Source organism: Hyalangium gracile, assembly GCF_020103725.1.
Taxonomy (GTDB): Bacteria; Myxococcota; Myxococcia; order Myxococcales; family Myxococcaceae; genus Hyalangium; species Hyalangium gracile.
This window is the reverse complement of sequence record NZ_JAHXBG010000020.1, coordinates 57,070-114,740: the sequence shown is the minus strand read 5'-3', so window position 1 is coordinate 114,740 and position 57,671 is coordinate 57,070. Positions and strand designations below refer to the sequence as shown.

At 70.1% G+C, this 57,671-nt stretch carries 38 protein-coding genes (2 of these 38 only partly in view); 23 read left to right on the top strand and 15 right to left on the bottom strand.

What is annotated here, in order from left to right; all coding sequences use genetic code 11:
* Window positions 1-955: the 5' portion of an SDR family oxidoreductase gene (locus tag KY572_RS33100; protein WP_224247655.1), read on the bottom strand. Its footprint begins 53 nt before the window's first position; 955 of the gene's 1,008 nt are visible here — the first part of the coding sequence; its start codon is at window positions 953-955; its stop codon lies beyond the left edge, outside the window.
* Between the two features lie 374 nt (window positions 956-1,329).
* On the opposite strand from KY572_RS33100, the gene KY572_RS33095 reads away from it, so the two are divergent.
* The 4 genes from KY572_RS33095 to KY572_RS33080 all read left to right on the top strand — a co-directional run bounded on the left by KY572_RS33095 (window position 1,330) and on the right by KY572_RS33080 (window position 10,465).
* Window positions 1,330-3,177 carry an Ig-like domain-containing protein gene (locus KY572_RS33095; protein ID WP_224247654.1) on the top strand — a complete coding sequence of 616 codons (1,848 nt, stop codon included), beginning with the start codon at window positions 1,330-1,332 and terminating at the stop codon, window positions 3,175-3,177.
* Between the two features lie 47 nt (window positions 3,178-3,224).
* Entirely contained in the window at window positions 3,225-4,763 is a 1,539-nt protein-coding gene (locus tag KY572_RS33090; RefSeq protein WP_407660039.1) for a PEGA domain-containing protein, read from the top strand.
* Window positions 4,764-4,780: 17 nt separating this feature from the next.
* Window positions 4,781-6,196: an IgA Peptidase M64 gene (locus KY572_RS33085; RefSeq protein ID WP_224247652.1), complete on the top strand. Its 1,416-nt coding sequence runs from the start codon at window positions 4,781-4,783 to the stop codon at window positions 6,194-6,196.
* Between the two features lie 123 nt (window positions 6,197-6,319).
* A complete protein-coding gene (locus KY572_RS33080; RefSeq protein WP_224247651.1) occupies window positions 6,320-10,465 on the top strand; it encodes a lamin tail domain-containing protein in 4,146 nt (1,381 codons plus the stop codon).
* 94 nt (window positions 10,466-10,559) lie between these two features.
* On the opposite strand, the gene KY572_RS33075 is transcribed toward KY572_RS33080, so the two are convergent.
* A complete protein-coding gene (locus KY572_RS33075; protein WP_224247650.1) occupies window positions 10,560-11,105 on the bottom strand; it encodes a hypothetical protein in 546 nt (181 codons plus the stop codon).
* A gap of 272 nt (window positions 11,106-11,377) precedes the next feature.
* On the opposite strand from KY572_RS33075, the gene KY572_RS33070 reads away from it, so the two are divergent.
* The 5 genes from KY572_RS33070 (at window position 11,378) to KY572_RS33050 (ending at window position 19,280) form a co-directional block, all read left to right on the top strand.
* Window positions 11,378-12,937: a methyl-accepting chemotaxis protein gene (locus KY572_RS33070; protein ID WP_224247649.1), complete on the top strand. Its 1,560-nt coding sequence runs from the start codon at window positions 11,378-11,380 to the stop codon at window positions 12,935-12,937.
* 1,341 nt (window positions 12,938-14,278) lie between these two features.
* Complete coding sequence (locus KY572_RS33065; RefSeq protein ID WP_224247648.1) at window positions 14,279-15,322, top strand: ARPP-1 family domain-containing protein; 1,044 nt, start codon at window positions 14,279-14,281, stop codon at window positions 15,320-15,322.
* A 152-nt stretch (window positions 15,323-15,474) separates the two neighbouring features.
* Entirely contained in the window at window positions 15,475-17,307 is a 1,833-nt protein-coding gene (locus tag KY572_RS33060) for a sigma 54-interacting transcriptional regulator (protein ID WP_224247647.1), read from the top strand.
* Window positions 17,304-18,548, top strand: coding sequence for a serine/threonine-protein kinase (locus KY572_RS33055; protein WP_224247646.1), 1,245 nt, complete (start codon window positions 17,304-17,306; stop codon window positions 18,546-18,548). The genes KY572_RS33060 and KY572_RS33055 overlap by 4 nt, the downstream gene beginning before the upstream one ends.
* A gap of 111 nt (window positions 18,549-18,659) precedes the next feature.
* Window positions 18,660-19,280: a hypothetical protein gene (locus KY572_RS33050; protein ID WP_224247645.1), complete on the top strand. Its 621-nt coding sequence runs from the start codon at window positions 18,660-18,662 to the stop codon at window positions 19,278-19,280.
* Between the two features lie 28 nt (window positions 19,281-19,308).
* On the opposite strand, the gene KY572_RS33045 is transcribed toward KY572_RS33050, so the two are convergent.
* On the bottom strand, window positions 19,309-22,944 hold the full coding sequence (locus KY572_RS33045) for a two-component regulator propeller domain-containing protein (RefSeq protein WP_224247644.1): 3,636 nt from the start codon (window positions 22,942-22,944) through the stop codon (window positions 19,309-19,311).
* Between the two features lie 402 nt (window positions 22,945-23,346).
* Window positions 23,347-24,933 (bottom strand): hypothetical protein, encoded by a 1,587-nt coding sequence (locus KY572_RS33040; RefSeq protein ID WP_224247643.1) that lies wholly within the window; start codon window positions 24,931-24,933, stop codon window positions 23,347-23,349.
* Between the two features lie 99 nt (window positions 24,934-25,032).
* Here KY572_RS33040 and KY572_RS33035 point away from each other — a divergent pair, with 99 nt between their 5' ends.
* Window positions 25,033-25,713 carry an RDD family protein gene (locus tag KY572_RS33035; protein ID WP_224247642.1) on the top strand — a complete coding sequence of 227 codons (681 nt, stop codon included), beginning with the start codon at window positions 25,033-25,035 and terminating at the stop codon, window positions 25,711-25,713.
* Window positions 25,714-25,793: 80 nt separating this feature from the next.
* Here KY572_RS33035 and KY572_RS33030 read toward each other — a convergent pair whose 3' ends face one another.
* Both KY572_RS33030 and KY572_RS33025 read right to left on the bottom strand, forming a co-directional pair.
* The gene (locus KY572_RS33030; protein WP_224247641.1) at window positions 25,794-28,199 is read right to left on the bottom strand and encodes a serine/threonine protein kinase; all 2,406 of its coding nucleotides are present in this window, start codon (window positions 28,197-28,199) and stop codon (window positions 25,794-25,796) included.
* 129 nt (window positions 28,200-28,328) lie between these two features.
* On the bottom strand, window positions 28,329-28,715 hold the full coding sequence (locus KY572_RS33025; protein WP_224247640.1) for a DUF2750 domain-containing protein: 387 nt from the start codon (window positions 28,713-28,715) through the stop codon (window positions 28,329-28,331).
* 262 nt (window positions 28,716-28,977) lie between these two features.
* Between KY572_RS33025 and KY572_RS47920 the strand changes: the two genes are divergently transcribed.
* The 4 genes from KY572_RS47920 (at window position 28,978) to KY572_RS33000 (ending at window position 32,965) form a co-directional block, all read left to right on the top strand.
* Entirely contained in the window at window positions 28,978-30,714 is a 1,737-nt protein-coding gene (locus KY572_RS47920) for a S8 family serine peptidase (protein WP_317987931.1), read from the top strand.
* A gap of 14 nt (window positions 30,715-30,728) precedes the next feature.
* Window positions 30,729-31,148 (top strand): hypothetical protein, encoded by a 420-nt coding sequence (locus tag KY572_RS33010; RefSeq protein ID WP_224247639.1) that lies wholly within the window; start codon window positions 30,729-30,731, stop codon window positions 31,146-31,148.
* Between the two features lie 223 nt (window positions 31,149-31,371).
* On the top strand, window positions 31,372-32,532 hold the full coding sequence (locus KY572_RS33005; protein WP_224247638.1) for a cytochrome-c peroxidase: 1,161 nt from the start codon (window positions 31,372-31,374) through the stop codon (window positions 32,530-32,532).
* A 22-nt stretch (window positions 32,533-32,554) separates the two neighbouring features.
* Window positions 32,555-32,965: a hypothetical protein gene (locus KY572_RS33000; protein WP_224247637.1), complete on the top strand. Its 411-nt coding sequence runs from the start codon at window positions 32,555-32,557 to the stop codon at window positions 32,963-32,965.
* Between the two features lies 1 nt (window position 32,966).
* Here KY572_RS33000 and KY572_RS32995 read toward each other — a convergent pair whose 3' ends face one another.
* The 3 genes from KY572_RS32995 to KY572_RS32985 all read right to left on the bottom strand — a co-directional run bounded on the left by KY572_RS32995 (window position 32,967) and on the right by KY572_RS32985 (window position 37,277).
* Complete coding sequence (locus KY572_RS32995) at window positions 32,967-34,346, bottom strand: hypothetical protein (RefSeq protein ID WP_224247636.1); 1,380 nt, start codon at window positions 34,344-34,346, stop codon at window positions 32,967-32,969.
* 138 nt (window positions 34,347-34,484) lie between these two features.
* Window positions 34,485-35,876, bottom strand: a complete 1,392-nt coding sequence (locus tag KY572_RS32990) for a M24 family metallopeptidase (protein WP_224247635.1) — start codon at window positions 35,874-35,876, stop codon at window positions 34,485-34,487.
* A gap of 120 nt (window positions 35,877-35,996) precedes the next feature.
* A complete protein-coding gene (locus tag KY572_RS32985) occupies window positions 35,997-37,277 on the bottom strand; it encodes a Kelch repeat-containing protein (RefSeq protein WP_224247634.1) in 1,281 nt (426 codons plus the stop codon).
* A gap of 185 nt (window positions 37,278-37,462) precedes the next feature.
* Here KY572_RS32985 and KY572_RS32980 point away from each other — a divergent pair, with 185 nt between their 5' ends.
* Window positions 37,463-39,112, top strand: coding sequence for a DUF2339 domain-containing protein (locus KY572_RS32980; protein ID WP_224247633.1), 1,650 nt, complete (start codon window positions 37,463-37,465; stop codon window positions 39,110-39,112).
* Window positions 39,113-39,125: 13 nt separating this feature from the next.
* On the opposite strand, the gene KY572_RS32975 is transcribed toward KY572_RS32980, so the two are convergent.
* Window positions 39,126-39,740 carry an RNA ligase family protein gene (locus KY572_RS32975; RefSeq protein ID WP_224247632.1) on the bottom strand — a complete coding sequence of 205 codons (615 nt, stop codon included), beginning with the start codon at window positions 39,738-39,740 and terminating at the stop codon, window positions 39,126-39,128.
* A 49-nt stretch (window positions 39,741-39,789) separates the two neighbouring features.
* On the opposite strand from KY572_RS32975, the gene KY572_RS32970 reads away from it, so the two are divergent.
* On the top strand, window positions 39,790-40,512 hold the full coding sequence (locus KY572_RS32970; RefSeq protein ID WP_224247631.1) for a hypothetical protein: 723 nt from the start codon (window positions 39,790-39,792) through the stop codon (window positions 40,510-40,512).
* A gap of 88 nt (window positions 40,513-40,600) precedes the next feature.
* On the opposite strand, the gene KY572_RS32965 is transcribed toward KY572_RS32970, so the two are convergent.
* Window positions 40,601-41,071 (bottom strand): hypothetical protein, encoded by a 471-nt coding sequence (locus KY572_RS32965; protein WP_224247630.1) that lies wholly within the window; start codon window positions 41,069-41,071, stop codon window positions 40,601-40,603.
* A gap of 299 nt (window positions 41,072-41,370) precedes the next feature.
* On the opposite strand from KY572_RS32965, the gene KY572_RS32960 reads away from it, so the two are divergent.
* The 4 genes from KY572_RS32960 (at window position 41,371) to KY572_RS32945 (ending at window position 48,211) form a co-directional block, all read left to right on the top strand.
* On the top strand, window positions 41,371-44,109 hold the full coding sequence (locus tag KY572_RS32960; RefSeq protein WP_224247629.1) for an AAA family ATPase: 2,739 nt from the start codon (window positions 41,371-41,373) through the stop codon (window positions 44,107-44,109).
* Window positions 44,106-45,335, top strand: coding sequence for an McrC family protein (locus KY572_RS32955; protein WP_224247628.1), 1,230 nt, complete (start codon window positions 44,106-44,108; stop codon window positions 45,333-45,335). Before KY572_RS32960 ends, KY572_RS32955 begins: the two co-directional genes overlap by 4 nt.
* 131 nt (window positions 45,336-45,466) lie before the next feature.
* Window positions 45,467-46,771: a type II toxin-antitoxin system HipA family toxin YjjJ gene (gene yjjJ, locus KY572_RS32950; RefSeq protein ID WP_224247627.1), complete on the top strand. Its 1,305-nt coding sequence runs from the start codon at window positions 45,467-45,469 to the stop codon at window positions 46,769-46,771.
* Between the two features lie 300 nt (window positions 46,772-47,071).
* Window positions 47,072-48,211: an acyl-CoA dehydrogenase family protein gene (locus tag KY572_RS32945; RefSeq protein ID WP_224247626.1), complete on the top strand. Its 1,140-nt coding sequence runs from the start codon at window positions 47,072-47,074 to the stop codon at window positions 48,209-48,211.
* Window positions 48,212-48,237: 26 nt separating this feature from the next.
* Here KY572_RS32945 and KY572_RS32940 read toward each other — a convergent pair whose 3' ends face one another.
* On the bottom strand, window positions 48,238-48,705 hold the full coding sequence (locus KY572_RS32940) for a hypothetical protein (RefSeq protein WP_224247625.1): 468 nt from the start codon (window positions 48,703-48,705) through the stop codon (window positions 48,238-48,240).
* 88 nt (window positions 48,706-48,793) lie between these two features.
* On the opposite strand from KY572_RS32940, the gene KY572_RS32935 reads away from it, so the two are divergent.
* A complete protein-coding gene (locus KY572_RS32935; protein ID WP_224247624.1) occupies window positions 48,794-50,647 on the top strand; it encodes an SIR2 family protein in 1,854 nt (617 codons plus the stop codon).
* The gene (locus KY572_RS32930) at window positions 50,644-55,161 is read left to right on the top strand and encodes a WD40 domain-containing protein (protein ID WP_224247623.1); all 4,518 of its coding nucleotides are present in this window, start codon (window positions 50,644-50,646) and stop codon (window positions 55,159-55,161) included. The genes KY572_RS32935 and KY572_RS32930 overlap by 4 nt, the downstream gene beginning before the upstream one ends.
* Before the next feature lie 24 nt (window positions 55,162-55,185).
* Here KY572_RS32930 and KY572_RS32925 read toward each other — a convergent pair whose 3' ends face one another.
* Together KY572_RS32925 and KY572_RS32920 are read right to left on the bottom strand one after the other, a co-directional pair.
* Window positions 55,186-55,494 carry a hypothetical protein gene (locus tag KY572_RS32925; protein WP_224247622.1) on the bottom strand — a complete coding sequence of 103 codons (309 nt, stop codon included), beginning with the start codon at window positions 55,492-55,494 and terminating at the stop codon, window positions 55,186-55,188.
* Window positions 55,491-55,727 carry an addiction module protein gene (locus tag KY572_RS32920; protein WP_224247621.1) on the bottom strand — a complete coding sequence of 79 codons (237 nt, stop codon included), beginning with the start codon at window positions 55,725-55,727 and terminating at the stop codon, window positions 55,491-55,493. Before KY572_RS32920 ends, KY572_RS32925 begins: the two co-directional genes overlap by 4 nt.
* Before the next feature lie 174 nt (window positions 55,728-55,901).
* Here KY572_RS32920 and KY572_RS32915 point away from each other — a divergent pair, with 174 nt between their 5' ends.
* Window positions 55,902-56,795, top strand: a complete 894-nt coding sequence (locus KY572_RS32915; RefSeq protein WP_224247620.1) for an MBL fold metallo-hydrolase — start codon at window positions 55,902-55,904, stop codon at window positions 56,793-56,795.
* 286 nt (window positions 56,796-57,081) lie between these two features.
* On the opposite strand, the gene KY572_RS32910 is transcribed toward KY572_RS32915, so the two are convergent.
* Window positions 57,082-57,671, bottom strand: the final stretch of a protein-coding gene (locus KY572_RS32910) for a serine/threonine-protein kinase (RefSeq protein ID WP_224247619.1). Its footprint extends 967 nt past the window's final position; only the last 590 of its 1,557 coding nucleotides appear in the window; the start codon falls outside the window, past its right edge; its stop codon occupies window positions 57,082-57,084.

Sequence of the window (57,671 nt, the reverse complement as noted above, 5' to 3'; positions counted from 1 at the left end):
CGGTGCGTCGCAGGGAAGCCACGGTGGCCACGAGCCCCCCGGCGAGCAGGAGCCGCTTGAACCACTGCCTGACGGGGGAGCGATAGCCACCGCCGCGGCCGGTGCCATGGGCCACGGGCTGGAAGAGATTGCCCTGGGTGCGAGGCTGCCGCTGGGGCTCGAAGTGGTGCTTGTCCGTCATGGCGCGCATGGACTTCTCGGAGACGGCGGGAGCCAGGGTGTGGAGCACGGCGAAGGCGCGCCGGGAGGGACCGATGAAGAGCTCGCGGCGGGGGCGCTCGAGGACGCGGACGATGGCGCGAGCGACGCGCTCGGGGGAGTAGATGGGCTCGATGGGGCGGACGCGCCAGCCGGTGTAGTTGGCGCTGTGCTGCCAGAGGGGCGTGTCGATGGCGGCGGGGAGGATGGTGCAGACGTGGATGCCGGTGCCCTCGAACTCCTGGCGGACGGAGGCGGAGAAGCCCCTCACGGCGAACTTGGAGGCGGCGTAGGCGCTGACATAGGGCCCGGCGGCGGAGCCAAACACGGAGGAGACGTTGACGAGAACGCCGCGGCCATGGTGGCGGAACTGGGCGAGGGCCGCGCGAGTGCCATACACGGTGCCGAAGAAGTTGGTCTCCATCACCTGGCGGAAGGCGTCATCAGGCGTCTGCTCGAGGCGGCCGACGAGGTAGACACCCGCGTTGTTCACCCAACCATCGATGTGTCCGAAGGCGTGCACGGCCTGCGAGGCGATGGCGCGGACGGCGGAGGCATCGGTGACGTCGGTGGGGATGGAGAGACACCGGACGCCGAGGGCCTCGCACTGCAGGGAGAGATCCTCGAGAGGCTCTTCACGGCGTGCGGCGAGGACGAGGTGAGCACCCTTCTTCGCGAGCGCGAGCGCGGTAGCGCGTCCGATGCCGCTGGACGCTCCGGTGATGACGACGACCTTGTCCTTCCACGCACGCTTCATGCGGCTGCCCCCTCCGGTGCAGGTATCCCCGCCCAAGATGGCGACGGCGATCGGTAGCGCACCTCGTCAAAGGCCGCTGCCCTGGAGGGCGAGCGGGAGAGCAGGCTGTCGCCGCGTTGGCGGAGAGTCTCTGCCCGTGGACTGAGGGTCCGGATTCCGAGACCCGTAGGGGGCAAGTCCATCCGCCGTAGCGGGTCAGTGCCTGGTGGGGGAGCATGGGACCCAACAGGTCTGAAATCAGCGGGCAAGCCCCGAGAAGGACGAGGTTTCCGGGCTCGGCGAGGAGGCAAGTTGTACAGGGCGCAGAGCCGCTGCTATCTCGGACCCGCCTGTCCGGTGGTCGACGGAACACTCCCTGCAATCAGGTCTGCCTGATGATCCCCACCAAGCCCCTGCTCCTCTCCGCCGCCGTCCTCCTCACCGCCTGCATCAAGCTCCCAGAGGTCGAAGATCCTCAGGCCCCATCTGATCAAGAGCCTGATTCGGGCATCCCGCCGAGCCTGACCCTCACTCTGACCACGCCGACTGGAACGACGTACACGAACGGCACAGTGAGTGTTCAGCTCCAGGTGCAGGGAGACACGCCGGAGCAGGTTGAGTTGCTGGTAGATGGCCAACCGCTGACCACATTGGCGGCGCCTTACAGCTTCAACTGGGACACGAGTTCTGTAACGGAGGGTTCGCACAAACTGGCTGCGCGCGCTCGACTCGGGGACAAGACCTTTGCCAGTGAAGAGCGCGACGTGGTGGTGGACCGGACTCCCCCACACGTGGTGTCTCGCACCCCGACTCCGGGGGCCCAGGATATCTGGGTGCGCCAGCCTATCCAGGCGACTTTCTCCGAGCCACTGAAGCCTGCCTCGGTCACTACGGCGTCAGTCCAGTTGGCAGTAGGAGGAACCGAAGCACCTCCTCAGCTCTCGCTGTCTTCGGATGGCAAGACACTGACGGTCACTCCTGCCGGACGTCTCGAGGTACCGAACACAGTCCAGGTCACCATCACGAACGGGGTGACAGACCTCGCAGGCAATGTGTTGAATCTTCCAGCCAGCATCTGGTCATGGAGTCTACCTCTCTCGTTCCCGCTAGGAAACTTGAGCGCCATTCCGGGCAGCACTGACGCGCACGATCCATCTCTCCAGGCAGATGCATTGGGCAGACTTTATGTCTCCTGGCAAGAATGGCCGAGCGCCAGCCCCTACGACCGCACCATCCATGTCTTTGGATTAACAAACACTACCTGGGAACCCATTGGTACCCCCATCGCATTCACGACCATAATCCCCGATACCAAGCCTGACCCTGGCTATGTCTTCCGCCTGGACTCGATGGGCAACCCTATCATTGCTTGGTCACAAGAGGATGAGCAAACAAGCGGCTTCTCGGTCAACACCTACATCAAACGCTGGAGCGGCAACCAATGGGTTGACTTTACTTCCAGCCCCAATGCCTCTTTAAGCAACAAACCCAAGACCACTGCATTCACACTTACACTCGACAGTACGGACAAACCGTTCCTCGGATGGACGTTCGCCGACACGACGAACTCCGAGCACTCTCCGCTCACCGTTTGGAACTGGGTCGGAAGCAGATGGGTGGCTTATGGAAACGAGGTCGGCACCAACCTACCCTCGCCTTTCGAACCCCTCAAACTTCTCCTGGATGCTACGGATAAACCCGTGGTGGCATGGACCGAGGGCGACATCTACGTGCGCCGTTGGACGGGTGGTGATTGGTTGCCCGTCGGGAGTGCATTAGGGGCCTTCCCTGACAGTACAGCCGCAGGCCTGGGGGACATGCTTCTCGATGACTCCGACAATCCCATTGTCGCATGGAGAGAAACGGATGGCTCGACAACATGGGGATATGTCGCCCGCTTCACTGGAGGTGGCTGGCAGCTGCTCGGAGAACCCTTGAGTGCCGTTCCCGGCACCACATCCATCTTGGCCCCACGCCTGCAACGAGATCCTGAAGGCAACCTCATTGTTGCTTGGGCAGAGTATTCTCGAGCAGGACTAGATGCTCCTCTTCAGATCAACCTGAGACGCTGGACGGGCACTGCATGGGCGACCATCGGCTCTCCCATCGCTCTGAGTCAGGAGAACGTAGACTTTCTCAACATCTCGTTTCTTCTAGACCGGTCTGGGAATCTATATCTTGCCTGGCCGGAGAAGACTGGCTCAACGGCTAAGAGTATCCGTGTCCATCGTTACAACTACTGACTTTATCGCGCTGTCCAATCTGCAAGGTCACAGCACAGAGATCTTCCATGACCATGAAATTCATTTCGCTCCTTTGCGTTTTTGCGTCTCTTGGCGCTCAGGCGGCACCGCGGCGGTTGGTGGTGGCCAGCGGCGAGTGCAAGGACGCCGAGCTCAGCAGCCAGGCCCGCGCGTTCCATGAGGCCCTCAAGGCCCGGCAGGACCAGGACGTCATGACTCCCGCCGCCTTCAGTGAGCGCCTCTTCCCCGCTCCCTCCGGGAGCTTCGAGGACCTCCAGCGCCAGCTCGATGCCGCGCAGGACCAGTTCTACGAGGCCCGCTACTCCAAGGCCGAGCAGGCCATCAATGACGCCCTCAAGGAGATCTCCCGCCTCCCCGTCGGTGATGCCCACTGGCAGCTGTATGCCAATGCCCAGCTCCTCCACGGCCTCAACTACCGCTCCATGGGCAAGGTGAAGGAGAGCGACACCGCCTTCCGCAACGTCCTGCGCCTCAAGCCCCAGTACAAGCTGGATCCCGCCCTCTACGCGCCCTCCATCCGGCAGGCTTTCGAGAAGGTGCGCGGCGAGCTCGCCAAGGCCAAGAAGGTGAAGCTTGCCGTGAAGTCCACCCTCCCCGCCTCCGAGGTCTACCTCGATGGCCTCAAGGTCGGGCAGACCCCTCTCACCCTCGATGTCGCCGCCGGCACCTATGACATCACCGTCGTCAAGGGCTCCGCCGTCAGCTTCCCGCGTCAGATCCAGGCGCAGGGCCCTGACACTCCTGTCCTCGTCGACCTCGCCTATGAGGGCTCCGTCGCCGCCACTCCCTTCCCCTGCCTCGCCTCCAGCGACAAGTCCGATGAGCGCACGCTCAGCCATGCCGTCCGTCTCGGTGGCACGCTCGGCGTCGAGGAGGTCATCGTCGTGCGCCTCGAGACTCCCAGCAGCGGGCCCAAGTGGTTCGCCGCCACTGTCCTCAACGTCGAGGGCGGCCAGAAAGTCCGCGAGGGTGGCTTCAAGACTCCAGGATTCGATGCGCCCCCGGATGCCCTCGCCGCCCTCGTCGACTTCGTCACCACCGGCAAGGCCCAGCCCAACCTCGTCGTCCCCAGCACCAATGGCAAGGCGCCTTGGATCCAGCCCGCGGGTGACGCTCCCGTGGCCTCTTCCTCTTCGTCCGGCCTGGATGTCTCGGCCCCCGACCGTCTCCCGGAGGGCAGCCTCTCCTCCAGCGCTCCCCAGCCGCGCTCTGGCTCCACCTCGGGCCTCCGCGTCGCTTCCTATGTGGCGCTCGGCGCCGGCGTCGCGGCCCTCGGTGGCGCGGGTGTCGTCCGGCTCATGGCCCAGAAGGATCTCGATGCCCTCAATGACCGGCTCAATGGCAGCGGGCGCATCAACGCGGGCGACACCGAGGCCATCCAGCTCCGCAACTCGCTCGCCTCCAAGGGCAACCTCCTCACCGGGCTGCTGGTCGGCTCCGGTGCCGCGATCGCTACCGGCGCCGTGCTCTTCGCCCTGTCTCCCTCGAGCACCCCGCCTCCCGTGAACGTGGGCGTCTCCGCCACCCCTCAGGGAGCCTCCGCCTCCATCTCCGGCTCCTTCTGAGCCTAGAGTGCGCCCCCATGCGCTTCCTGCTTGCCCTGGTGCTGGCCACCAGCGCCTCCGCCGCCACTCCTCGCACCTTCCGCGTCGACTACTTCCACACCGGTAACGCCACCGAGGAGCGCTTCAGCCTCGATCGGCTCGTCCTCGAGCCCCTCCCCTGGCCCGGCAATCCGTCCCGTCCCATCGACGAGACCAACCTCGGCAAGTACCTCTTCGAGGTCCGAGACCAGGCCACCAACCGTCTCCTCTACTCGCGCGGCTTCGCCTCCATCCATGGCGAGTGGGAGACCACTCCCGAGGCCAAGGAGGTCCACCGCACCTTCCACGAGTCCCTGCGCTTCCCCGCTCCCGAGAAGCCCGTCCAGGTCCTCCTCAAGAAGCGCGACGCCCAGAACTCCTTCCGCGAAATCTGGTCCCTCGTCGTCGACCCCAAGGACCTGTTCGTCGATCCCTCCAAGCCCCCCTCGCCCGGTCCGCTCCTGCCGGTGCTCAAGAACGGTCCTCCCGAGGAGAAGGTCGACCTGCTCATCCTCGGCGACGGCTACACCGCCCAGGAGCGCCCCAAGTTCGAGAAGGATGCCCGCCGCCTCGCCGACATCCTCTTCACCTTCTCTCCCTTCAAGGAGCGCAAGGCCGACTTCAATGTCTGGGGACTGATGCCTCCCGCCGCCGAGTCCGGCATCTCCCGCCCCTCCACCGGCCAGCACCGCCGCTCGCCCGTCGGCGCCACCTACGATGCCTTCGGCAGCGAGCGCTACGTGCTCACCTTCGACAACCGCGCCTTCCGAGACGTCGCCTCCTTCGCGCCCTACGACGTCGTCGAGATCCTCGTCAACGGCAACACCTATGGCGGCGGAGGCATCTTCAACCTCTACGGCACCGTGGCCGCCGACAGCCTCTGGTCCCCCTACGTCTTCGTCCACGAGTTCGGTCACCACTTCGCCGGCCTCGCCGACGAGTACTACACCTCCGACTCCGCCTACCTGCCCGCCGAGGATCGCCCCGAGCCCTGGGAGCGCAACGTCACCGCGCTCAAGGATCCCGCCACCCTCAAGTGGAAGGCGCTCCTCTCCCCCGGCACCCCGCTGCCCACGCCTTGGGACAAGGAGGCCTACGAGGCTCACGCCCGCCAGGTTCAACAGCAGCGCCGGCAGATCCGCGCCGAGCGTCGCCCCGAGTCCGAAATGGATGCGCTCTTCACCTCCCAGCGCGACTGGGAGGAGAAGTTCCTCGGCTCGCAGAAGTTCGCCGCCAAGGTGGGCGCCTTCGAGGGCGCCATGTACGAGGCTCGCGGCTACTACCGCCCCCAGGTCGACTGCGTCATGTTCACTCGCGATCGCGTCCCCTTCTGCTCCGTGTGCCAGCACACCCTCTCCGAGGTCATCGATCTGTACGCCGGAAAACCAGCGAGGTCCGGCGCGCCCAGGCCCTGAAAACCGGCCTTGCCTGCTTCTCCCGTGTGACAAGCCGATGGCGCGCCGCGCCATCCATGGACGGCCCTTCCAAGGCAGGTGTAAGGGTGACGACACCCGATTCAACCCTTGGAGGGGTGTTTCATGTTGATGCGCAGCTGGGTCCAGGCGCTCTGCGCCGCCGTGTGCGTTCTGGCGCTCACGGGATGTGGCGACGAGTGCGTCGATCAGTTCGACTGTAGAAACAAGAAAGGCGCCCCGCCCGAAGGCAAGGAGTGGGTCTGCACCGACGAGAACAAGTGCGAGGCTCGGGACGAGACGGATCCCGGCGGCGACAAGGAGTGCTCTCCCGCGTGCGCCACCGGCGAGATCTGTGACATCAGCGGCGCCCAGGGCGTGTGCCGCACCTGCACCGCCACCGTGGGCTGCGCCGCGCCCCTCTTCTGTGACACCGCGGCCAACGGCGGCAAGGGCCTCTGCAAGTCCTGCTCGGACACGGCCACCGGCAACGGCACCGACCAGGGTTGCTCGGCGACCGCTCCGGTCTGCGACACCTCGGCCAGCAATGGCGCCGGCGTGTGCAAGGCCTGCGCGGACTCCGCCCAGGGCAATGGGACCGATGTGGGCTGCTCCGACGCCGCTCCCGTCTGCGACACCGCGGCCAACAATGGCGCCGGCGTGTGCAAGGCCTGCACGGACACGGCCACCGGCAACGGCACCGACCTGGGCTGCGCCGACACCGCTCCGGTCTGCGACACCGCGGCCAGCAATGGCGCCGGTGTCTGCAAGGCCTGCCTGGACTCCGCTCAGGGCGATGAGACCGACCTGGGCTGCGCCGACACCGCGCCCGTCTGCGACACCACGGCCAGCAATGGCGCCGGTGCGTGCAAGGCCTGCACGGACACGGCCACCGGCAACGGCACCGACCTGGGCTGCGCCGATACCGCTCCCATCTGCAACACCTCGGAGGCCAACGGCGCCGGCGTGTGCCGCTCCTGCGTGGACTCCGCCCAGGGCAATGACATCGACCTGGGCTGCGTCGCCACCGCTCCGGTCTGCAACGCCTCGGCGGCCAACGGCGCCGGCCAGTGCAAGTCCTGCATCGACTCGGCTCAGGGCAACGGCACCGACCTGGGCTGCTTGAACTCCGCCCCCCTGTGCGACGCCGCCGCGAACAATGGCGCGGGCACCTGCAAGGTCTGCGAGGACTCGGCCTCCGGCAATGACACCGACCTGGGCTGCTCGGCGACCTCTCCTCTCTGCGACCCGACCGCCAACAATGGCGCGGGCGTCTGCAAGAGCTGCGTGGACTCCGCGTCCGGCGCCACCACGGACCTGGGCTGCTCCGCCGCCGCGCCCCTGTGCGACGCCACGGCGGCCAGCGGCTCCGGCATCTGCAAGCTCTGCCTGGATACCGCCGCCTCGGGCAACACGGACCTGGGCTGCTCCACGCCGACCTCCCTCTGCGACCCGAGTGGCAACGACGGCGTGGGTACCTGCAACGTCTGTGTGACCAGCACCAACGAGGGCTGCCCCGGCTCGCAGACGTGCAACGCCACCGGCACCGCCTGCGAGGGCTGCGCCGACGACACCTCGTGCACCAACGCCTCCACGCCCATCTGCAAGCCGCCGCCTCCGGTGGCCGTCTGCGTCGAGTGCATCAACGACTCCCACTGCACCGCGCTCCGGCCCACCTGCAACACGGCCACCAACTTCTGTGGCTGCACCAGCGACGCGACGTGCGCCGCCGCTCCGGGCAACACCGACTTCTGTGACACGGCGGCGAACAATGGCCGCGGCGAGTGCAAGGTCTGCGTCGACTCGGCTCAGGGCAACGACACCGACACGGGCTGCTCCGCCTCCGCGCCTCTGTGCGACGCCTCGGCGGCCAACGGCGCCGGCGTGTGCAAGGCCTGCGTCGACTCTGCCACGGGCAACGGCACCGACCAGGGCTGCTCCGCGTCCGCTCCCGTCTGTGACGTGACGGCCAGCAACGGCGCGGGCGTCTGCAAGGCCTGCGTGGACTCCGAGTCCGGCACCACCACGGACCTGGGCTGCTCCGCCGCCGCGCCTCTGTGCGACGCCTCGGCGGCCAATGGCTCGGGCAGCTGCAAGCTCTGCCTGGATACGGCCGCCTCGGGCGGCGCGGACCTGGGCTGCTCCGCTCCGGCCTCTCTCTGCGACCCGGCGGCCAACAACGGCGTGGGCACCTGCAACGTCTGCGTGACGGCCAGCAACGAGGGCTGCTCCGGCTTCCAGACGTGCAACGCGACCGGCACCGCCTGCGAGGGCTGCGCGGATGACGCCTCATGCACCAACGCCTCCACGCCCATCTGCAAGCCGCCTCCCCCCGTGTCCGTCTGCGTCGAGTGCCTCAACGACGCCCAGTGCACCGCGACCCGGCCCACCTGCGGCACGGCGAACAACTTCTGCGGCTGCACCACCGACGCGGCGTGCGCCGCCGCCCCGGGCAACACCGACTTCTGCGACACGGTGGCGAGCAACGGCAACGGTGAGTGCAAGGTCTGCGTCACCGACGCGAACTGCGCCGCGCTGGATCCCACCCGCCCGCGCTGCGACGGCCAGATGGCCTGCGTCCAGTGCCGCAACAACAGCGACTGCTCGCTGAGCCAGGTGTGCGACACCAGCAAGACGTGCGTCACTCCGCCGGGCGCCGATCCGGTCACCACCAGCGGCCAGATCCAGGCGTTCATCAACGCGCCCGTGGGCACGCTCAGCCCGCCGCGCACCATCGAGAACGCCTTCGTCACCTACATCAAGCCCGCGGTCGGGGATGCCGCCGCCGGAGACGTGGCCGGCTTCTTCCTCCAGGCCCAGTACAACGGTCCCGCGATGTTCGTGGAGGCCGACCCCTCCACGCTGCAGGTGGGCGACCGCATCACGCTCACCATCGCCGAGAAGGTCGAGTACTCCGGCAGGGTGCGCGGCGGGAAGAACGTCTCCGGGCTGACCATCGTCGCTCGGGGCTACCCCGTGCAGAACCTGTACACCGCCACGCCGGCGGGGCTCGCCGTCGACGTCTCCACGGCCTCGGACCTGGTGACGGGCGTCGATACGTACTTCGGGAAGATCCTCCGTGTGACGGGGACGATGTCCGGCAACTTCTCGGGCGCCGGCACCGCTCACCTGGCGGTCAACTTCACGACGGCGGGCATGCCGAGCGGGACCCTCCCGCGGCTGCGGCTGCCCACGACGTTCGTCAGTCAGTACGAGCTGCAGGACACCTGCACCTTCACGCTCGACGTGGGGCCGATGTGGAAGTTCGCCAACGCCACGTCGACCCAGGCGCAGCCGTCCGCCTACGGCATCGGCGACTTCTCGGCCCTGACGTGCCCGGCGCCCAAGCTGAACACCGCGCGGGCCGTGAGCAGCACCGAGGTCTGGCTGACGTTCAACCGCAAGATGCTGGCGTCGAGCCTGCAGGCGGCTGACTTCACCATCGGGTCGCTCACCGTCACCGCCGTCAGCGGGGATGGCTCCAACGTGGTGAAGCTGACCACCACCCCGCAGACGACCGGTCAGACGTACACGGTCACCGTGGCGGGCGAGGTGACGGACCTGCTGGGCACGCCGGTGGATGCGACGGCCAGGACCGCGAGCTTCAGCGGCCTCGGGCCTCCGCCTCCCGGGCCGGCGCTCGTCATCAACGAGATCGACTACGACAACGTCGGGACGGACAACGCGGAGTACTTCGAGCTCTACAACCGCGGTGGCGCCGCCGCCCCCCTGAGCGACGTCATCGTCCTGCTCGTCAACGGCGATTCGCCCGCGGACAGTCCGACCGCCCAGCGCAAGGAGTACCTGCGCTTCCCCTTGTCCGCGGTCACGGACGCGGGTGGAAACGCCGTGACGTCGCTGGCGCCCGGCGGCTACATCCTGGCGGCCTCGGCGGCCTACTTCGCCAGCAATCCGCCTCCCGCCTCCGTCCTGCGGCTCGTCATCGCCAACGCAACCGGCGGTGGCACCGACATCGTGCAGAACGGCACGGGCGATGGCATCGGTCTGCTCCAGGACTCGACGGGCACGCTGATCGACAGCGTGTTCTACGAGACGGCCACTCCGCCCGCTGCTCTTCAGAACCCTGTGTTCCGAATCACGACCGGAGCGGGTGAGAAGTTGTTGAACTTCGTCGAGGGGACTCGTACTACCGCCGCGGATTCCAACTCGGCGGCCGGCTCGCTCCAGCGCTCGCCGAACGGCCTCGACACGAACAACAACGACGCCGACTTCCTGTTCCTGCCGGCCACACCGGGCCAGCCCAACCCGTAGTTCCGGGCTGAGCCCCACGGCGCATCCGTGAGGACGAAGGGCCGCGGCTCCCAGGGGTCGCGGCCCTTCTCTTTGCGGGACTCCGCCGCCGCGGCTATCTCGGCAGGGGCTGGGTCAGGGCACCCTCGCCCCGTGCCTCCGCGGCCGAGGCGGCCGGCGAGCGGATCAGCTCCACCTCGCGCGCCACCCACTCCCCCTGCTCCACGTCGTAGGCGACCCGGACCTCGGCCCCCTTCTCCACCCTCCTCCGGCTCACCTCCCGGTCTCCCTGCCGGAAGCGCGTGTCATCCAGGACGCGCACGTCCCGCTCCACCCCACCGGTGTCCCTCACCAGCAGCTCGTCATCCCCCACCCAGACGACCAGGCCCAGGGTGCTCGCCGCGGGCTGAGCCCTGCCCGAGCCGCCATGCGCTGACGCATCGCCGGGCTCAATCTCCGCCCGGAGATCCCTCCGCTGCGCCTGCAGCTCTTCCGGCTCGGGCAGCTTCTCCCGCGAGGCGATCAAGTCCCGCAGCACCAGCGAGCGGGCCTCACGCTCACGGGCGCTCGGCGGCCCGTCCGCGTCCCGACAGGCAAACCCCAGCCCGAAGAGCCCTCCAGCGACTCCCACAATGACCGTCCATCGACGCAGGCGGTGCATCACGCCGGTTCCCCTTTCCTGTGTAGCCCAAGCTCCCCCTTCGGCCTCCCCTCTCCTGACCGTAGGACTCCCCAACTCCATTTCTCAACATGGGGACATCCCGAGCCCGGGTGAATCCATCGGTGGACGTCTGGCCGCTCCCTCCCCCCAAAAGCCGAGTGGCGGAAGCTCCAGCCCTCCCCTGCCTGCTCGCCCCTGTCCTGCCACTCCAGGCGTACACGGCGTCCGGTCCCTTCCCGAAACATCCAACCTATTGGATACTGTCGGTGCCCATGATGGACTCCGCTCCGCCCTCATCCCAAGCGTGGTCCGCCTACGCCTCCTTCCTCTGGGAGCAGTGGCCCCAGCGGACGCAGCGCCTGGGGAGGACCGCCCTGCTGGGTAGTGTGCTCCTGCTGCTGTCGGATGTGCTGAGCGTGAGCCTGGGAGCCGTCAGCGCCCCTCAGCCGCTGACGATCATCGTGGGCGCCCGGCTGCTGTGCCTGCTGCTCCCGGTGGCCCTGCTCGCGGTGCTGAACAACTTCCCGGAGTGGAGGACCCACCCCGGGCCCGGCGTGGGGATGACGGGCGCGTGGCTCGTCGCCAGCCAGGCCGCCTTCTACTGCGCGGGGACCCAGCGCTCGCTGCCCCATGCCGCCCTGCTGATGTGGAGCGTCTTCTTCGTGCCGCTCATCCTGCCGCTGCGCGCCCAGGCGCGCGGCATCTTCTATGCCTTCGTGGTGACGAGCTACGCGGTGCTGGAGCTCGCCCTGGACGCGGCGGCGCCCCTGACGCCGCGCATGCTGGGCATCGCGACGCTGGCGGCCCTCACGGTGTGCGTCGCCTGGTCGCTCGAGCGCGTGCTGCGCTCCCTGCGCCAGCACTTCTTCCTCAAGCGGGAGATGGGCTCGACGGTGCGCGAGCTGGAGTCCTCCCACTCGCGGCTGTGCCAGGCCGCCGAGACGGCCTCCGCGCTGGTGGAGAAGCTGCGGGGCTCCACGGTGGGGCTGTCCGAGGAGTCGTCTCGCGCGCTCCGGGAGATGGCGCGCATCGTCCAGGTGAGCGAGCGGGTCGCCACGATGACCCAGGTTGCCTCGACGCGCGCCTCGGGCGCCGGGAACATCGTCGCCCAGGCCAGCGGGCACACCGAGCGCATCGACGCCGAGATGGCGCACGTGGAGCGCGGGGTGAGCGAGATCGGCCAGGCCATCGGCTTCACCGAGGTCAGCTTCCAGGAGCTGGAGGCGCACACCCGGCACATCGTCGAGTTCACGGAGACCATCCAGGAGTTCGCCAACCAGACGGATGTCCTGGCGCTCAATGCCGCCATGGAGGCGGCGCGCGCGGGCGAGGCCGGACGAAGCTTCGCGGTGGTGGCGCGCGAGGTGCGCCGGCTGGCCGAGGCCTCCAAGGACAGCTCGGTGAAGGTCCAGGAGGTGACCCAGGGCATCCGCTCGCAGCTCGACTCGGCGCTGCAGGGCATGGGCACCATCCGCGCCAGCACCCTCCAGTGCGAGAGCAGCTCCATCGATGCGCGCCGGACGCTGGAGAACATCCAGCAGATCGTCACCGAGCTCCAGAAGCTGATGGGCGCCGCGGTGACGACGTCGCAGGAGCAGGCCGACACGACGCGCGCCATCTCCACCGGGGCCGTGCAGCTGCAGCGCATCATCCAGGCGCATGCGGAGATGATCGAGGACGTGTCCCTCACCGCCGAGCAGCTCGCACGGCTCGCCGGGGAGCTGCGCACCCTGCTGCCCTGGAAGGACGCGCAGCCCCAGCCCCAGGGCTCCCAGGTCCCGCCTCCCGCGGCGGAGGGCTCGCTGCCGAGTGCCCACACGGCGGTGGCCTGAGTCGGAGCTCAGGGCCCTTCGCTCTCCGTTGCCGTCCGACGGCGATCAAACCGGCATACCCAGGGCTCGTCGGCTCGGAAGCGCCCACAGACGTAACCCGGCCCGCAGGTATCTGTCTCTTCAGGATTGCAAGGCCTCTGGCAATAAGTGCGGTGGCAGATGCGCCCCTCCGGGCAGGAGGGCCTTCCCTCTCCACACGGTTGAGCGCACTCCATCCACGCTTCGCCCGGGCGCTCCTCCTTCTGGAGGACCACACATTCCTTCCCTGAAGGACAGTCGGATTGCCGGCAGTTGACTCCATGCACCACCGCACAGACGGACGCTCCTCGATTGAAGGAGACACAACCCTGACCATCCGGGCAGCTTCGCTCCGCGCACGTTGGCAGGCACAGAGGCCCGGGTGACACGTCCGCACAGAAAAAACCTTCCGGGCAGTCCCCGAGTGCCGCGCCCTTGCAGGGCCGACCACACCAATCCGCACCACAGAGCAAACCCGGCCCGCACGCTTCTTCCTTATCGCTCGGAATGCTCACGCATCTCTGTCCTTCCTGGCGGATCCCCACCGGGAGACATGCGCGAACCCGAGGACCTTTCACGGTCCGGAGCACCTGGCAGGAGAACCCTTCCCGGCACTGCGTATCGGAAACACACTCGCTGTCGGTGCAATGCGACTTGAAAAGCGCGGGAATGGGGAGACATCCCAGAGGGGGCTCACACTCCTTGCCCTTTCCGCATTCGCGCTGATACGTCGCGAGCCTCAGACGCTCCTCCATTGAGAGGACCGGGCTGACAGGAATCGCTTCCTCGACAGGAAGGCGAAGTCCTTCCCATGCGGCATAGGCAGCGATGATGATCAGCGGCACCGAGAGGAGCAGTCCCGCAAGCAGCCCCAGCAGTGCGCGCCTCGTCACTGACGGCACCTCCTGAGGCACTCCTCCATGTCGGCCGCCTCTTCGCAGAACTCTTCCACGTCTTGCGCCAGCACCGGGCAGTCGTAGTCCATCGGCGGGCGCGCTGTTTGCGTGGCGTCCTTGTGGACAGCCCGGTCGATGGTGCCTCCTCGACCGAAGGCATGCGGACACCCCAGCGTGCCTACCATCAACAGCGCAGCGGCCCAGAGGGGCTTCAACGGAGCAGTGGATTCCAGGGGGCGAGGCCTCATGGCGGAGTCCCTTCCTTGGACCATCATAGTTCGATCCACCTCCCAGGCAGGCCCCCTCCCTCCGGCTGTCACATGGCGTGACAGACCGTCATGCGGCGTTACACGTCCGCCGGGCCCTCCCGAGGGAGCAGGGCTGGCACGGCGCCTTGCATGGGGAGTCCTCGAACCCGGAGGTTCCCATGAAGCGCACCCTCGCCGTCCTCGCCGTTCCCCTGCTGCTCGTCTCGTCCCTGGCCATCGCCCAGAGCATCCTCAATGCCTCCCAGGCGCCCATTGCGCAGGCCCAGCACTCCCCTCCCTCCGCCGCCGCGCCCGCGCCGCAGGAGCATGCCTCGGACTTCAGCCTCGGGGATTTCGAGGCCGGGGAGCCCGTGCTCGCCTACAACCTCGCCGTCATTCCCCTGCACACGCGCAAGGGCCCGCCCTACGACGACTACACCGTGCTCGAGGAGGCCCAGGCCGCGCGCCAGGTCGTCATCAGCGAGGTGGGTGAGGGCGGCTCCGTCCCCGAGCTCGCCGTGCGCAACCGCGACACCCGCCCGCTGTACCTGCTCGGTGGCGAGGTGGTGCTCGGCGGCAAGCAGGACCGCATGGTCCAGTCCGACGTCGTGGTGGACGCCGGCGAGCGCCGCCGCGTGCCCGTCGTCTGCGTCGAGCAGGGCCGCTGGAACGGGAAGGACCTCACCTTCCAGCCGGGGCTCGCCGTGGCCCACCCGGACCTGCGCCGCGCCGCCCTCTTCTCCGAGCAGGGCGCCGTCTGGGGCGAGGTGGCTCGCAAGTCCGAGGCCTCCGGCGTCTCCAGCCCCACCGGCACCTACCGGCGCGTGCTCCAGGACGCGAAGCTGCGCGCGCGCATCGGCCAGTACCTCGACGAACTCCAGGCGAAGCTGCCGCGCGACGAGCGCATGGCCGGCCTGGCCGTGGCCATCAACGGCGAGCTGGAGGTGGTGGACGTCTTCGACAGCCCCAGGCTCTACGGGAAGCTGGAGCGCAAGCTGCTCGCCTCCTATGTGCTCGCCGCGCTGGAGAAGCAGCCGGGCCGCCCGGAGAACGCCGAGAGCGCTCGCGCCAAGGCCCGCTCCCTCAAGCACAAGGACATCGACGACTTCGTGAAGGGCTCGGGGCCCCAGGCCCAGCCGGCCCAGCAGGTGCAGAACAAGGTGTTCCGCTCCAAGGGCAAGGCCATCCACGGCACCTTCTTCGGGTCCTCCGAGAAGAAGTAGCCCCCCATCCGCCACCGAGGAGCCCATGGCTGGCACCCTGCCCTCCCTGCTCGTCCTCCTCGTCGCCCTGGCCGCCAGCCTGGCCTCCCTGGTTGGTGGATCCCGTACAGGCTGCTCCCCCAACCCCCCACGACGCCCCGGTAGCCGTTAGTATGCTGGCCGTGGCGAGACTGGTGGCGATGTTCGGCCCCTGCCGGGGCATAGCGCGAGAGCTGGATTCCCCCCTCATCGTGGGCAGGGCCGCCGAGGGCGGGCTCCAGCTCCTCGATGACAAGGTCAGTCGGGAGCACTGCACCATCGAGCCCATTGGCCCCGCGGGCCATGTGCTCAGGGACCTGGGCTCTCGCAATGGCACGTGGCTCAACGGCCAGCTCCTCAAGGAGACCACGCGGCTGCGCCCCGGAGACCACATCTCCGTGGGCGAGAGCGTCCTGGTGTACGAGCCCTCCTTCGAGGCCCTGCGCGCCCGGGACGGGGAGTCCACCCTCGTGCTCACCCGCACCCGGCCGGAGACGGCTCGCAGCGGCATTCCGCCGACCTCGGAGGCGCTCGCGCGCGCCGGGGAGCTGGCCCTGCGCGCCGCCACCGCCTCCTCGCCCGAGGCCGCCGCGGGCCTGGTGCTCGAGGCGCTCGACTCGGCGCTGCGGCCCACGGCGCTCACCGTGCTGCGGCTGGCCCCCAATGGCATGCTGCACCCGCTGCTGGCCCGGCCCGTGGGCTCCCACGTGACCCTGAGCCGGGAGCTGGTGAATGCCGCGCTGAAGCTCGGCCGGGCGCTGGCCATGCCCGAGGCCCAGGCCCGCCCCGAGACGGACAACCTGCTCACGCGCGTGCGCCAGGGCGATGCCCACGTCCTGTACGCCCCCCTCTACACGGGAGGCGGCCCGGCCGGCGCGCTCTGCATCCTGCGAGACACCGCCTTCTCCGATGACGAGCTGGCCCTGGCCGGAGCGCTCGCCGGAGCCGCGGGGCCCTCGCTCTGCCCGCCGCCCGAGCCGCACATCCCCAGCACCCTCACCTACTCGTCGCCCGTGGCCGAGAGCAACGCCATGCGCGAGGTGATGCGGCTGGTCAACGCCGCCGCGCAGGTGCAGTCCACCGTCCTCATCACCGGCGAGAGCGGCACCGGCAAGGAGGAGGTGGCGCGCGCCATCCACACCCTGGGCACCCGCTCGAAAGGGCCCTTCATCGCCGTCAACTGCGGCGCCATCCCCGCCGAGCTCGCCGAGAGCGAGCTGTTCGGCCACGAGAAGGGCGCCTTCACCGGGGCGGTGAATGCTCGCGCCGGCGTCTTCGAGCAGGCTGACGGCGGCACCCTGTTCCTCGACGAGGTGGGGGACCTGCCCGCGGCCCTGCAGGTGAAGCTGCTGCGCGTGCTGCAGGATCGGCTGGTGCACCGTGTGGGCGGGCGCGCGGGCGTGCCGGTGGATGTGCGCGTGATTGCCGCTACCCACCGCAACCTCATCGAGGCGGTGCGCGCGGGCAACTTCCGGGAGGACCTCTACTGGCGCCTCAACGTGGTGCGCATCCACCTGGCGCCCTTGAGGGACAGGCCCGAGGACATCCTCCCCCTGGCCGAGCGCTTCCTGGCGCGCATGGGGCCGCAGCTCGGCCGGCGCGCCACGGGCTTCACGGACGAGGCTCGTGCCGCCCTGCGCGCCTGTCCCTGGCCGGGCAACGCGCGCCAGCTGGCCAACGCCATCGAGCGCGCGCTCGTCCTCAAGGCGCCGGGAGACCTCATCGGCCTGCTGGACTTGCCCCCCGAGGTGGTGGCGCCCGAGCCCAAGCCGATGACGGGTGGGAACAGCGCGCCCGCGCCCGGTGTCACACTCGCGGACGTGGTGCGGACGGTGGAGCGTGAGCACATCGTCCTGGCGCTGAAGCGGGCCAAGGGCGTGAAGTCGACGGCCGCCGAGGCGCTGGGCATCTCCCGGCCGACGTTGGACCGGAAGATCGAAGAGTACGGAATCAACCTGTTCGAATGAACTTTCTCTGCCCTGCCTGCCGCACGCCACTGCCCGGAGCGCGAGCCGCCGTCGTGGCGACGTGCAGCGGGTGTGGGGTGGAGGTGGACCTGGCCCGAGTGGAGACGGCGCCCGGCACGGCGCGCCTGTCGCCCGAGGTAGATCTGTCCGGCGAGCAGCTCGGGGGCCTGTCCCTGAAGCGGCGGCTGGGCGCGGGCGGCATGGGCACGGTGTACGAGGCCGAGGGCGCCCTGGGCCCGTGCGCGGTGAAGGTGCTGTCCGCGATGGTGGCGGCGGATCCCTCCGTGCGCGCCCGCTTCCGCCGCGAGGCCGAGGCCCTGCGGCGCATCGAGCACCCCGCCGTGGTGCGAGTGCTGGCCGAGGGCGAGGAGCGCGGCTTCTGCTGGTATGCGATGGAGCGGGTGGACGGGCCGGACCTGCGCGCGAGGCTGGCGGAGGGGCCCCTGCCGGCGGCGGAGGTGGAGGGGCTGGCGCGGCGGGTGCTGTCGGCGCTGGGCGCGGCGCATGCGCGTGGCTTCGTCCACCGTGACGTGAAGCCGAGCAACCTCCTGCTGGCGAAGGACGGCGTGAAGCTGTGTGACTTCGGCATCGCCCGCCTGGATGGGGCCACCACGCTCACGGCCTCGGCCGCGCTGATTGGCTCGTTGCGGTACATGGCGCCCGAGCAGCAGCGGCTGGGCCGCGCGGATGCGCGCTCGGATCTGTATGCGCTGGGGCTCGTGCTGCACGAGGCGCTCGCGGGCGGGATTCCCGATGAGCGGCCCCTGCCTCCCGGTGTGCCGAGGCGGCTGCGCACCCTGCTGTCACGGCTGCTGGCCGAGAAGCCCGAACAGCGGCCCGCCAGCGCCGAGGCCGCGCTGAAGCTGCTGGAGCGTCGCATCCCCGTGGGAGCGCTGAGCGTGGGCGGCGCGGCGGCCCTGGCGCTGGGAGCATTCCTGGTCTTGGGGCCGGGACGCTTGGCCCTTGTCTCCACCGCGGGCGACGACCCGAAGGAAGCCACGGAGAAGAAGCTTGCGACGAAGGAGCCCGCGACTTCGAAGGATCCGGAGCCGCAGCGAAAGCTCCCTGTCGAGCAGAGCGCCCAGGCCGCGCCGCCGATCCAGGAGAAGTCAGCGAGGCTCGAGGAGCCCCGGACGCAGAACCAGGGCAAGACGGTCCCGGTGAAGCTCGACGTGGCCCCCCAGAAGATGCGCTCCAAGAAGCCTGGCAAGGCAATGGAGCCCCTGCCGGGCAAGCCTTGAGCACACGCCGCCTCCTGTCTCCACACCTGTTCGCAGGCCCAGCCGAGATTGTGCCGCGCCTCGAGTCACCATTCGGCGGTAGCCTCTCCCGCCACACAGGAGGAAGGGTCGATGCGGTGGCTGCTCATCATGCTCGCCGTGGGTGCGGCGGGAACGGCGGGTTACCTGGGGACGCTGGGCAAGAACTCCTTCTCCGCCTACTCCAGCGAACAGCTCGACATGCTCGAGCGCGAGATGGCTCAGCAGCTGGAGTCGGCGGGCGCTCCCTCGCGCTCGCTCAAGGCCTCCGCGAAGCAAGCCGAGCAGCTGGAGCGACTCACCGGCAGCCAGCAGCTCCTCCAGCAGGAGCGGCAGCGGCGGCTGTTCTTCTTCATCGCGCTCGGCGTGGCCGGCGTCGCCGCCGTGGCCTCCTTCTTCGTCCGCGGAGGCGCGTCCTCCTCCCCCAGCCTCCGCGGCTCGAGCGATGAGGACGCCCGCCTCCTCGCCGCCGTGGGCGACCCGGCCGTGCTCCGCGAAGGCGCCCGCCAGAAGGCCGCCTCCCTGCTCGGCGTCTCACCCGATGCCCCGCCCGCCGTCATCGAGGCGGCGCTCCAGGCCCAGCTCCAGCAGAGAGACCCCTCGCGCCTGGATGGGCTCGCGCCCGACCTGAAGCAGCTCGTGCTCCAGCAGCGCGAGGAGCTCGTCCGCGCCAGGGATCTGCTCCTCGACAAGAAACCCGCAGGTGGCTCCTAGGGCTGAGCCGGCGCCCAGCCCTCCGCGCCTACGCGGGTGTACCCGAGGACGCGCCGCGCGCCTTCACCACCCACTCGCGCACGCGCTCGCGCAGCTTCTCCGGCTCGAAGGGCTTCTCCAGCCGCGGGTTGGGCACCCGCTCCAGGAAGGTCTGCGCCGCCGGCGTGTACGCCCCGCCCGTGACGAAGACCATCCGCTGCGCCCGCTCCGGCGCCGCCGTCGCCAGCTGCGCGTGCAGCTCCATCCCCGTCATCTCCGGCATCATCAGGTCGCAGAGGATGACGTCGTAGCTGCCCTCCGGAGACATCAACATCTCCAGCGCCCGCCGCGAGCTCACCACCACCTCCACGTCATGCTCGCGCGACAGCGTGCGCCGCAACGCGGAACTCACCAACGGATCATCATCCACCACCAGCACCCGACCTCGCATCAACACTCCCTCCTTGGACTCCACTGCTCGCGCCGGCTGGACCACCGTCTCCCCGCGGGCCACTGGCAGCGTGACCCGGAACATCGTTCCCCGCCCCACCTGGCTCTCTACCTCGATCCGGCCCCCCATCGAAGTGATGAAGGCATGGCATAGCGCCAGCCCCAGCCCCGTGCCTACCCCTACCGGCTTCGTTGTGAAAAATGGGTCGAAGATGCGACCCACCACTTCCGGGGGGATACCACTCCCCGTGTCGTGGACCTCCGCCGCCACCCGGTCCTCACCCACACGCCGGGTGACAAGGCGGACCTCGTTCTGCTCGGGCCGGCCCTCCGGCAGCGCCTGGGCCGCGTTGATGATGAGGTTGAGGAACACCTGCGCCAGCCGTGCCTCGTTGCCCTCCACCCGGGGCACCTCCGCGTAGTCCCGGAGCAGCTGGGCCCTGGGGCGCAGCTCACCCGCCGCCAGCTTCGCCGCCGAGTCCATCACCGCCCGCAGGTCCACCGGCCCCCGTGTGTCCTCGTCCTGCCGGGAGAACGTCTTCAAGTCCCGGACGATGCGCCGCACCCGGTCCGCCCCCATCAGCGCCTCGCGCAGCACCTGCTCCATCTCCCGCAGCCGCTCGCGCACATCCTCCGGCCCCTCCTCCAGGCGCCGCATCAACCCGCCCGCCTCCTCGCAGGCATGCTCGAGGTTGGACACGATGTAGGACAGCGGGTTGTTGATTTCATGCCCCACACCGGCGGCCAGGGTCCCCACCGCCGCCATCTTCCCCGCCTGGACGAGCTGGGACTGGGTGGCGCGCAGGGTGCGCAGGTTCGCATCCAGCTCCTGGTTGGCCCGGGCCAGCTCCTTGGTCCGGTCCTCCACCCGGGCCTGAAGCCAGCGCTCGCGCTGCTTGAGCCGGCCCACCCGCCAGCCGTAGCTCACCGCCGCCACCCCTCCCACCCCCAGCACACAGAGCAGGTAGAACCACACCGTCTGGTGGAACCACGGCTGCAGCGTCACCTCGAGCACGACCCCCGGCTCGCGCCACAGCCCCTCCCGGTCGGCCACCATCACGTGGAAGCGGTAGGTGCCCGGTGGCAGCCGCGTGTAGGCCACCGTGCGCCGGCCCTCGGCGTCCTGCCAGTCGTCGTCGAAGCCCTCCAGCCGGTAGCGCACCGGCACGCGCTGGGGGGCCTGGGGCGCGAAGACGGTGAAGCGGATGTCCAGGTCCTGCCGGCCCGGCGCCAGCTCCAGCCTCGGAGCCAGGGGCACCCGCTGGCCATGCACCCGCACCTCCTGGAGGCGCACCTCGGGGGGGTGGCGCTCGAGCCGCTCGTCCTTTGGATCCACCGCTACCGCGCCTCGCAGGGTGGTGAACCAGATGCGCCCGTCCTGCGTCCTCCAGCCGGACGGCTGCGAGCCCCCGTTCGTCTCCGCGCTGCGCAGCCCGTCCCGCTCGTCGTAGCTGCTGGCCCGCACGCGCTCGCGCCGGCCGTCGGCCACCTCCTCCAGCTCGCGCCGGCTCACCCGCGAGATGCCCTTGTTGCTGCTCATCCAGAAGAAGCCTTCCGCGTCGGGCAGCAGGTTGAAGATGCTGTCGTCCGCCAGCCCCTGGGCCGAGGTGATGCGCGACACCTTCCCGTCCTTCAGGCGCACCAGCCCGGTGTAGGTCCCCACCCAGAGCGTGCCGGGCGGCTCCGCGTACAGGGCCATGATGGTCTCGTGGTGCAGCGCGGCATCCGTCATCCGCGTGAAGGTGCCGTTGGCGTAGCGCACCAGCCCCGCGTGCGTGCCGAACCAGAGGGTGCCCGTGGCGTCCTCCAGCATGGAGATGACGGCCTCGGCCACCGGGCCCTGCTCGGGCGTGAACACGGTGAAGCGGCCCTCGTGCATGCGCACCAGCCCCGAGGAGGTGCCGAACCACACATCCCCCCGCGAGTCCGGGAGGATGGCCCACACCAGGTCCAACGGCAGGCCGTTCTCCCGGCGCAATTGCGTGAAGCGCTTGCCGTCGTAGCGGAAGGCCCCGTGGTGAGTACCCACCCACAGCGTGCCGTCCGAGCCCTGGGCCAGCGAGCGGATGTTCTCGTCCTCGAGCCCCTCGGCCGCGCCCACGCGGGTGATGCGCCCGTCCTTCATCCGGTGGAGCCCGCCCCCCAGCGTGCCCAGCCAGAGCGTGCCGTCGCGCGTCTCCAGGACGGTGCGGACGAGATCATGCGACAGCCCCTCGGGCACGCCGTAGGGGATGAAGGGGCCCGCGCTCAGGCGGTTGAGCCCTCCATCCGCCGTGCCCACCCAGAGGTTGCGCTCGGGGTCCTCGAAGATGGAGTACACCCGCGTGCCCGACAGGCCCTCCTTCGGCCCGAAGGCGGTGAAGCTCCCGGCGGTGTGGCGGTACAGGCCCGTCTCGTGGCCCACCCACAGCACCCCGTCCCGGTCCTCCCACAGCGCCGATACCTCGTAGCGCGGAATCCCGTGCTCCGGGCCGTACCAGGTGAACTTCCCGTCCCGCAGGGCGAGCAGCCCGGAGTACGTGCCCACCCACAGCGTGCCGTCCCGCGCCGCCCGCAGGCTGCGCACCCGCGAGTCCGTCCCCGTGGGCAGCACCACGGCCTCGAGCCTGCCCGCGGACAGCCGCGCCAGCCCCTCGCGCGTGCCGATCCACAGCGTGCCCGTGCCGTCCACGGCCAGCGCCTCGACCTGGGAGCTCGGCAGCCCGTCCCGTGTCGTGAAGCGCCTCCGCGGGCCTTCTCCCACGAGGGGGACCTGCTCCAGCCCCAGGGAGGTTCCTACCCACAGGGTGGAGCCCTGCAGCGCGAGCGCCTGCACGTTCACCTGCCGCAGATCGCCCTCTTCCGGCAGGCGCTGGAAGCGGCCCTGCGCGTAGTGAAGGATGCCCTTCTTCGTCCCCACCCACAGCCCGCCGGCCCCGTCGTCCAGGAGCGTGCGGATGCCGTGCTCGCTCAGCTCCAGCGTGTTGTGCCGATCGAAGACGGTGAAGTGAGCGCCATCGAAGCGGACCAGCCCCTCGAAGGTGCCCAGCCACAGGTAGCCATCCTGGGTCTGCTGGAGGGCGAGGACGGTGTTCTGCGGCAGCCCGTCCTCGTTGCGCCACGCCTGGTGGCTGTACTGGGAGAGGGCGCGGTTCGGCTCCCGCCCGAGGCTCGGCGTCCCCGCGAGCAGCAGCAAGAGGACGCACGGAGCAAGCAGGGCTCGGAGCCCGGGACGCCTCTGGCTCCACGTAGACATGCGGCTCCAGTGTCCAGCAAACCCACCCCGCCACCAAGGGGCAATCACTCCCCGGCGGCAGCAACGAGAGACCACCTGCCCCCTTGCCCGCCCCCCCTCGCTGCTGCCGCCGGTTCGCGCGCCGGAGCAGGCCCCAGGTCCATCTGGACCCGCATGCCTCCCTCGCCTGGGCCTCGCGTCCTCACTCCGCGTGAGCGCCGGGTCCGAGACCGCGGTCCGCCGGATCCTCCGGTTCGAATCCCAGGGTCGCGCCACCCGGTGAGCGTGGCTCCCGCTCCGTGCTGACAGGAAGATGGGGCGTGTCGCGGGAGGCGACCACTGCGGAAAGTCGACAGCGGGCTACGACTCCGGCTGTGGCGGAGCGAGCCGGGAGAGGCGGTCTGCTCGCATGCCCGAGCCGGCTCAGGGGTGGCGGGAGCCGGGGGGTGGCCGAGCGGACAGCAGCACCGTGAAGCCCTGGACGCGGCTGCGCTGCACGGCCTTCGCCACGTCCTCCAGCGAGGCGTGCTCCGTCACGGTGAGGTGCAGCACGCTGCCTCGCTCGACGAAGGCCTGGGGCCCCTCATCCTCCCTGGCGAGCTCGAGCACCTGTGTCGCCTTCGTCCCCACGGGCACCTCCGAGAGGGTGACGCGCGGCTCGGCGCCCAGCTCGCCCACCCATGTGCCCGCGGACTGGAAGGCGCTCGAGTGGAGCATGGGCAACAGGATGACCCGGACGGTCCCCGGCGTGGACCGCAGTGCAGTGGCGGCCTGCTGGAGGAAGGGCGAGGTTCCCGACAGGGCGGCGGCCAGTCTGGGCGCCTCGGATTCGGGGGCACGCGTGCCGACGAAGCAGAGCGTGGTCAGCTCCATCTGCGTCGCCAGGTCGATCAGCCTCCGCAGCTCCGCCACCGGGAGGCCCGCATCCACGGCGAGCTCGAGCGAGGGCGGAGGCTCGCCCTGGACGGGCTCCTGCCGGGCCAGGTGCGCCACGGGCTCCCGGAGGAAGTCCATGAGGGACTTGTCGCCCGCGCTCCAGGGCACCTCGCTGCCTCCGGGCCGGGAGAGCCCTCGCGCCGTGGCGATGACGTCCACCCGGGAGATGCCCTGGTCCGCCCCGAAGGGCAGCAGCCTCAGTCCGGAGAGCACCGCGGGGCGCTGGGAGGCCTGCTCCAGAGCCTCGCTCATCCGGGCCATGGGGCGGCCGTCCGCCCACAGGATACCGGCCAGGACGACGGCGAGCGGCAACAGGGTGAGCAACGCCGCGGGCTCTCTCGGCCGCCGCGGCAGCTTGCGTGCGCCCAGCGCGAGGCCCGCGAGGACGAGGCCCACGCCCAGCACGGGGCGCAGCAGCCGCGAGACGCGCAGCGACTCGGCGCCCGCGAGGAGCACGGTGAGCTGGTCCGCCGGATTGACGGTGGCGGTCGCCACGAGCACCCGGGACAGCTCCCCCGACTCGAAGGCGGCCAGCGCGCCGAGGAGCGCCACCAGCAGCACCACGCCGGCCTCGAGCCTCCGGTCGCCCGGCCTCGAGTCCGCGCGCGTGGCCCGGGCGAGGAAGAGCGCGGCCGCGGTGGCCAGCAGCAGCGTGGCGCTGGACCATGCGCCGAGCAGCCGCGCGCAGAGCAGCTCACCGGTGCCCTGGAGGAGGAGGACGAGCCGGCTCTCCTCGGAGGCGCTCGCCATGGCCGCGATCGTGCTTCGAGCGCCTTGCAGCGCCCCGGACAGGCCCGCCAGCCAGGGCACCGTCGCGAGCACCACGGGCACCACCCCGGGCACGTTACGCCCCGCGGTCACGAGGAAGAGGACGAGCGCCAGGGCCACCGTGCACCCCAGGCAGAGCACGCCCATGAGGTGGATGGAGCGGCCGGCCATGCCGAGGGTGCGCGAGAGTCCGTCGAGCCCTCCGAGCCACGCGACGAGCAGCGCGGCGGACACGGCCTGCAGCCCCAGGGGCAAGCTGCCGCCGAGCAGTCCAGGGAGGAGGCGTGGCTTCCGGGGCGCGGACATGGGCCTACCGTATTCGGTTCGCCCGGGTGATTCACGGCGTCACTTCACACCATCTCCCACCCGGACCGATTATGCTGGCGCGCAAGGAGCCGTGGGCGGATGAGCGAAGGGGCGCTGTTCGGATCACAATTCTCACCGGCACACGTCCGGTTCCGTCTCCGCCTGTGGTCCGCGGACCTGCTGGACCTGGGGACGGCGGCCCTGCTGGGCTGGGGCGCGGCGCGAGCGCTGGACTGGGAGCAGTCCCTCGTCCGGATGCTGGCGGCCATGGTCTGCGCGTGGGTGCTCATCTCGGTGGTGGGCGGGGTGCGCGGGTGGACGCTGGGACGGCGCCTGTTCGACGTGCGGCTGGTGAACGCCGAGAGCCAGCCTCCGGGCCTGCCGGTCGCCTTCGCCCGAGCCTTCACCGCGCTGCCGGACATGCTGATGGCGCCGCTGCTCCCCTCGCGCCCGCTGGACCGGGTGCTGCGACTGCACGGCGAGCGGCCCGGGCTCGGGCGCAAGGCGTGGGTGCTGGGGCTGGGCCCGCAGCTGCCGTGGGTGGCCGCGCTCGCCCTGGCCGCGTGGTTCATCACCACGCCCACGCGCAATGAGACCCTCGTCTTCCTGGGCAGCAAGCTCACCGGCTGGAAGTGCTGCCACGGCTACAAGCAGCACGTGGGCACCTGGATGTGCCGGCGCTCACTGTCGCGGCTGGCTCGGGAGATCCAGGGCCAGCACCCAGAAGCGCTGGAGCTCCAGCAGGAGTGCCCCGAGGTGGCCTCGCGCCTGAAGCACTGAGTGCGCGAGACCGGTACCCAACTGGTATGACAAGCAGACCAGTTGGGCCAGCGTGCGCCCGGCAGGAGGGGCCGGGGCGCTCAGCCTCGGATGCCCACCTCGGCGACGCCCTCGGCGCACTCGATGAGCATCCGGCCCTTGGCGACGTTGGGCACGGTCAGCTTCAGCTTGAACGAGCCCGCATCCACGTGATTCGGGCCCGTCTTGAGGCTCTTGATCTCGCTCCACTTCTTGCCCGTCAGCGTGGCGGTGCAGCGCGACAGGACCGTGCTCTCCCGGTTGTCGATGACGTATTCCTTGTCGATGGTACCGGCGAGGCGCACGAAGAGATCCAGCACCTTGGGCTGAGGCGGTGGAGGCGGCGCGGAGACAGGGGGAACGGGCTCCGGCGGAGGCTCGACCGCCTGCGCCAGCTCGGGAGCGCCGTCGGGCATGACCAGGAAGAGCTGCTCCTGGGCCGCACGGGCCGCGTCATCCATATCCAGCTTCGCCCGCCTGCCCCTGGCGCCCTTGTCCAGGACCGTCGCGGAGCCAATCACCTTCAGCTTTCCGTTCGGCTTTGGCCCCACCACCTTCACGACCATGCCCTTGCGGAGCTGGGCGACTCCCGAGCCGATGGCGAAGTACCCACCCTTCAGCTGCTCCACCGCGATCAGTCCCTTGATCGGCGGCAGGGCCGTGGCGGCCTTGGACTCCCGCGACCTGGGCTGCCCCGCCTGCGCCTTCGATGGCGCCGCGGCCTGGCCCGCCGGCTCCTCCTCCGTGGAAGCCTCCGGAGGCTCCACGCGAGTCCCCTGCACCGTCGCCACGGCCGGGGCGACCGAGCCCGCGCCTTCCTTCCCTACCGTGTGAGCCGCGGCGACCGAACCCTCCGAGCCCGCGGCGGGAACGGTCTCCGGCGCTGGCTCACCCGACGGGGCCTCCGCCGCGACCGCGGCGCCCCGCGGTAGCTCTTCCGGAGGTGCCCCATGCGGAGGCGGCTGCTCGTGCGGCGGCGGTCCGGGTGGATGCGGTCCCCCTCCATGCCGTGGTGGCAGGCCCGCATGCGGCCCTCCGGGAGGAGGCGGTCCCCCTGGCTCGAAGGGCATCGGACCTCCGGAATGCGGAGGAGGAGGCGGCGAGCGGTCTCCCATGAAGTGCGCGGTGGCCACCGCGGTACCGATCATCAGCACGAGCAGGCCGAGCACGGCTCCCACGATGATCGAGCGGCTCAGGCGGGGCGCTGGCGCCACCGCTCCGGACCGCGCGGCCACGACAGGCGCGGGAGCGGGCGCCAGCTCCTGCCGGGAGACCGGCGAGGCCATGGGAGCAGGAACGATGGCCCCGGGCATGGGAGTCGCCATGGGACGCAGCGTGGCGCCCAGGCTCGCCTCCTGCTGCATCTCACTGAGCGGGCGAAGCGAGGTGGCCTCCAGCTCCACCCGGGGATCCGCCCCCGCAGGCAGCGGGGAGACTCCCACCAGCCCCACCCCTCCACTGGCCGGAGGCGTGGACTGCACTCGCCCCACACCCGAGATGCGCGAGATGAGCTTGCGCTGCGCGGAGAACGCCTCCGGGCAGAGCCCCTTCACGAAGTTGCCCACCTCCTCCGCCCCCAGCGAGGCGCTGGAGCGCAGCAGCTGCTCGTTGAGCGCGCGGGCGAACTCGTCGGAGCGGCCGTAGCGGTCCTGGGGGTTGGGCGCCAGCGCGCGACGCACCACGGCGTCGATGGCCGGCTCCACCTCCGGCCGCAGCTCGTGCAGCGAGGGCACGCGGGGGTTGCCCATGGCGGCCATCATCTCCCCCACCGTGCCGTGGGGAACGAGCGGCTGGCCAGCCAGCAGCTCCCATACCATCACGCCGCACGAGTAGATGTCGCTGCGGTGATCCACCGGCTCGGCGCGGGCCTGCTCCGGGGACATGTACCCCAGCTTGCCCATCACCGTGGACGGCAGCGTGTACTTGCTGCGCGCCGCGGACTTGGCGAGGCCGAAGTCGATGACCTTCACCTCGCCCTCGTAGGACACCATCACGTTGTGCGGGGACACGTCCCGGTGGACGATGCCCAGCGGCGTGCCATCCGGCCCCGCCTTGCGGTGCGCGTAGCCGAGCCCCTCGGCCACCTTCTGGCCGATGTAGAGCGCCACCGGCACGGGGATGGCCCGGCCCTGGGCGCGGGCCTGCTCGGCCAGGTACGCCACGTCCACGCCGGCCACGTACTCCAGCGCCATGTAGTAGGTGCCGTGGGCCTCGCCCATGTCGTAGACCTGGGCAATGGACGAGTGCACCAGGTGCACCAGCACCTTGGCCTCGTGGTGGAAGCGATCCAGGAACTGCCTGTCCTTCAGCAGCGTCGGGAGGATCGTCTTCACGATGCACGGCTTCTCGAAGCCCGCCGCACCGGAGATCTTGGCGAGGTACACCTCACCCATGCCGCCCTGGCCCAGCAGGTGGACGAGTTCGTAGCGTCCGAGGCTGCGGGGCGAATCTGTACTTTCGGTGGTCATCAAGTCATCCAGAGCGCACCACGGAGGCAAAGGTAGGCGCAAGCCGGCCGCGGTAACTCTCCGATTGGACACCGAACCCGCCCGAAAAGAAAAAGTCTCGCTCCTGTGAGAGCAGGCAGGCGGGCGCTCTCAGGCGCTCGCGCCCCCCAGGAGCTGGGTGCGCAGCTCGGCCGCCGTCACCGGCCAGCCATGCCCCTGGGGCGTGAAGAAGGTGCCCACGGGGATGCCCTCCTCGGCCAGCTCGGGCAACAGCTGCTCCACCAGCTCCGCCAGCGGGATGCAGCGCGGCTCGAAGCCCTCCCACAGGCGCGTGGCGCACATCCGCGCGGAGGCCGCCGTGGGCCACAGGGGCAGCACGTCCCGCCCCTCGTCATCGAACGCCAGCGCCCAGCCCTCCGCGTACAGCCCCCACACCTCGCCCGACTCGCGCACGCGCTGGAGGAACCACGCATGGCGTCGGGCCGGAGGCAGCGCCAGGACGGCCTGGAGCCGATCGTCGGACATCTCCTGCGTCATCCTGCCGCCTCCTTCACTGAGCGCACGCTAGCGCTCGGGGCTGACCTGCTCCCACCTGGGTGTGCGCCACCGACACTCCCGTCCAACCGCGACTTCACCGCGACAACAGAATGCCTGTGCACCGGCATACCTCCGATACGTCCGCCGGCTCCAGACCGTTGTCAGAGCTGGATGCGATGCACTTCTTCCACTGGGCGGCCCCCCCATACGGAAGTGCCCTCGTGTCCGCTTCCGTCCCAAGGGCCCGCATCTGGAGAACGTCATGATGAAGCGCTGGGGACTCCTCGGACTGCTCGCGCTGGCCGCGTGCGGCGGGGACGATGGTGGTGATACCCGCTCACAGGCACTGCTGTGCCCGGGAGTCGTGGCGGGTGCGGTGCCTGGCGAGGATTCCAGCGAGGCGAGGCTGACGCACTCGAGCGCGCTCGTCGATGGCCGCCAGCGCTTCCTGATCCGCTACCGGGACGCGGAGGGCGTGAGCGCCTCGCACGTGTCGGGGCTGGGCGACAAGGTGCTCCGGGTGTTCCAGCGCGTGCCGGCGGTGGTGGCGCGGCTGACGCCCGAGGAGCGCGAGGCGCTCGCCACGGACCCGAGCGTGGAGTTCATCGAGCCGGACGCGCCTCGCAGCTCGCTGGGACTGAGCGCTCCGGTCAGCGCCCGGGTGGCGCAGCAGACGGTGCGGCAGGGCAGCGCCGGGGAGTACACCCCGGGCCTGCACATGGTGGAGGCGCCCTGGGTCTGGGACAAGGAGCAGGACGGCATCCTGGACCTGGGAGCGCCCACCGGCGAAGGCATCAAGGTGTGCGTCATCGACAGCGGCATCGACCCGGAGCACCCGGAGCTGAAGGGGACCCTCCTGGGCGGCAAGGACTTCGTGGACGACGATGACACCCCGTGGGACGGGGACGCGAAGGGCTGGGGCGAAGGCCACGGCACGCACGTGGCGGGCATCATCGCCGCCCAGCTGGGCTCGGGCAGCGCGAACGTGAGCCCGGACATGAGCGCCAATGGCGTGGTGGGCGTGGCCCCGGGCGCCCGGCTCCTCATCGCCCGCGTGCTGAACAAGGAGGGCGTCGCCTGGGCCAGCGACATCATCGCCGGCCTCGAGTGGTGCCAGCAGCAGGGGGCCCACGTCGCCTCGCTGTCGCTGGGCGGCGGCGGCGAGAGCCGCATGGAGTTCGAGGCGTTCAAGTCCGCGGCGGCCCACGGCATGCTCGTCATCGCCGCGGCGGGCAACACCGGCGGTCCGCTGGACTACCCGGCCGCCTACTCCTCGGTGCTCGCGGTGGGCGCGGTGGACCAGTCGATGCGCCGCGCGCCCTTCTCCGCTCATGGGGGCAACCTGTCGCTGATGGCTCCGGGCGTCTCCGTGCTCTCCACCATCATCCGGGAGCAGGGCACCATCTCCCAGGTGGAGGTGGGTGACATCCCCTACTCCTCGCGCCCGCTGTACCTGGCGCCCGCGGGCAGGACGACGGGCCGGCTCGTGGACTGCGGCGATGGCGCCTCGCCCGGCTCGTGCCGCGAGGCCACCTGCGACGGCTTCGTCGCCTACGTGGACCGGAGCGATCGCGTCCCGGCGCACGTCCAGCTCACCTACGTGATGAAGCAGGGCGCGCGCGCGGTCATCTTCGGGGACGTGGCCCGCGAGGGCGATCAGGGCGTGCTCTCCATCGGCCGGCGCGGCAGCTGGGTGCCCGGAGCGCTGGTGAGCCACGACATGGGCGTCTCCATGCGCCGGATGGCGGGCTTCCCGGCGCACGTGAAGCTGCACAAGTCGGACTACGCGTTCTCCTCGGGCACCTCCATGGCGGCCCCCCACGTGACGGGGGTGGCGGCCCTCGTGTGGAGCGCCCGGCCCTCGCTCACCGCGGCCCAGGTGCGCAAGCTGCTCGAGTCCACCGCGAAGGACCTGGGCGCGCCGGGCAAGGACTGGGACAACGGCTACGGGCTGGTGCAGTCCTCGGCCGCGCTCGAGGCGCTCGAGTCACTCCCGTGAGTTAGAAGAAGGGCATGCTCGACCCGCGCCTCGTCCTCGCCGCCTCCCTCTGCCTCGCCGCCGGCTGTAGCACCGGCATGGGGGCGCAGCGGCTGGAGCGCGAGGGCAACGCCAGCCTCACCGGTGTCGTCGTGCCTCCGGTGAGCGCGGTACGCCTAAAGAGCACCTCCTGCTCCGGGGTGAGGGTACGGGTGGCCCACGCCAGCGAGCCCACGCGCCTGCTGGGCACCATCATGGTGAAGCCCAGCCGGGAGCGCTGCCTGTACGTGGTCTCCAATCTGCCGAGCGACACGGACTTGCGGCTGGAGATAAGCCCCGGGACGGACTGGAAGTGCGAGAGCGGGCAGGCGCCCACGCTCAGCCCCCGGCCCGGGACGGTGAGGCTGCGCGAGTACGAGACGGCCACGCGGGACTTTCGCGCCACGTGTGACTAGGCGTGCTGCGCGGCCGCCTGCTCGGCTGGCTGCGTCCACCCTAAGTGGAATCCCTGAGGTCCTCCTCGCCCCCTGATTCTTGGCTCCTTGGAGCGCGGAGTCCGCCCTGGGGATGGCCGGCCGGGTGGATTGATTCCCTGGCCTCAGGCACGGCAATGTGCCGCAGACGACAAGGCTTTCCATCCGTGAACTGCTCGCCCTTGTCGCAGGAGCCCAAGCCGCTATGAACGCGAAACGCCTGAGTACCCGCCTGGCAGCACTGCTCGTGGTGGGACTGATGGCCAGTGCGTGCGAGAACGAGGATCCCTTCCCCACGTTCGACGAGCTCGACAAGCTCCGCCAGCTGCACACCATGCCGCAGCGCCCGCCCGTGGATCCGACGAACCGCTTCGCGGACGACGTGCGGGCCGCCTCGCTGGGCAACCGGCTCTTCCATAATCCGAAGCTGTCGAGCTGCGGCACGGTGTCGTGCGCCAGCTGCCATGACGGGGCCGGGCGCACGGTGGCGACGGCCAAGGCGGACGGCTGCAACGGCGGGGTGACGGGCCGCAACCCGCCCACCATCCTCAACGTGGACTACCTGCGCTGGTTCATGTGGGACGGGCGCGCGGACCGGCTGTGGAACCAGGCCATCCTGCCGCTGACGAGCCCCGTGGAGATGGACTCGAACGCCACCATCGTGCGCGCGCAGCTGAACGCCACGTACATGGGCGAGTACACGGAGCTGTTCACCAAGACGCCGGACGAGACGGAGGACGACGAGCTGCTGGCCAACTTTGGCAAGCTGATACAGGCCTATGAGCGCACGGTGAACCTGGTGCGCTCGCCGTTCGACGAGGATGTGAAGCGCTTCATCGTGGCGGTGGAGGAGGGCCGGGAGAAGGAGGATCCGTCCTACCTGGCGCTGAAGACGTACTTCCGCAAGGGCCAGTGCATCGTCTGCCACCAGGGCGTGACGATGAGCGACAACCTCTTCCACAACATCGGCGTGAAGGACTCGGGCGCCGGAGCGCCGGGGCAGACGGACGCCGTCGAGCCGATGCTGAACTGGAAGTTCAACGCGGCGGGGCCCTACAGCGACAACCGCAATGGGCAGGACGCGGCGCGGCTGTCGGGCGTGCGCTCGACGCTGGCCGAGAAGCGCGCGGAGATGGAGGGGGCGTACAAGACGCCCACGCTGCGCAACGTCACGCTGACGGCGCCGTACATGCACACCGGCGAGCTGAACACGCTGGCGGAGGTCATCGACTTCTACGACAAGGGCGGCGACGAGGACGGCACGTTCCACGGCAAGAAGACGGAGACCATCAAGAAGCTGAACCTCGAGCCCGAGGAGAAGGAAGCGCTCGTGAAGCTGCTCGAGTCGATGACGGGCACTCCGTAGTCCACGCGGGCGCGGAGCGAGCATGGCGGAGCGCAGGGAGTGGATGTTCGGCACGCACCGCGCGTGGCTCGAGCCTCCGGACATCCTCTGGGTGAAGTACTCGGGCCCGAGCACCCTGGAGCACACCCGGACGCTGGTGGACATCGTCCGGGTGCTGGGGGAGCAGCAGCGGCTCTTCCTCGTCATCGACGTGGCGGGCTCGTCGATGGCGGCGGAGAACCGGAGCTACTTCACCGACCAGGCCCGCCCGGAGTGGTTCCGCGCCGTCATCTACCTGGGCGCGGGGCCCTCGCAGCGGGCCATGGCCAAGGGGCTCATCGTCCGGCTGCTGTTCACGGGCAGGTGGGACGCGCAGTTCGAGTTCGCCGACACGGAGGCCGAGGTGCGCACGCTCATCACCCGGCTGCGAGAGCCTCGGCCCGAGGGGAGCTGACTCAGCCGCTCCGCAGCGCCTTGCGCACCTCCTGCTCGAGCGCCGCATCGTCCGCGGAGGCGAACTGCTCGGGCAGCCGCGCGAGCGCCCGCGTGACGCGGACCCTCCAATCCGCATGCTCCGCCGCGCTGATGAGGCCGAGCCGACGCAGGAAGTGTCCCCAGGGCAGCAGGGCCGCGGCGACGGCGGCCTCCGCGTGCGGGTGGCGGTAGCGGCTGTCGGAGCCGGAGCGCGCCCACTCCTTCAGCACCCACTCGGCGGGGAGGAGCAGGGTCGCCGGGTCCCTCGCGGGCTCGATGACGGCGCGCAGGCCTCGGGGCACCTCGGGCAGCAGCACGAGGAGCCAGGGGTGGAGCAGCTGGGTGCGCCCCAGCGGCCACTGGTAGCGGGTCCGCAGCTCGCGCTCGAAGGCCATCACCAGCTCCTGCTGCTCGAGCTGGAGCTGCTGCAGGGAGAGCAGGGACCAGCTCGCGGCGGTGCCCCTCCACATCCACTCGCCGGAGCGGCAGGCCTGGGCGCGCTCGAGCCATCCGGGGGCCAGGGGGCCGAAGGGCTGGAGCTGCTCGTGCAGCCAGTCCTGTCCAGGCACGGGCTCTCGCAGGCTCGCCGCGTCCAGGACGGTGAAGACGGCGCGCTGGGCGAAGTCCTCGATGTCCCACCCGAAGAGCCGGGGGCTGTCGCGCACGCCCGGCCAGGCGGCGGTGAGCCCCGCGAGCGCCGCGTCCACCCGGCCTCGGTACAGGCACCACTCGGCGAGCTTCAGCAGCGGGACGAGGTGCCCCCGCCACGCGGCCAGGGCGAGCAGCGCGCCGTGCACATCCGCGTCCGGACGCGACAGGGCACACTCCACGCGCCAGCTGAGCAGCGCGGGCTCGGCTCGATAGGCGTGGGGGGCGCGCGCCTCCCAGGCGGCGAGGATGTCCTCGAGCTCGGCGCGACGGCCGGCCTCTCGGAGCAGGCCGCGAAGCCTGCGCCCGAGCTCCAGCGCATCCTCCGCATCGAAGCGCGGATCCGCGGCGACCTCGCGAGCCAGCGCGAGCCGCAGGTCCAGCGGCGCGGCCATGAAGCCATCGTGGAAGCCGCGCGGCAGCCCCTTCGTGCCGCCCTCCTTCGGGCCCAGGCTCCGGGGTCGCGGGCCAAGCCGCCGCCACAGCTCCAGCACCAGCCGCACGCCCTCCGTGACCGAGGCGCTCCGCTTCCGAGCGCTTCGCAGCCACGAGGCGGCGAGCGTCAGTGCTTCGGCCAGTCCCCCGGCCTGCCGCAGGCGCTCCTGCTCCACCTCCACGCCATGCTGGCGCAGGCTCCGGAGGAGGGCCTCCGCAGAGGAATCCGCGAGCTCACTCTCGCGCCGGGTCTCGTCGAGTTGCTCTTCGCCGCTCATGCACGCGCCGTTGAAACCTACCCACCCATAGGGTAGTGTTACAACGACGCCACGTAAAGCGTAGTGCGGGCGGAATTTCAGAGCGTTTCAGGCACACTGAATCCCGGAGCGGGCGGTGTGTTGAGGGGGAGGCGTGCCTCAGCGCACCAGGTGGAACGTGGTCTGCCGCTGCCAGGCCCAGCGCACGCGGCCCTCGGCGTCGATGATGACGTCCTCTTCCTGGGCCGAGCGCACCGGCTGTCCGCCCCACTCCGCCACGGGCGAGGTCGCCTGCAGCTCCACCGAGTACCACATGCTCGGGATGATGGTGTGGTCGCCATTGCCCGGCACGCCCTCCTGACGGTCCCACAGGCCGACGATGGCGCCGGCGCCGTGGCCGTTCAGTCCCACGGGGTGCGAGTAGACGGTGCCGTTGATGCCCTCCTGCCTCATCCGCTCGAGCACCGTGCGCAGCACCTCGTTGCCCGTCCGGCCCGGGCGCAGTTCCTCCACCACCAGGTCCTGCAGCCGGTTGGAGCGCGCCAGCGCCTGCTTGAGCCCCTCGGGCACGTCCTTCTCTGCCTCGCGCAGCACGTAGCCCATGTGCTGGGTGTCGGTGTTCAGCCGCAGCGCGGTGATGCCGAAGTCACAGTGCAGCACGTCTCCGCGCTGGATGACGGGGTTGTCTCCGAGCTGGGCGTCGGTTGCCCCCTGGCGCTGGACGCTGACGGAGGGATGGAACCACGTCTCCAGGCCGAGATCGCCCAGCCGCTGGCGCATCCACCACTGCACGTCCTGCACGCGGGTGACGCCGGGGGTGATGACGGCATTGGAGAACGCCGTCTCGATGATGTTCCAGGCGAGCTTGTTCTCCTCGGCGAAGAAGCGCTCCTCGTCCTCGGTGCGCCAGGCCAGCAGGTCCACCGGCAGCCCACCGGAGGGCTTGAGGCGCGCGGTCCACGTGGGGCCCAGCGCCTCCGTCATCCCCTCGTACTCGCCATGCGTGAGCCCGTCGGCGAAGGCGAAGGTGCGCGACACGTTGATGGCGATGGACTTCGGCTGACGCTCCTCGAGCACCTGCTTGAGCATCTGCCACTGCTCGGGGCCCCAGGGCTCGATGACCCGCCCCGAGCCCGCGCCATCCGCGGGCCGGGACGGACGGCGCTGCTCGTACAGGCCGCCCTGCGCGCCGCCTCCCAGGGTGAGGCGCACCACGCCCTTCTCCGGCCCCATGTCGTGGAAGACGAAGATGGTGCGGCGCCGCGCCGCGAACGAGTTGGCGGAGACGAGCGCCTTGAAGACGGGGTCCTCGTTGTACTCGCGCATGGGCACCACCCACATCTCGACGCCGTGCTGGCGCATGAGCCGGGGCAGCGCCACCTCCAGCCGCTCCTTCAGCCAGGCCTGCTGGCGCTCGGCCTGTTCGCGGAGCGTGCCGAAAGGGCGCTCTGGCGCGGAGCTCTCGGGAGAAGGAGCAGGCGGAGCTCCGGTGGTAGCGCAGGCGGAGGACAGCAGCAGGGAACCCAGGAGGAAGAACGAAGGCGTACGCATGGCGGCGCAGCATGTCACGTCGGCCACTGGCGGGCGCGGGCAAGAAAGCAGAGGGCGCCCGAGGAGCAGCCTGCCGCTGCTTCCCCGAGCGCCCGCTCACCGCTGGCTGCCGCTCAGTGCCTACCGAACGATGGGCACGGGAATGACGACCGAGGCATCCACCTCGGTCCCCGCGTCACAGTCATCCGAAGCGCACTGCGCGCCGCCGTCGCACGGGCCACAGTCGAGTAGCCCACCGCACCCGTCCGCCACCACGCCGCACGCCCCGCCCTGCCCCGCGCAGGTGGCCGGGACACAGCCGCTGCCGGGCATGTACCGCTCGGTGCTGGCGAGCGTCCCGCCCGCATCGTTGAAGCCCCCCACCAGCAGCACCTCGCCGCCCGGCAGCCGGACCACCCCGGCGCCACGGCGCGGAGCCTGGAGCGACGTCACCAGGCTCCACGTCCCCGTGGCCGGCTCGAAGTGCTCCGCCGAGGACAGCGTGCCCGTGGAGAAGTGAGCGCCGCCCACCACCAGCACCGCGCCGTCCGCGGTGACGACCGCGCCGTGGCTCTCGCGCGGCATGTGCGGAGGCGCCACGAGCGTCCACGTGTCCGTGGCCGGATCGAACAGCTCCGCCGTCTCCGCCGCGCGCGAGGTGCTGCCGCCCACCACCAGCACCCGCCCATCCGACAGCCGCGTCACGGTGTGGCCCGAGCGGTGCGTGCCCGCCGCGCCCCCCGCGGGCCCCGCCTTCGTCCAGCGGCCCGTGGACGGCTCGAACAGCTCCGCCTGCATGCCGCTCACGAAGAGCACGCGCCCGTCCTTCAGCACCGCCGCCGTCTGCGCGCCGCCGTGGCCCCAGCCCGGAGCCTCCGTGGTCGCCCACGTGCCGGTGATGGGATCAAACAGCTCGGCCGAGCGCAGCTGGCGCCGATCCAGGTCCGAGCCGCCCACCACCAGCACCCGCCCATCCGGCAGGAGCACCGCGGTCGGGTCCACGCGGGGCACCGACATGGGAGCCACCGTCGTCCACTCACCCGTGGCCGGATCAAAGAGCTCCACGCTGGCCAGCATGCCGACGAGCTGCTGAGGCGAGCCACCCGCCACCAGCACCCGCCCATCCGCCAGCGTCACCGCGGCGTGGTTGCGGCGCGCCACCTTGAGAGAGCCCGTGGCGCTCCACAGGCCCGTGGCCGGATCGAACAGCTCGCACGAGGAGAGGGTGCGCGTGCCGTCATGGCCTCCGGCCGCCAGCACCCGGCCGTCCGCGAGTTGCACGAAAGGCAACAGCCTCCGAGGCGTGGACAGCGTCTGTCCCACCTGCCCGGAAACGGGCTCCTCCGCCGCGGGACCGGAGCTGCAGGAGAACACTGCCGTGAAGAGAATCGCCGTGAAGAAGGACTTCGAAAACCGATGCATGACCCCACCTGGGCGCTTCGTCGAGGGGGGTCGGAATAACCTGACAGTCTGACATGCCCGGTGGTTGACTCTCGAGTGATTCCAGAGGCTTGGAACGACATCACACCACCCCGGGCGCTCGCTCTATGGTGGACTCCGGAAGCGCGGGCCGGGGCCCTTCCGCGAGCACGAGGACGGATGCGCACATGAGCGCAGAGGACGGGGAGCAGGAGCTTCGAGAGCGGGTGCAGCGACTCGAGACGCTCGTCGCTTCATTGCAGGATCGGCTTCATCAGTTGGAGGCGCGAGCAACCCCCGCGGTGCCCGCCCCCAGGCCCGTGGCTGCACCGCCGCCGCCGGCTCCCGCCGCTCCCGCGCCCCGAGACCTGGAGGCGCACCTCGGCACGTACTGGCTGAGCCGCGTGGGCATCGTGGCCCTCATCACCGGCATCGCGTACCTCATCACCTACCGCTTCGGAGAGCTGGGGGTGTTCGTGCGGGTGGTGCTGGGCTACGTGCTGAGCGCGGGGCTCGGCGCGTTCGGGCTCTGGCTGTCGAAGCGCTACTCGCTGTTCGGTCGCATCGTCTTCGGTGGCGGACTGGCGCTCGCGTACTTCGTCACGTACGCGCTGCACTTCATTCCGTCGGTGCGCGTCATCGACAGCCAGGTGCTGGCGTTGGTGCTGCTGGCGGGGCTCGTGGTGGGCATCGTCGTCATCGCCCACCGGATGCACTCGGAGACGGTGGCGGGCATCGCCCTGTTCCTCGGGCTCCACACGGGGATGCTCAGTGACATCACGTCCTTCACGTTGATGTCCACCACGCTGCTGGCGGCCGGCGCGCTCTTCTTCCTGGTGAAGAACCGCTGGGTCATCGTGCCGCTGTCGAGCCTCGTCGCCGTCTACAGCACGCACGTCAGCTGGGCGATGCGCAGTGACGGCGTGGCGCACGGCACGACCGAGCCCGAGCGGCTCCTGCTCAGCCTGGGCTTCCTCGCCGTGTACTTCCTGCTCTTCTCGGTGGCGCTGCTCGCGAGGCCTCGCGAGCTGTCGCTTCGGGCCAGCCTGGCGTTCGCCCTGCTCAACTGGGTGGGGCTGGTGGGGCTGGGCTCCTATGAGGTGGCGCGCCAGAGCAGGCCGGACCTGTTCACCTTCATCCTCATCGTGGCGGTGGCGCACGGCGTCGCCGCCGGAGTGGCATGGTGGAGGCAGGCTCCCGCGGTGCTGTTCCATGCCTACCTGTCGCTGGGGGCCATCACCCTCGCCCTGGCGATGCCGGCCCAGTACGACGCCGCGCCGCTGGTCGCCTCGTGGCTGGTGACGGGTGTCGTGACGGGGCTCTCCGCGCGAGGCACCGCCTCCCCCATCCTGCGCTGGGTGGGCGTGGCCATCCTGTGCGTGGGGCTCGGGGCCACGTGGTTCATCGTGGACAGCCCTCCCATCCTCTATGGCGTGGCCTTCGCGTGCTTCCTGCTCGTCGAGCGCGCCGGAGAGCTCCGGACGGACTGGCTGCCTCCACCGGAGTTGCTCCAGGCCCAGGGCCTGCTCCGCGCCCTGTGTGCCGGCGGCGCGGCGCTGGCGCTGGTGTGGCTGGTGGGCGACTGGATGCCCCGAGGGCTCACCACGCTCGGGTGGGTGGTGGCGGCCTTCGGGATGTTCGCGGTGGGCTTTGCCCTGCGCGAGCGCAGGTACCGGCTCGCCGCCCTCGGCGTGCTGGGCCTGGCGCTCGGGCGACTGCTCATCGTGGACCTGGCGCGGCTGCCCACGGATCAGCGCGTCATCACCTTCATCCTCCTGGGAGTGATGCTGCTGGTCATCTCGTACACGTACACCCGGCTGCGCGACCGCAAGGGGTGACAGCCAAGGCCCCTCAGCGGCGCAGCTCGAAGTAGAGCGTGCGCAGATCCTCCGCCTCCTGCCGCACGTGCGCCTCGAGCGCCGCCCGTGACTCCGGCGCCAGGGCGCGCAGGCTGTCTGCCGCGTCCGTCTCGAGCTGCTCCAGGATGTCCTCCACCAGCAGCTTCAGCAGTGCCTCGGCCTTGGGGCTGCGCGCGAGATCGAACGCGCAGAACTCGATGCGCGGCGAGTAGTACACGCCCGTCTGCACCGCCTGCACTCCCGGCACCGGCGCCACCTCCGGGTGCGGATAGGCTCCGCCGAACAGCTCGCCATAGAGCGTCACACGCACCGTGTCCGGGTGGCTGGCGCGCACCGCCGTGTACAGCCGGAGCACCGCCGGGACGAGCCGTGGCAGCAGCGCCGTGTGCCCGAAGAAGTCCTCACCCTCCGCCAGCAGCGCCTTGCGCCTGGCGCAGCGCACCGTCCGCCCTTCACTCAGGAGCGCGAAGTTGGCGCCGTGGATCTTCTCGGTCACCACCCACGGGCTCTTCTTCAGCGCTCGGTAACCCGTGTCATCCAGTCCCCACTGCTCCGGGCGCTCGACAATCTTCTCGTAGCTGGTGTGGTGCGGCCCTGCGTCGTTCATGGGAAGCTCCTCGGGCCGTCGTTGACGACTCACAGGAGGGACACCGGACATGCGCCATGCTCCGAGCGGACTGTCGATCCACCTGCTCACGACCGCCTTGCTCCTGAGCCTCACGGCCCTGCCCACCGTGGCGCGAGCCGAGGAGCCCGAGCAGACCTCCGCTCCCCTGAGGGTGGCCCTGGATGTCGGTGGCACGCTTGCCGCCATGCGTCATCCCGCCGCGCCGCTGCCTCCCTCCCCCGTCGGCTTCCCTCGCTTCTCGTCGGACCGGGACACCGCCGCACGAGCCACCTTTGGTGTCCACGTGGCCCTGAGCCAGTTCTTCGATGTGGAGAACCTCTGGGAGAGCAATGCGCTGGACTGGTATTTCTCGAAGGACGTCCAGGTCTTCTCGCTCCGGTTCGGTCTGGAGAAGGAGCTCCCCCTGTCCCGGCGGTTCTCGCTGGGGCTGGCTGTCCACGCCGCGGCCGCCGAGGCTTCGATCGGCGCGGGGGAGACCTCCTTCGGCGCCCCGCCGATTCCAGACACCGGCCCCGCCCCGGACTCGATCACCGAGGTCCGAGCCTTTCAGTGGCTCTTCGGCGCGAGTGGAACCGTCTCCCTGCTCGTCCTCACCAACAGCCCGGTCTACTTCCGCCTCCAGGCTGGCTACATCCGGTACTTCCAGCAGGCCCGCCACTTCGAGTTCCGCGGCAGGGACCTCACTCCGGGGGGCTTCTCGGTGTCGCTGAGCGGGCCCACGGGCGGAGTGTCCATGGGCTTCCGCTTGTAAGCGGCGTGGCGCGGGGCCTGTCGCCGGTGAGGGAGTGATGACCGTCGTCGCGGGTCTCCCTCTGGCTCATCTGCCGTCTTGCGCGGTGCTACTTGCCGTCCACCACGAGGACCATCCAGCGGTCCGTGGAGTGGTCGATGCGCACGTTGGAGGCGCCCGCCTCCTGGAGCTGCTGCACGATGCGCTCCAGGAAGACCAGCTGCTCCTTCGGCGCGTCCACGAAGAGGTTCTTCTGCTTCGCGCCCTTGGCCTTGGCCTTGGCGGGCTGGGCGGAGGCGCCGTTGGTGCCCTCGGCGGCGCTGGCCGCGGGCTTGGACTGGGGAGCATCGTCCTCCGCGGAGTCCTGCTCGTCGCGCGAGGGCTCCTCGGCCGGCGGGGCCGCGCGCTCCTGCTCCGCCTGCTCCCGGAGCTGCTGGAAGAGCTTCGGGTTGAGCGTGGCGTCGAACTTCTCCTCGAAGCGCTCCTGCGCCTCCTCGCGGGTGATGTCCGGCTGGTCGCGGATGAGCTCGAGCAGGAAGGCGTTGCGCTCCTGCGTCTGGGCCTGGGAGATCCTGGGCATCGTCGGTTCCTCGTGAAGGGGAAGGCTGAAGGGCGGCGCAAGGTAGTCGAGCGCCCGCCGCCAGAAAAGGGGCCTGGAGACGTGTCGACTCCGGGCCCGTGCCCGGGTCGGTGGCCACACGCCCAGCACGGCCCTTTCCCTACCAGCCGTGCAGGCCGCGCCGAATAATCGTGGCACCCGGGAGTGCTGCTGGGTAGTGTGAGTGGCACCCTACCCAACCGGTCCTGCCTGCCCCTCGGCCGGGCGTGCTTCGAGCCTCGCCCGGTGGAGTCGGCCAGGACGCTGGCGAGGCCCGCCACGTGAATGTCCTGCCACCCCTGCCCGAGCTCGTCGCCCAGTTCCTCCAGCGCTTCGTCCATCAGCCCGCCGGACAGGCGCACCTGGCCCGTTATGCCGTGGACGCCGCCTTCGCTCGCTCCGCGTTCGAGGACCTCTGCCGCCGCGCGGACGCCGGCGAGGACGTGACGGAGCGGGTGCTGGCGAAGCTGCTGCCCCACCGCGACACCCCCTTCAACCGCCAGCGCGGCGCGTGGACCGCGCGCTGGGCCGTCATCAATCGGGAGATAAAGCTCTGGTTCCAGAACGTGGGCTGGGTGCCGGACGAGGCCGCGTGGCGAGAGGTCGCCAGCCACATCCTGCGCCTGCTCCGAGCGCTGGAGCGCGGGCCCCAGCAGGCCGCCCTCGATGCCTTCGCCGCCTCGCCGCTGTCCAAGGGGTTCCGCTCGGGCTTCCTCAGCCCGGCGCTGCACTGCCTGCGGCCGGACCTGTACCTCGTCGTCAACGCCAAGAGCCGCCGCGCGGGCAACTTCTGCCTGGCGCTGTGGGGCGAGCCTCGCGAGGTGAGCGTCGCCATCGAGCACTACCTGGAGGCCAACGCCACGCTGCGCTCCGTGCTCGAGCGCCTCAAGCCCCTGGGCATCCAGGACGCGGACCACTTCGACGCCTTCTGCCACTGGCTGTGTGACAGGAAGCAGGGGGGCTACCTCGCCCGGAAGAAGGTGGAGGAATTGGAGGACGGCCCGCCGGAGGACGACATCGGCGGCGAGCCCGAGGAGGAGGTGGGCGCCTGGGTCGTCCGCAACATGCTCTCCCGGCGCAACCTGCGCACCGAGCTGCGGCGCGGCCGGCGCAGCACGTGGACGGCCACCCAGCGCAGCTCGCGCGAGTGGCTCCAGGACGCCGAGCCCGGGGACCTGGTCTTCCTCTATCAGGCCAGCCCCGTGCGAGAGGTGCTGGGGCTCGGCAGGCTGGTGGCCGCGCCCGTGCCCGTCGGAGAGGAGACGCGCTTCGAGGTGGAGTTCCTCACCGATGTGCTCCCCCAACCCATCCCGCTGGCGGCCATCCAGGCGCACTCGACGCTGTCGGGGATGATGATGGCCTCGCCTCGCAGCGGCATGGTGCTGCCCATCCGCGCCGACGAGCTGCCCCACCTCGCCCGGCTCGTCTGGGACCGCAACCCTGAGGTGCACGAGGTGCTCGCTCCGTACCTGGGCCCCGCCGCCACCGCTCCCGAGCCGTCCGTGGCCCAGGTGCCGCGCGTGTTGGATCTGGCGGCGTGGGTGGACGAGTGGCGCCGCACCTCGGGCTACCCGGACGAGACGGACTCGCGGGATGCGCAGCAGCGCGAGGCCTGGGCACGGCTGCTGGCGAAGGATGCGCTCGACCGGCTCACGCCGGAGGACTTCCGGCCCGTGTTCCAGCTGGGCGTGCTCGGCTCGCCCGGCTCCGTCGCCCGCCTCAACCGCTTCTTCCTGGAGGCCGGCGAGGACGAACTCGGCCGCTTCCGCGCCACGCTGCGCGACGTGCTCTACGGCGAGGGCCGGGTGGAGCAGCGCCTGGACCGCGCGCTCGACAAGAGCAGCCCCACGTACGTGCAGGGGCTGGGCGAGGGCGTGCTGATGAAGTGTCTGGCGCTCGTCCAGCCCGAGCGCTTCCTGGGTGTCTACGCCTCCGAGGGAGACCACGGGAAGGCGCGAATGATGGAGATGCTCGGGCTGCCGCCGCTGCCCGCCTCGCTCTCGCCCGGCACGCTGGCGGTGCGCTCCAACGATGCGCTCCGGGAGGCGCTGGCGCCTCACATGTCCGCGGCGGGGCTGCCGGCCACGCAGGCCATGCGGCGCTTCCTCTACTGGCTCAAGGCCCGGCTGGATCAGCAACCTCCCAAGGAGCTGGATCCCGCCGAGCGCTTCCTGCACGTCACCTCGCTGCGGCGCGAGCGGCTGGAGGAGCTGTGCGCACTGCTGGAGCACCGGCGCCAGCTCATCCTCTATGGGCCGCCCGGCACGGGGAAGACGTTCATCGCCCGGGAGCTGGCGCGCTACCAGGCCGGCGCCGAGGCCCGCTGCGAGCGCGTCCAGTTCCACCCCGCCTACTCCTACGAGGACTTCGTCGAGGGCCTGCGACCCCAGGTGGATCCCCAGGCCCCGGGAGGGCTGCGCTACGAGTACCGCCCCGGCATCCTCAAGGCCCTGGCGGAGAAGGCCCAGGCCTCGCCCACCGAGCGCTTCGTGCTGCTCATCGATGAAATCAATCGCGCCGCCCTGCCGCGCGTCTTCGGCGAGCTGCTCTATCTGCTGGAGTACCGCGAGGAGCGGGTGCGACTGGCGGGCTCGGGGGACTTGTTCGAGCTGCCGCCCAACCTCTACCTCATCGGGACGATGAACAGCGCGGACCGGTCCATCGCGCAGATCGACGTGGCGCTGCGGCGCCGGTTCCACTTCGTGCGGATGGATCCGGACGTGGAGGTGCTGCGGCGCAACCTGCTCAAGTGGGACGTGGCGCCGGACGTGTGTGACTGGGTCGTCGAGGGTCTGGAGGCGGTGAACTCGCGCATCGCCCGCTCGCCGGGCCGCGAGTTCTGCGTGGGCCACTCGTTCTTCATGGACAAGGACCTGGACAGCTCGCGCGTCGAGCGCATCTGGCGCCATGACATCGCCCCGATGCTGGAGGACTGCTTCTACGACTCGCCGCAGGTGGTGACGGAATTGCGCGCCCTCTTCGATGCGGCCCGCCCCGGCGCGGTGGACATGGCGGAATGACGGCGTGGACCCTCACCGAGTGGGAGTGGAGCGAGCTGCCGCTCTCGCCCTCGGACGTACTCGTGGCGCAGGCGCACCTGGGCTCGGCGCTGTCCGTCGAGCCCTCCGTGGGAGGCTTCCGGCTCCGGGCCCAGGGCGTGGCGGGGCTGGTGTCGCTCCCGGGCGGGACGCTGCACGTGCGGCCCAAGGTGCCAGGGCTCAACCTGCTCGCGCTGGTCGATTACGCCTCGAGGGAGGTGGCCTGGGGCGGGGACGTCGTCGGCTCGGACTCGGCGGACGAGCTGCTCTCGCTGCTCGGCACGCTCTACCTGCGCAGGGTGGAGCGGCTGGCTCGCGGCGGCTGGGTGCGCGGCTACCGGGAAGAAGAGGATGAGCGCCCGACGCTGCGCGGACGCTGGCTCGTGAGCAGGGATGTCTCCCGGCCGCCCACGCACCGTCACCTGCTGTCATGCCGGTTCGACGAGTTCACTCCGGACGTTGCACCAAACCGGGTGCTGCTCGCGGCACTCAGGGTGCTGGAGCGCTCCAGCGCCTTCGGCTCACGCGTCGCGGCCCAGGCGAACGCGCTGGCCTCCACGCTGGCCGACGTGCAGCCGCTGGCTGAGGTGCGGGCCGCGCTGCGGATGCTGGCCTCGGACCGGCGCTTCACTCCGTATGGGCCGGCGGTGGGGCTCGCGCGCCTCATCCTGGAGGGCGCGGGTGTGCAGGCAACTCCTGGTGTCCAGCCCCTGGCCTCCTTCGTCATCCGGCTCGCGCCCCTGTTCGAGGCCGCCATCACCCGAGCCCTGGCCCGCGTGGCGGACGCTCGGGGCATGGCGTGTCATGCGCAGCGCCCGCTCTCGCTGGACACCGAGAGCCAGCTCACCGCCATCCCAGACATCGTCCTCGAGCACGGCGGCGCCCGGCTCGTCATCGATGCCAAGTACAAGCTCCCCGCCGACGGCCTGCCACCGGCGGATGACTTCCAGCAGCTCGTCACCTATCTGGCGTGCCTGGACACGCGTCGCGGAGCGCTCGTGCTGCCGGCCACGGGAGCGGTGCCGGAGGAGACCACCCTGCGACTGAGGACCTTCGGACGCCTGAGCGAGGTGCGCATCATGCGGGTGCCACTTGGAGGGCGCGCGCTCCGGGTCGGCGCGGCGCTCGAGGCTGCCGCCGAGCGACTCGTGGCGTGGCTGCCCGAGCGCTCCTTCGCTCTCCAGCTCCCTTCTCGGGCAGGAAGCTAGCCTCTCAGCACCTATTCAACCCAAGCCCCATCCGCAACCGACAGCCTTTACATATCAACAGGTTACATCCAAAAGCCATTCATCCATCTATTCACCGAGCTATTCACTCATCTCGATCGTAGAAGTGGACCATGGCCTCCGTGGATCAACTCCTGACCGAGCTGCGTCGCCTCGGCAATGCGCGAGCGAGCGAGCTTCGAGAGAGGCTGGGAGTCTCACAGCCGACGATCTCTCGCCTCATCACGGAGGCAGGCGACCGGGTCTGCAAGATGGGAGCAGGCCCACGGGTCCACTACGCACTCACCCGGTCCGTCCCTTCACTCGGCACACGCATCCCCGTCTATCAAGCCGATGAAAAGGGGAGCATCCATCGACATGGGACCCTCCATTTCCTGGCCGACGATCATCAGTGGCTCGCCAGGGAGCAGAGCCCCGGCAGGTTCTACGAAGGGCTGCCCCCCTTCTCGGCCGAGATGAGCCCGCAGGGCTATGTCGGTCGGGGCTTCAGCAAGCGCTCCCCCGAACTCGAGCTGCCTCCGCGCATCAGCGACTGGAGGGATGATCATCGGCTGATCGCACTCGCCCGAAGAGGCGAGGACTGCGTGGGCGACCTCATCCTGGGAGATGAGTCGCTGAATCGATTCCTCGCGCAAATACCCCGCTCGGTCCAGCCCCGTGACTACCCAGAGCTGGCTCGCGCTTCTCTCGCCGGGCAACCGGGCTCCTCCGCGGGCGGAGAGCAGCCCAAGTTCAGCGCGTACTCCGAAGGCCGCCATGTCCTCGTGAAGTTCTCGGGCGAAGACGAGAGCGCTGCCGCTCGGCGATGGAGAGACCTGCTGGTCAGCGAAAGCTTCGCACTCGAAGCGGTTCACGCGGAGGGGATCCCGGCCGCAACCTCACGCTCATTGCTCATCGAGGGACGTCGGTTCCTGGAGGTCCACCGCTTCGACCGCATCGGTCTCCGCGGAAGGAAGGCCCTGTTGTCGCTGGGTAGCATCGACGACGAGTACTTCGGACACCGGGACACGTGGACCCAGGCGGCTCAACGCATGCTCGCCGAGCGGCTCATCGACGCGGAGGATGCTCGCAGGATGCGCTGGCTCGATGCCTTCGGGCAGCTCATCGGCAACACGGACCGGCACTTCGGCAACCTCTCGTTCTTCGTGGAGGGCGAGGGTCGATTCAGGCTCGCACCGGTCTACGACATGCTGCCCATGGTCTTCGCGCCCGTTGAGGCGGAGATCATCGAGCGCACCTTCAGCCCGTCTCCTCCGACCGCGGACAACCTCGATGTCTGGTCCCACGCCGCCCGCTGTGCCGTGAGCTACTGGGGACGGCTCGTCGGCTCGAGCGAGCTCAGCGAAGAGTTTCGGGAACGCTGTCGGCATTGCAAGGACCAGGTCGAGGCGCTGGCGAGCCAGGCTCCAGGCCCATGACGTGGACCCAGCAGGCTGCTGGCCATGTGCTCCTCCACACTCCGGTGCACGTGTCGGGCACAGGCTCGTTGGATCACCACTCGGAGCCCTCGGGCGTGAAGTCCGGCTCGAGCCGCTCCACTTGCTGCCAAAGCGCCGTCGAGTAGAAGTTGCGGAAGTGGCTCCCCATCGGGATGTCACCGACCGCGGCGCTCCAGCATCGGCAGTCGCGCTCACGCTGGCAACCAGCTCCGGCTCCTCCTACGCTCCAGCGCCATGAGGCCTCCCACTCCCCAGTCCACAGAGACGTCGGTCCATCCCTTGCTCGCCACTGCCCGGCAGGTCGCTCCTCGCATCTCCGCTCGCGCCGAGGAGATCGAGTCCGCCCGCAAGCTGCCAGAGGAGCTCGCCCGGGAGCTGGCCCAGGCCGGCTTCTTCCGCATGTTCATCCCAGAGGCCTATGGCGGCCTCGAGCTGCACCCCGCGCGGAGCATCGAGATCATCGAGGAGCTGTCCCGCGCGGACGGCTCCACCGGCTGGTGCGTCATGATTGGCGCCGCCACCGCGATGGTGTCGGCCTGGCTGCCCGAGTCCTCCGCGCGCGCCATCTACGAGCCCTCGGAGACCATCACCGGAGGCGTGGCGGCGCCGATCGGACGCGCCGAGCGGGTAGAGGGCGGCTATCGCGTCTCCGGGCGCTGGGGCTGGGCCAGTGGCAGCCACCACTGTCAGTGGCTCATGGGAGGCGCCGTGGTGACCCAGGGCGGCAAGCCGCAGATGACTCCCAGGGGCCTGCCCGAGATGCGCACGCTGGTGTTCCCCGCCAAGGACGCGGTGCTCCATGACACCTGGCACGCCTCGGGCCTGTGTGGCACCGGCAGCTGCGACATCGAGGTGAAGGACCTCTTCGTGCCCACGGAGTACACCCTCTCGCTGCTGGGTGAGCGTCCGCGCGTCGCAGCGCCCCTCTATGGCTTCCCCACCTTCGGGCTGCTGGGCGTGGGGCTGCCCGCCGTCGCGCTGGGCATTGCCCGCCGCGCCCTCGACGAGTTCACCACGCTGGCCAACCAGAAGCTGATGATGCCCAGCCGCAAGCCGCTCGCCTCGCGGCCCGCCGCGCAGCAGACGGTGGCCGAGGCCGAGGGGCTCCTGCGCTCCGCGCGCGCCCTGCTCTACGAGGCCGTCCACCAGGCCTTCGACGCCGGAGCGCGCAACGAGGTCTCCCTGCGCACCCGCGCCGACCTGCGGCTGTCCTATACCCACGCCACCCGCACGTCGGCGCGCGTCGTGGACATGGTGTACGAGCTCGCCGGCGGCCCCGCCGTCTTCCGCACCCACCCGCTGCAGCGCTGCTTCCGCGACGTCCACGTCGCCACGCACCACGCCATGGTGGCGCCGCCCACGCTGGAGACCATCGGCACCGTGCTGCTCGGCGTCGAGGGCGAGACGGCCATGCTCTGAGCCGGAGCCGCTCGGCTGGCTGCCCGCTACTCGGCGGCGGCGCCCGCCTCCTTCTCATCCGCCGAGGGGAACGTCGAGGGCCCCCCGTCGCCGATGCCCTCCGCCTCCACGGTGAACTCCACGCGCCTGGTGAGCCCCAGGTAGATGGGCTGGTCGTACTGGACGTGGATGGTGGCCTTCTGGATGGACACGGTGGCGGGCGCGTTCTCGCCCTGCACCTCGAGCGCCCCACCCTGGAGGTTGAGGGCGCCCTTGCGCGCCGCCTCCACCTCGATGCGGAGGCCCTCCGGGGTGAGCGCCGCCCCTCGCTCCTTGGCGGCCTTCAGCATGAAGTGCGCGATGGCCCCCGCCCTCAGCGCGGAGTTGGAGCGGGCCACCTGGGGAGCGGAGGCCGCGTCCTGGCGCAGACCCGAAGCGTCCAGCCAGGCATTGGCCCAGGGCAGGGTGGCGACCACACCGCCGGCCAGCAGCCCCAGGAAGAGCAGGAATCTCATCGGATCTCCTTCACGCAGAGCGTTCTACCGCACTTCCCGCGGGAGGCAGTCCCCCGCCGAGCCGGCTATCATCGCCCTCACGAGAGGCATGATGAACTTCCCGAGGGAGCTGGTCGAGGCGGTCCGCAAGTACCAGGTCGTCCCATTCGTGGGCGCCGGCATCAGCATGGGGGTGAAGCGGGGGGTGTTCCCCTCGTGGATCCAGCTCCTGGAGGGGCTCGCCGAGCGGATGAACGACGAGGGCATCCCCGCGTCCGCCATCGCCGAGGTGCGCCAGCGCATCGCGCAGGGCGACTTCCTCACCGCCGCGGAGCTGGCCTTCCAGGAGCTGGGGGCCTACCGCTTCAACCGGTTCCTGCGCGAGCGGATCCGCGTGCGCCAGCCGCCGGATGCGGACCTGTCCGTCGTCCGGGCGCTGTGGGAGCTGCGCCCGCCCGTGGTCATCACCCCCAACTACGACGACGTGCTGCTGTGGGGCCGCGAGGGCGCCGAGCCCGTCTCCAATGATCAGGATGACGAGCTCAACCTGATGGACGTCGAGGCCTCCGCGGACACGCCGCGCGTCTGGTACCTGCACGGCACCATCCACCGGCTGGCCACGCTGGTGCTCGCCGGCGCCGACTACAAGCGGCTGTACGGGGACTCGGCGCAGCCCTCCAGCTACTCGCAGTACACCAACGCGCTGAACCGCCTGCGGCAGTGGATCCACGCTCGGCCCTTCCTTTATATGGGCTTCAGCTTCAGCGACCCGTACGTGCTCAAGCAGCTCGAGCACGTCATCGGCATCACCAAGGGCCGCCACGTCCCCAGCTTCGCGCTGATGAAGAAGGGGCAGATCGACCGTGGGGCGCTGTGGCCCAAGTACAACATCCAGCTCGTGGAGTATGAGGACCACGGCGCGCCGCTGGCGGAGTTCCTGCGCGGGCTGGCGCAGGCCGCGTTCGGTGGGAACCGACCGGTGGCGCTCACGTCCTTCTCCGCCTCGCCGGCGCCGCAGGATCCGGGGCCCGTGCCCCGGCCCGCGCTGGAGCAGGAGTACACGCGCATCCTCCGCTCCCAGCACCGGCTGGTGCTGCTCGCGCCCGAGGACGGAGGTGCCCGCTCGCTCGCGCGCCGCGTGGCGGCCCAGTACGGAGGCCGGGTGACGTGGCTGGCGCCGCCGAACGTCCCCGACTGCACCGAGGCGGAGTACTGCCGCGCGCTCGCCGGGGATGACCCGGACGCCGCCTCCGTCACGAGCTTCGACGCGCTGGTGGAGCACCTGCGCAAGAAGGCGAGCCGCCTCGGGAGGGACCACCTCATCGTCCTGCGCTACGAGTGGGGCCCGTTCGATCACCTGACGGCGCTGGGGCGGCACCTGCGGCGGATGATGGACGAACCGTCCGCGGTGCAGTTCCACTTCCTCATCGCCGGGGGCGAGCGCTCCGCGTGGCTGCTGCACAACATGAAGAGCTTCTCGGTCTTCAAGGACGCGCCGCGCCGCGAGGTGCCGGACCTGACGGTGGAGGAGGTGCGCCAGTTCCTGGACAGCGCGGGCTTCGACGGCGCGCGCTCGGCGCCGAGCGTCCACGAGGCCACGGGCGGACACCTGGGGCTGCTCAAGGAGGTGCTGAGCAGCGACGGCTCGCTGGAGACGGGCGCCGTCACCGCGCGGCTGGCGCGCAGTCCGTCGCTGCGAGGCAACATCCAGGAGTGCCTGCGCCGCGACGAGCGCAACGGGTACGTGGGGGAGCGCAGCTGCCAGGCGGTGCTCTCGAAGCTGCTGGCCGGGGAGCGGGTGGAGGAGCTGGAGCCGCTCGACAACCAGGTGGAGTACCCGGAGGTCCGGCTGTACTTCGCGGGGCTGGTGCGCAGGGACTCCACGGGCAGGACGGTGCTGAGGTGCAAGGCGGTGGAGCTGGCCGCGCGTGAGGCCCTGGCGCGCAAGGACGTGCGGCCGTGAGCCGTCGCGGCCTGTGGCTCTGCCTGGGTGCCCTTCTCATCGCCTCGGGAGCTGGCGCGGAGGTTCGCGAGCCGCTCGTCCCGGAGGGGGAGCCTGCGCCCATCCTCCATGGGGTAACGTGGGATCGCATGGAGGTGAGTGCCAGCCTCGCCTTCAGCGCCAACGGACGGCTCCTCGCCGCGGGTGGAGAGGACGGGCGGGTCCGGCTGTGGGACGTGAGCAGCGGGCGCGCGCTGCGCATCCTGGAAGGCCACCGGGAAGAGGTGCTCTCCGTGGCCTTCAGTCCGGACGGGCAGCTCGTGGCCTCCGGCAGCAAGGATGGGCAGGTGCTGATGTGGAAGGTGGCCACGGGGGACGCGCTCCATCCCCCCAATGCCCACAAGGGCTCCGTGCAGGCCGTCACCTTCAGCCCGGATGGAAGCCTCCTGGTCTCGGCCGGAGACGACGGGCAGCTCCAGCTGTGGACTCAGGGCACGGAGAAGCCGCGGGTGCTCGAGCCCGTGGGCTTTGGCCCCATCCTGGCCGTCACCTTCAGTCCGGACGGGAAGACCCTGGCATGGTCCGGCAACAATGGCGCGATCCGGCGATGGCGCCGGGAGACTGGGCGAGAGCAGCCCGTCCTGAGAGGTGACTCCGGAGAGGTGCGATCCCTGGCCTTCAGCCCGGATGGGCGCACCCTTGCCGCGGGCTGGAGCACCGGGAACGTGGAAACCTGGCAGGGGGACACCCCGCCCAAGGAAGGCCGCTCGAAGCGAAGCCCCACGCGCGACGTGAGGGCCATCGTCTCCTTCAGTCCGAACGGGCGCATCCTGGCCGCGGCGCAGCTCGACGGGACCGTGAAGCTGGAGCGGGTGGACCTCGAGCGCGGTGACAAGCCGGGCGATGAGCCGGAGCTGGAGCTGCAGGTGGCCGCCATCAGAGACGGCCTACCCGCGTCCGCGGCGGCCTTCAGCCCGGATGGACGGACCGTGGCGTGGGCGCTGGCGGACAAGACGATCCGCATCACCGAGCTGGCCCTCGGGACCGAAGTGCAGCGCATGACGTCTCCCTCCAGCCCCGTGCTGTCCATGGCCTTCAGTCCGAACCGGCGGACCCTCGCCGCCGCTCAGGCCGACCGGCAGATCCGCCTGTGGGCGCTGGACTCCGGACACGAAATCCAGTGTCTGGGTCCACATAAGGGGACTGTGCGGTCCGTCGCATTCAACCCGGATGGCTCAAGGGTGGCCGCCGGCTCGGACGATGGAACGGTGCAGCTGTGGGACGTGGACCCCGGAGGCAGGCTCCACACGCTCTCGGGAGGCCACAGCAAGGCGGTGCTCTCCGTGGCCTTCCACCCCAGAGAGACGACCGTGGTGGCTTCGGCTGGCGAGGATGGAGTGGTGCAGCTGTGGGACTCCGGGAACGGGCTGAAGCTCACGCTCATCAATAGCAGCGGCGCTCCCCTGCGGACGCTCGCCATCAGCCCGGACGGGCGCGTGCTCGCAGCGGCGGGAGATGACGGCAGGGTGTGGCTGTGGGACGTCGAGGACCCCTTGGGCTCCAGGGCTCAGGGGAGCTCCGGGGGAGAGCGCGGCAAGGGGCCCCCGGCGGCGAAGGGGGGCCGGCGCGAGCCCATGTCCGTCCTGAAGTGCCACAGCAAGCCCGTCAGAGCCGTGGCCTTCAGCCCGAACGGGAGCATCCTCGCCTCGGCGGGAGACGACGAGAAGGTGTGCCTGTGGAGTGTTCCGAAGCCCGGGGGGTCCTGGCGCTCCCTCTCGTCGCTGCAAGGGTTCGAGGGGGCCGTCCAGTCCATCGCCTTCAGCCCGGACGGGAAGACCCTGGCCTCGGGAGGGAGCACCGGGCTGCTGCTGCTGTGGGACGTGAACACGTGGCGCCCCCGGATGAAGCTGAACGGCGCGCTGGCTCCATCCATGAAGGTGATCTCCGCCGTGGCATTCAGCCTGGATGGAGGCACCCTCGCCTCGGCGGGGGAAGATGGGGCCGTGCGACTGTGGTCCACCACTCAGAACGAGAAGGTGCCGTTCGGGTTCCTGCGAGGAGGCCCCACCGGCTGGATCAGCGGACTGCGAGACGGGCCCATCTACCGTCACGACGGAGGACGGTTCCTCTACCGCGAGCTCGAGAAGAGGGCGCTCCACGCCGTCCCTCCGCCCGAGGACAGCACGCCTCCCCAGCTCACCGTCCAGGCCGAGCCCGACGCGATGGTCCGTGATTTCTCCGCCGAGTCGAAGCTCGTCCTCACCCTCTCCAACGCCCCGGGGGCGGGCCGGGCCTACTGGCTTCGGGTGGAGCCCGTGGAGCCCCTGCCAGAAGGGCTCGTCCTCACCCTGCCTCCCACGCTCCTGCGCCTCGACGAGGAGACACCTGTCCATGTGGGGCTCTCGTACCTGAAGCCCGAGGGCGAGGCGGCTCCGGAGAAGCTCTCGCTCCACCTCAAGCTGGTGGATGCCTTCCGCCAGGAGAGCCCCGTCGAGGCCACGCTTCAGGTACGGACGCCTCGGCTGGTGGTGAAGGACGCGCCCTCCTTCGACGGAATGACTGTGTTCATCCCCATCGCGAACGAGGGCAGCCAGGGGACGGGGGATTTCGAGCTGATGGGGACGCTCACGGACTCGCGAGGATTGGAGCGGAACAGCCGGCCGCAGTTCGTCAAGAACCTCGAGCCCGGCGCGGCGCCTGTCATCTTCGCGGTCACTCCCGACAACGAGCTGCACCTGTCCGGCAAGCTGTCCGTCCAGCTCACGGCCACCTACAAGAAGTGGCCTCGGCGGGAGACGCTCGCCAAGAGCGAGGTGAAGGTTCCCTTCAAGCTCGAGCTGTATGCCCTGCTGGCCGTGGGGGCGCTGCTGCTCTTCGGCGTCGTGCACTACGCGCGCGTGTATCGCAACCCGATGGTGGTGCAGGCGGCGCGGGCACCTGCCGCGCTCAAGAGCTACCCGCTGGCGCAGATGGCCGAGGCGGATCAGGCCCTGCGGCGGGCCAGGCGCCTGGACTCCACCATCACCGCCGCGGGAATTCCCGTCACCCGCTGGGAACGAGCGCTGCGCGGTGCCAAGGAGCCTCAGGCCGCGGCCACGGCCTTCGCGGAGGCCATCGGCGGGAGGCTCGGCGCGAGCCTGGCCTCGAACGCCTGGGCGCTGTCGCTGCCGTCACTCCGGCTGCGCTTCGCGCGAGACACCGCCGTGGTCGTCATCGACGGCACACGCCTGGAATCCGGCGTGGCAGAGCGCCTCATGACCGATGTCTTCCAGGATGGCCGCGGCCCGAGCCAGGTGCTGGTGCTCGACCGGACGCACACGAAGAACGCCCGCCAGGTGCTGGAGGGCGTGCCGCGTGTCCGCAGCGTGGTGCTCTCCGCCAACCCACTGAGGGACTTGCTGCTGGCCGAGGAGCCCGTGCGCGTGCTGGAGACGACCATCTCCGAGCAGGTCGCCGTCTCCGAATTGTCGCCGTACCAGGTGGCCGGCGGCGTGAAGCTGGAGAACCTCTTCTTCGGCCGCGAGCGCGAGGTGCGCGCCATCGCGGACCGCACGGTGCGCAACTTCCTCGTGGTGGGCCAGAGGCAGATGGGCAAGAGCAGCCTGCTGCTGGCCGTCCTCCGGCGGCTCCAGGCGCGCTCGGACCTGGATGCGCAGTATGTGGAGCTCGCGGACGGAGACCTGCACCGGCGACTGGCCCGGGAGCGCGAGCGACTTCCCCCGGGCGGAGGGCCACTGCCTCCCTTCGAGGAGGTGGCCGCTGGAGTGCCTTCCCGCCCGCGCGTGTGGCTGATCGACGAGGCGGATGACTTCATCAGCGCGGATGCCAGGGCCGGGTACCCGGTGCTGCAGGCGATGCGCGCGCTGGCGGAGGAGGGCCGGGCCTACTTCATCCTGGCTGGCTTCTGGGACCTGTATCGGGCGGTGGTGCTCGACGAGAAGCAGCCGCTGCGTAACTTCGGCGAGCACCTGCGGCTGGAGCCGTTGGATCCGCGCTCGGCGCTGGCGCTCGTCACCGAGCCGATGTCGGCCCTGGCTCTGCAGTGGGATGCGCCCACCACGCCCGAGTTCCTGGTGGAGCAGGCCGGGCGCAGGGCCAACCTGCTCGTGCTGGCATGCAAGGCGCTGGTGGAGTCGCTGCCGTCCGACACCCACACGCTCACCCGCGAGCACCTGGAGCGCGCCTTCCGCGAGGACAAGGACTTGCGAGACCAGGGGCGCCGTTGGCGAGGGGACCATCCGCTCCACCGGGCCGTGGTGCGCCAGGCGCTGCTGCTCGGGCGGCCCACGCGCGAGGAGGTCCGCCAGGCCTTGAAGGCGCGTGGCGCGGACATCCGCTCGGTGGACTTCGACGAGGCGATGGACCACCGCGAGCTGAGCTACGTGCTGGTGCCGGACGGAGAAGGGCGGCTGTACTGCCCCGTCCCGCTCATGCAGCGCTACATCGAGTCCGAGCGGAGCCTGGAGGTGGGGCTCACCGAGGACCTCGAGGACCTGCGCCGCCGCGGCCTGGCCGAGGTGCCCAAGCCCGCGTGAGCACTCGGCACGTGCACTGGCTCATCAACGGTGCTTCCAATAACCCGGCTTGCGTCGCAGATGCGCAAAGGCCAGCACGCGCACTTCCGCCGCGAGTTCGATGTAGACGATGGCGTAGGGAAATCGCTTCAACAGGATGCGGCGAGCCCCCACGCCATCAGGGATTCCGCGCACTGGACTGCCTGCGGAGGGGTTCGCTTCGATGCGGCGGAAGCAGTCACGCGCAGCCGCGAGCAACTCCCGGCCGAGTCCAGAGCTGCGTGACTCATACCAGACCGTTGCCTCGCGAAGCTCACGGCGGGCCTCCGCCGAGAGCGTCAACTTCGAGCTCATTTCCGGGTCAGCTCGGCTTCAATCTCGTCGCAGACCGTCTCCCAGTCCCCTGCGGACGGAGCGCCGGCCCGCGCCTGCTGTGCCCGAAGCTCGATCTCCTGGGCCCATGCGGCTTCGGCCTCCGGCTCAGGCTCTCCTTCGAGCCGAACCAGTAGCTCACGCAGGACGAGTGACTGCTCCTCGGGCGAGAGCTTGAGGGCCTCATCGAGCACCTGGCGAGCGCGGCGCGTCATGTCAGAAAGATAATGTCCCTCCCCTGCCGCGTCGAGCCGCCCAGGCTCCTTCCACAGACTCTGTGAGCCGGACGAAGAACCTACCCCTTCGGGCAGGCCCGGGGCGTGAATCCTTCCGCGTGGGCGCTGGCTCTCACGGTGCATGAACCCGCCTGTACCGAGAGGAATCACGCCATGAAGATCGAGCCCTTCTTCGACCCCAAGACGTACACCCTCACCTACGTCGTCTGGGATGAGGCCACCCGCGATGCCGTCGTCATCGATCCCGTGCTCGACTACGAGCCGCTCGCCTCGCAGACCTCCACCGAGTCGGCCGAGAAGGTGGCCGCCTTCCTGGTGGAGAACCAGCTCCGGCCACGCTTCATCCTCGAGACGCATGCCCACGCCGACCACCTGTCCGGCTCGCAGTACCTCAAGCGCCGCTTCGAGGCCCCCATCGCCATCGGTGAGCACATCACCACGGTGCAGCAGACCTTCAAGGAGCTGTTCGACCTCAGCCCCGAGTTCAAGGCGGATGGCAGCCAGTTCGATCGCCTGCTGAAGGATGGCGAGACGTTCCAGGCCGGCTCGCTGCGCATCGAGGTCATCCACACGCCCGGCCATACGCCCGCCTGCGTCACGTACCGCATCGGCGACGCCGTCTTCACCGGAGATGCCCTCTTCATCGAGGACTACGGCACGGGCCGCTGCGACTTCCCGCGCGGCAGCGCCGAGGCGCTCTACCGCTCCGTGCATGATCGGCTCTACGCGCTGCCGGACGAGACGCGCGTCTTCGTGGGCCACGACTACCAGCCCAACGGCCGGCCCCTGCGCTACGAGACGACCATCGGCGCCTCCAAGCGGCAGAACGTCCAGCTCCGGGCGGAGACCCCGAAGGACGAGTACGTCACCTTCCGCCAGAAGCGCGACGCCACGCTGACGCCGCCCCGCCTGCTCTTCCAGAGCGTCCAGGTGAACATCGACGCGGGCCGGCTGCCCAGGCCTCACGCCAACGGGCGCCGCTACCTCCACCTGCCGCTCAACCTCTTCCGCCCCACGAGCGAGGACGGCGAGCTCAAGTCCTCCTGAGCGTCTGCCGAGGCGCCACTCAAAGCAGGTCCTGGAAGGAGGCTCGAATCCGAGCCTCCTCGCGGAAGAAGATGCTTCCTTCCAGATGGAGCTCAGCGGGGAAACATGCTCCTGCGAGCTGAGCGAGCTCCACCACCTCCCGTCGAGATCAGTCCCATCGACGCGGAGTGTGAGAAGTGGGTCCGCCCATGCCAACCCGCTCGCTTCGGGAAGACGCACGGCTCGAAGTCCGCGGCCCCAGGTGGACTCCGCTGGTTCGTGGAACCAGGCCTTCATCCCCTGGATGCTACGCCTGCCCCGTGCCGGCCGGCAGCGTCCCAGGCGTCTTCGGCGCCGCGTCCGCCGGGCGCTTCTCGAAGGGCATCTGGAGGTTCAGCTTCTCCAGCAGCTCCTCCGCCTCGAGGTTCCGCACGAAGGCGCGCACCTCGTCGGCGAGCTGCTTGTGGCTGACCTCCGCCAGGGACACCACCCGCTGCAGCGAGGCCACGTCGTACGCCCCCGCCTTCGGCTCCGTGAAGACCCGGATGACCTTGCGCAGCAGCTCGCACAGCCGCGAGAGATCCTCCCGCGAGGACTGCGTGGCCTGGCTCAACCGCTGCTCGGCGTCTCGCAGCAGCGGCTCCGTCACCTGCTCGCGGAGCTCGCCTGGCGTCCCCACCGTGGACGCATTGCCCATGAGCCCGCCCAGCAGTCCTCCCAGCAGCAGGGCCCCCGCCAGCGCCCAGCCCGAGGGCTTGCCCGCCGCTCCCGCCAGCAGCGCCGCCCCCGCCGCTCCCACCGCGCCCACCTTCTTCGCCGACTGCCAGTCGAAGAAGCGCGGCCCGGCCCTCAAGACACCCTCGAACCTGTCCGTGAGCGCCAGCGTCGTCGCCGAGT

What these genes read in the sequence shown, in the direction of transcription:
- KY572_RS33095 (WP_224247654.1), top strand. Translation starts at nt 1,330, where the DNA reads ATGATCCCCACCAAGCCCCTGCTCCTCTCCGCCGCCGTCCTCCTCACC.
- KY572_RS33090 (WP_407660039.1), top strand. Translation starts at nt 3,225, where the DNA reads ATGACCATGAAATTCATTTCGCTCCTTTGCGTTTTTGCGTCTCTTGGC.
- KY572_RS33085 (WP_224247652.1), top strand. Translation starts at nt 4,781, where the DNA reads ATGCGCTTCCTGCTTGCCCTGGTGCTGGCCACCAGCGCCTCCGCCGCC.
- KY572_RS33080 (WP_224247651.1), top strand. Translation starts at nt 6,320, where the DNA reads ATGTTGATGCGCAGCTGGGTCCAGGCGCTCTGCGCCGCCGTGTGCGTT.
- KY572_RS33075 (WP_224247650.1), bottom strand. Translation starts at nt 11,105, where the DNA reads ATGCACCGCCTGCGTCGATGGACGGTCATTGTGGGAGTCGCTGGAGGG.
- KY572_RS33070 (WP_224247649.1), top strand. Translation starts at nt 11,378, where the DNA reads ATGATGGACTCCGCTCCGCCCTCATCCCAAGCGTGGTCCGCCTACGCC.
- KY572_RS33065 (WP_224247648.1), top strand. Translation starts at nt 14,279, where the DNA reads ATGAAGCGCACCCTCGCCGTCCTCGCCGTTCCCCTGCTGCTCGTCTCG.
- KY572_RS33060 (WP_224247647.1), top strand. Translation starts at nt 15,475, where the DNA reads ATGCTGGCCGTGGCGAGACTGGTGGCGATGTTCGGCCCCTGCCGGGGC.
- KY572_RS33055 (WP_224247646.1), top strand. Translation starts at nt 17,304, where the DNA reads ATGAACTTTCTCTGCCCTGCCTGCCGCACGCCACTGCCCGGAGCGCGA.
- KY572_RS33050 (WP_224247645.1), top strand. Translation starts at nt 18,660, where the DNA reads ATGCGGTGGCTGCTCATCATGCTCGCCGTGGGTGCGGCGGGAACGGCG.
- KY572_RS33045 (WP_224247644.1), bottom strand. Translation starts at nt 22,944, where the DNA reads ATGTCTACGTGGAGCCAGAGGCGTCCCGGGCTCCGAGCCCTGCTTGCT.
- KY572_RS33040 (WP_224247643.1), bottom strand. Translation starts at nt 24,933, where the DNA reads ATGTCCGCGCCCCGGAAGCCACGCCTCCTCCCTGGACTGCTCGGCGGC.
- KY572_RS33035 (WP_224247642.1), top strand. Translation starts at nt 25,033, where the DNA reads ATGAGCGAAGGGGCGCTGTTCGGATCACAATTCTCACCGGCACACGTC.
- KY572_RS33030 (WP_224247641.1), bottom strand. Translation starts at nt 28,199, where the DNA reads ATGACCACCGAAAGTACAGATTCGCCCCGCAGCCTCGGACGCTACGAA.
- KY572_RS33025 (WP_224247640.1), bottom strand. Translation starts at nt 28,715, where the DNA reads ATGACGCAGGAGATGTCCGACGATCGGCTCCAGGCCGTCCTGGCGCTG.
- KY572_RS47920 (WP_317987931.1), top strand. Translation starts at nt 28,978, where the DNA reads ATGATGAAGCGCTGGGGACTCCTCGGACTGCTCGCGCTGGCCGCGTGC.
- KY572_RS33010 (WP_224247639.1), top strand. Translation starts at nt 30,729, where the DNA reads ATGCTCGACCCGCGCCTCGTCCTCGCCGCCTCCCTCTGCCTCGCCGCC.
- KY572_RS33005 (WP_224247638.1), top strand. Translation starts at nt 31,372, where the DNA reads ATGAACGCGAAACGCCTGAGTACCCGCCTGGCAGCACTGCTCGTGGTG.
- KY572_RS33000 (WP_224247637.1), top strand. Translation starts at nt 32,555, where the DNA reads ATGGCGGAGCGCAGGGAGTGGATGTTCGGCACGCACCGCGCGTGGCTC.
- KY572_RS32995 (WP_224247636.1), bottom strand. Translation starts at nt 34,346, where the DNA reads ATGAGCGGCGAAGAGCAACTCGACGAGACCCGGCGCGAGAGTGAGCTC.
- KY572_RS32990 (WP_224247635.1), bottom strand. Translation starts at nt 35,876, where the DNA reads ATGCGTACGCCTTCGTTCTTCCTCCTGGGTTCCCTGCTGCTGTCCTCC.
- KY572_RS32985 (WP_224247634.1), bottom strand. Translation starts at nt 37,277, where the DNA reads ATGCATCGGTTTTCGAAGTCCTTCTTCACGGCGATTCTCTTCACGGCA.
- KY572_RS32980 (WP_224247633.1), top strand. Translation starts at nt 37,463, where the DNA reads ATGAGCGCAGAGGACGGGGAGCAGGAGCTTCGAGAGCGGGTGCAGCGA.
- KY572_RS32975 (WP_224247632.1), bottom strand. Translation starts at nt 39,740, where the DNA reads ATGAACGACGCAGGGCCGCACCACACCAGCTACGAGAAGATTGTCGAG.
- KY572_RS32970 (WP_224247631.1), top strand. Translation starts at nt 39,790, where the DNA reads ATGCGCCATGCTCCGAGCGGACTGTCGATCCACCTGCTCACGACCGCC.
- KY572_RS32965 (WP_224247630.1), bottom strand. Translation starts at nt 41,071, where the DNA reads ATGCCCAGGATCTCCCAGGCCCAGACGCAGGAGCGCAACGCCTTCCTG.
- KY572_RS32955 (WP_224247628.1), top strand. Translation starts at nt 44,106, where the DNA reads ATGACGGCGTGGACCCTCACCGAGTGGGAGTGGAGCGAGCTGCCGCTC.
- yjjJ (WP_224247627.1), top strand. Translation starts at nt 45,467, where the DNA reads ATGGCCTCCGTGGATCAACTCCTGACCGAGCTGCGTCGCCTCGGCAAT.
- KY572_RS32940 (WP_224247625.1), bottom strand. Translation starts at nt 48,705, where the DNA reads ATGAGATTCCTGCTCTTCCTGGGGCTGCTGGCCGGCGGTGTGGTCGCC.
- KY572_RS32935 (WP_224247624.1), top strand. Translation starts at nt 48,794, where the DNA reads ATGATGAACTTCCCGAGGGAGCTGGTCGAGGCGGTCCGCAAGTACCAG.
- KY572_RS32925 (WP_224247622.1), bottom strand. Translation starts at nt 55,494, where the DNA reads ATGAGCTCGAAGTTGACGCTCTCGGCGGAGGCCCGCCGTGAGCTTCGC.
- KY572_RS32920 (WP_224247621.1), bottom strand. Translation starts at nt 55,727, where the DNA reads ATGACGCGCCGCGCTCGCCAGGTGCTCGATGAGGCCCTCAAGCTCTCG.
- KY572_RS32915 (WP_224247620.1), top strand. Translation starts at nt 55,902, where the DNA reads ATGAAGATCGAGCCCTTCTTCGACCCCAAGACGTACACCCTCACCTAC.